Source organism: Bifidobacterium pullorum DSM 20433, from assembly GCF_000771405.1.
In the GTDB taxonomy this organism is placed as follows: domain Bacteria; phylum Actinomycetota; class Actinomycetes; order Actinomycetales; family Bifidobacteriaceae; genus Bifidobacterium; species Bifidobacterium pullorum.
In genome coordinates, this window is the sequence record NZ_JDUI01000003.1 from 115343 (window position 1) to 173013 (window position 57671).

General features: G+C 65.4%; 46 protein-coding genes and 1 other RNA gene (2 of these 47 running past the window's edge). 13 read left to right on the plus strand and 34 right to left on the minus strand.

What is annotated here, in order from left to right; genetic code table 11:
• Positions 1-399, minus strand: partial view of a hypothetical protein gene (locus OU11_RS02950; protein ID WP_033514402.1) — the start only. The gene continues 507 nt to the left of window position 1, outside the view; 399 of the gene's 906 nt are visible here — the first part of the coding sequence; the start codon lies at positions 397-399; the stop codon falls past the left edge of the window.
• A 111-nt stretch (positions 400-510) separates the two neighbouring features.
• Positions 511-1170 carry a histidine phosphatase family protein gene (locus OU11_RS02955; RefSeq protein WP_033514403.1) on the minus strand — a complete coding sequence of 220 codons (660 nt, stop codon included), beginning with the start codon at positions 1168-1170 and terminating at the stop codon, positions 511-513.
• Between the two features lie 145 nt (positions 1171-1315).
• Here OU11_RS02955 and OU11_RS02960 point away from each other — a divergent pair, with 145 nt between their 5' ends.
• Complete coding sequence (locus OU11_RS02960; RefSeq protein ID WP_033514404.1) at positions 1316-2656, plus strand: MFS transporter; 1341 nt, start codon at positions 1316-1318, stop codon at positions 2654-2656.
• 249 nt (positions 2657-2905) lie between these two features.
• Here OU11_RS02960 and OU11_RS02965 read toward each other — a convergent pair whose 3' ends face one another.
• Positions 2906-3442, minus strand: a complete 537-nt coding sequence (locus OU11_RS02965; RefSeq protein ID WP_081963412.1) for a GtrA family protein — start codon at positions 3440-3442, stop codon at positions 2906-2908.
• 231 nt (positions 3443-3673) lie between these two features.
• On the opposite strand from OU11_RS02965, the gene OU11_RS02970 reads away from it, so the two are divergent.
• Positions 3674-4021 carry a phenylpyruvate tautomerase MIF-related protein gene (locus OU11_RS02970; protein ID WP_033514406.1) on the plus strand — a complete coding sequence of 116 codons (348 nt, stop codon included), beginning with the start codon at positions 3674-3676 and terminating at the stop codon, positions 4019-4021.
• 74 nt (positions 4022-4095) lie between these two features.
• Here OU11_RS02970 and OU11_RS02975 read toward each other — a convergent pair whose 3' ends face one another.
• From OU11_RS02975 to ffs, 8 genes are all read right to left on the minus strand, one after another.
• Positions 4096-5613, minus strand: coding sequence for a formate--tetrahydrofolate ligase (locus tag OU11_RS02975; protein WP_033514407.1), 1518 nt, complete (start codon positions 5611-5613; stop codon positions 4096-4098).
• A 177-nt stretch (positions 5614-5790) separates the two neighbouring features.
• Positions 5791-7386: a C69 family dipeptidase gene (locus tag OU11_RS02980; RefSeq protein ID WP_033514408.1), complete on the minus strand. Its 1596-nt coding sequence runs from the start codon at positions 7384-7386 to the stop codon at positions 5791-5793.
• Positions 7387-7701: 315 nt separating this feature from the next.
• Positions 7702-8256 (minus strand): YbhB/YbcL family Raf kinase inhibitor-like protein, encoded by a 555-nt coding sequence (locus OU11_RS02985; protein ID WP_033514409.1) that lies wholly within the window; start codon positions 8254-8256, stop codon positions 7702-7704.
• Between the two features lie 95 nt (positions 8257-8351).
• Positions 8352-9503, minus strand: a complete 1152-nt coding sequence (locus OU11_RS02990) for a DNA polymerase III subunit delta' (protein WP_033514410.1) — start codon at positions 9501-9503, stop codon at positions 8352-8354.
• On the minus strand, positions 9500-10213 hold the full coding sequence (tmk, locus tag OU11_RS02995) for a dTMP kinase (protein ID WP_033514411.1): 714 nt from the start codon (positions 10211-10213) through the stop codon (positions 9500-9502). The genes OU11_RS02990 and tmk overlap by 4 nt, the downstream gene beginning before the upstream one ends.
• Before the next feature lie 104 nt (positions 10214-10317).
• A complete protein-coding gene (topA, locus tag OU11_RS03000; RefSeq protein WP_033514412.1) occupies positions 10318-13203 on the minus strand; it encodes a type I DNA topoisomerase in 2886 nt (961 codons plus the stop codon).
• 82 nt (positions 13204-13285) lie between these two features.
• A complete protein-coding gene (locus OU11_RS03005) occupies positions 13286-14284 on the minus strand; it encodes a phosphatase PAP2 family protein (protein WP_081963413.1) in 999 nt (332 codons plus the stop codon).
• A gap of 80 nt (positions 14285-14364) precedes the next feature.
• Positions 14365-14461: signal recognition particle sRNA small type (gene ffs / locus OU11_RS08930), an RNA gene on the minus strand.
• A 209-nt stretch (positions 14462-14670) separates the two neighbouring features.
• Between ffs and glf the strand changes: the two genes are divergently transcribed.
• Positions 14671-15849 (plus strand): UDP-galactopyranose mutase, encoded by a 1179-nt coding sequence (gene glf / locus OU11_RS03010; RefSeq protein ID WP_033514483.1) that lies wholly within the window; start codon positions 14671-14673, stop codon positions 15847-15849.
• Between the two features lie 582 nt (positions 15850-16431).
• Here glf and OU11_RS03015 read toward each other — a convergent pair.
• On the minus strand, positions 16432-17574 hold the full coding sequence (locus tag OU11_RS03015) for an inositol-3-phosphate synthase (protein ID WP_033514414.1): 1143 nt from the start codon (positions 17572-17574) through the stop codon (positions 16432-16434).
• Between the two features lie 244 nt (positions 17575-17818).
• Between OU11_RS03015 and OU11_RS03020 the strand changes: the two genes are divergently transcribed.
• Positions 17819-20110: a transglycosylase domain-containing protein gene (locus OU11_RS03020; RefSeq protein WP_052122578.1), complete on the plus strand. Its 2292-nt coding sequence runs from the start codon at positions 17819-17821 to the stop codon at positions 20108-20110.
• Positions 20111-20268: 158 nt separating this feature from the next.
• On the opposite strand, the gene OU11_RS03025 is transcribed toward OU11_RS03020, so the two are convergent.
• Complete coding sequence (locus OU11_RS03025; RefSeq protein ID WP_033514415.1) at positions 20269-21336, minus strand: glycoside hydrolase family 43 protein; 1068 nt, start codon at positions 21334-21336, stop codon at positions 20269-20271.
• A 232-nt stretch (positions 21337-21568) separates the two neighbouring features.
• Here OU11_RS03025 and OU11_RS03030 point away from each other — a divergent pair, with 232 nt between their 5' ends.
• Positions 21569-22618, plus strand: coding sequence for a LacI family DNA-binding transcriptional regulator (locus OU11_RS03030; RefSeq protein WP_033514416.1), 1050 nt, complete (start codon positions 21569-21571; stop codon positions 22616-22618).
• Between the two features lie 132 nt (positions 22619-22750).
• On the opposite strand, the gene OU11_RS03035 is transcribed toward OU11_RS03030, so the two are convergent.
• From OU11_RS03035 to OU11_RS03060, 6 genes are all read right to left on the minus strand, one after another.
• On the minus strand, positions 22751-23662 hold the full coding sequence (locus OU11_RS03035; protein ID WP_033514417.1) for a carbohydrate ABC transporter permease: 912 nt from the start codon (positions 23660-23662) through the stop codon (positions 22751-22753).
• Positions 23659-24603, minus strand: coding sequence for a carbohydrate ABC transporter permease (locus OU11_RS03040; RefSeq protein WP_033507896.1), 945 nt, complete (start codon positions 24601-24603; stop codon positions 23659-23661). Before OU11_RS03040 ends, OU11_RS03035 begins: the two co-directional genes overlap by 4 nt.
• Before the next feature lie 145 nt (positions 24604-24748).
• Complete coding sequence (locus OU11_RS03045) at positions 24749-26053, minus strand: ABC transporter substrate-binding protein (protein ID WP_033514418.1); 1305 nt, start codon at positions 26051-26053, stop codon at positions 24749-24751.
• Positions 26054-26328: 275 nt separating this feature from the next.
• Positions 26329-27348 carry a glycoside hydrolase family 43 protein gene (locus OU11_RS03050; protein ID WP_033514420.1) on the minus strand — a complete coding sequence of 340 codons (1020 nt, stop codon included), beginning with the start codon at positions 27346-27348 and terminating at the stop codon, positions 26329-26331.
• Between the two features lie 405 nt (positions 27349-27753).
• Positions 27754-28821, minus strand: coding sequence for a LacI family DNA-binding transcriptional regulator (locus OU11_RS03055; RefSeq protein WP_033514421.1), 1068 nt, complete (start codon positions 28819-28821; stop codon positions 27754-27756).
• 112 nt (positions 28822-28933) lie between these two features.
• Entirely contained in the window at positions 28934-31054 is a 2121-nt protein-coding gene (locus OU11_RS03060) for a family 43 glycosylhydrolase (protein ID WP_033514422.1), read from the minus strand.
• A 129-nt stretch (positions 31055-31183) separates the two neighbouring features.
• Here OU11_RS03060 and OU11_RS03065 point away from each other — a divergent pair, with 129 nt between their 5' ends.
• Together OU11_RS03065 and OU11_RS03070 are read left to right on the plus strand one after the other, a co-directional pair.
• Positions 31184-32740, plus strand: coding sequence for a glycoside hydrolase family 43 protein (locus tag OU11_RS03065; RefSeq protein WP_033514423.1), 1557 nt, complete (start codon positions 31184-31186; stop codon positions 32738-32740).
• 9 nt (positions 32741-32749) lie between these two features.
• Positions 32750-34384, plus strand: a complete 1635-nt coding sequence (locus OU11_RS03070; protein ID WP_052122579.1) for a glycoside hydrolase family 43 protein — start codon at positions 32750-32752, stop codon at positions 34382-34384.
• Positions 34385-34452: 68 nt separating this feature from the next.
• Here OU11_RS03070 and OU11_RS03075 read toward each other — a convergent pair whose 3' ends face one another.
• The gene (locus OU11_RS03075) at positions 34453-35352 is read right to left on the minus strand and encodes a glycosyltransferase family 2 protein (RefSeq protein WP_033514486.1); all 900 of its coding nucleotides are present in this window, start codon (positions 35350-35352) and stop codon (positions 34453-34455) included.
• A gap of 354 nt (positions 35353-35706) precedes the next feature.
• Between OU11_RS03075 and OU11_RS03080 the strand changes: the two genes are divergently transcribed.
• Entirely contained in the window at positions 35707-37179 is a 1473-nt protein-coding gene (locus OU11_RS03080; protein ID WP_033514424.1) for an ATP-binding protein, read from the plus strand.
• A 229-nt stretch (positions 37180-37408) separates the two neighbouring features.
• Here OU11_RS03080 and leuA read toward each other — a convergent pair whose 3' ends face one another.
• A complete protein-coding gene (gene leuA / locus OU11_RS03085; RefSeq protein WP_033514425.1) occupies positions 37409-39319 on the minus strand; it encodes a 2-isopropylmalate synthase in 1911 nt (636 codons plus the stop codon).
• Between the two features lie 161 nt (positions 39320-39480).
• Between leuA and OU11_RS03090 the strand changes: the two genes are divergently transcribed.
• Positions 39481-40926 carry a metallophosphoesterase family protein gene (locus OU11_RS03090; RefSeq protein ID WP_033514426.1) on the plus strand — a complete coding sequence of 482 codons (1446 nt, stop codon included), beginning with the start codon at positions 39481-39483 and terminating at the stop codon, positions 40924-40926.
• A 21-nt stretch (positions 40927-40947) separates the two neighbouring features.
• On the opposite strand, the gene OU11_RS03095 is transcribed toward OU11_RS03090, so the two are convergent.
• On the minus strand, positions 40948-41568 hold the full coding sequence (locus OU11_RS03095) for a DUF5701 family protein (protein WP_033514428.1): 621 nt from the start codon (positions 41566-41568) through the stop codon (positions 40948-40950).
• A 118-nt stretch (positions 41569-41686) separates the two neighbouring features.
• Here OU11_RS03095 and asd point away from each other — a divergent pair, with 118 nt between their 5' ends.
• Positions 41687-42781 carry an aspartate-semialdehyde dehydrogenase gene (gene asd / locus OU11_RS03100; protein ID WP_033514429.1) on the plus strand — a complete coding sequence of 365 codons (1095 nt, stop codon included), beginning with the start codon at positions 41687-41689 and terminating at the stop codon, positions 42779-42781.
• Between the two features lie 65 nt (positions 42782-42846).
• Here the strand turns inward: asd and OU11_RS03105 are convergent, their stop codons facing one another.
• The 12 genes from OU11_RS03105 to OU11_RS03160 all read right to left on the minus strand — a co-directional run bounded on the left by OU11_RS03105 (position 42847) and on the right by OU11_RS03160 (position 53214).
• Positions 42847-43413, minus strand: coding sequence for an ACT domain-containing protein (locus OU11_RS03105; RefSeq protein ID WP_033514430.1), 567 nt, complete (start codon positions 43411-43413; stop codon positions 42847-42849).
• A 30-nt stretch (positions 43414-43443) separates the two neighbouring features.
• The gene (locus tag OU11_RS03110; RefSeq protein WP_034887818.1) at positions 43444-44208 is read right to left on the minus strand and encodes an aspartate kinase; all 765 of its coding nucleotides are present in this window, start codon (positions 44206-44208) and stop codon (positions 43444-43446) included.
• Between the two features lie 112 nt (positions 44209-44320).
• Positions 44321-44926, minus strand: a complete 606-nt coding sequence (recR, locus tag OU11_RS03115) for a recombination mediator RecR (protein WP_033514431.1) — start codon at positions 44924-44926, stop codon at positions 44321-44323.
• A 36-nt stretch (positions 44927-44962) separates the two neighbouring features.
• Positions 44963-47470 (minus strand): DNA polymerase III subunit gamma/tau, encoded by a 2508-nt coding sequence (dnaX, locus tag OU11_RS03120; RefSeq protein WP_033514432.1) that lies wholly within the window; start codon positions 47468-47470, stop codon positions 44963-44965.
• 154 nt (positions 47471-47624) lie between these two features.
• Positions 47625-48701, minus strand: coding sequence for a diacylglycerol/lipid kinase family protein (locus tag OU11_RS03125; RefSeq protein WP_033514433.1), 1077 nt, complete (start codon positions 48699-48701; stop codon positions 47625-47627).
• Between the two features lie 40 nt (positions 48702-48741).
• The gene (locus OU11_RS03130; protein WP_161782752.1) at positions 48742-49152 is read right to left on the minus strand and encodes an Rv3654c family TadE-like protein; all 411 of its coding nucleotides are present in this window, start codon (positions 49150-49152) and stop codon (positions 48742-48744) included.
• Between the two features lie 37 nt (positions 49153-49189).
• Complete coding sequence (locus tag OU11_RS03135; protein WP_052122580.1) at positions 49190-49567, minus strand: TadE family protein; 378 nt, start codon at positions 49565-49567, stop codon at positions 49190-49192.
• On the minus strand, positions 49567-49800 hold the full coding sequence (locus OU11_RS03140; protein ID WP_223224129.1) for a DUF4244 domain-containing protein: 234 nt from the start codon (positions 49798-49800) through the stop codon (positions 49567-49569). Before OU11_RS03140 ends, OU11_RS03135 begins: the two co-directional genes overlap by 1 nt.
• Positions 49801-50113: 313 nt before the next feature.
• Positions 50114-50701, minus strand: coding sequence for a type II secretion system F family protein (locus OU11_RS03145; RefSeq protein WP_223224124.1), 588 nt, complete (start codon positions 50699-50701; stop codon positions 50114-50116).
• Positions 50659-51171, minus strand: coding sequence for a type II secretion system F family protein (locus OU11_RS03150; protein WP_161782753.1), 513 nt, complete (start codon positions 51169-51171; stop codon positions 50659-50661). Before OU11_RS03150 ends, OU11_RS03145 begins: the two co-directional genes overlap by 43 nt.
• Before the next feature lie 137 nt (positions 51172-51308).
• A complete protein-coding gene (locus tag OU11_RS03155) occupies positions 51309-52319 on the minus strand; it encodes a TadA family conjugal transfer-associated ATPase (RefSeq protein ID WP_081963415.1) in 1011 nt (336 codons plus the stop codon).
• Positions 52312-53214 (minus strand): CpaE-like family protein, encoded by a 903-nt coding sequence (locus OU11_RS03160; protein ID WP_152597047.1) that lies wholly within the window; start codon positions 53212-53214, stop codon positions 52312-52314. Before OU11_RS03160 ends, OU11_RS03155 begins: the two co-directional genes overlap by 8 nt.
• Before the next feature lie 733 nt (positions 53215-53947).
• Here OU11_RS03160 and OU11_RS03165 point away from each other — a divergent pair.
• From OU11_RS03165 to OU11_RS03175, 3 genes are all read left to right on the plus strand, one after another.
• Positions 53948-56185 (plus strand): RNA degradosome polyphosphate kinase, encoded by a 2238-nt coding sequence (locus OU11_RS03165; RefSeq protein WP_033514435.1) that lies wholly within the window; start codon positions 53948-53950, stop codon positions 56183-56185.
• Between the two features lie 105 nt (positions 56186-56290).
• Complete coding sequence (locus OU11_RS03170; protein WP_033514436.1) at positions 56291-57352, plus strand: NUDIX hydrolase; 1062 nt, start codon at positions 56291-56293, stop codon at positions 57350-57352.
• Positions 57353-57356: 4 nt separating this feature from the next.
• On the plus strand, positions 57357-57671 hold the start of the coding sequence (locus OU11_RS03175; protein WP_033514437.1) for a hypothetical protein. 405 nt of this gene lie beyond the right edge of the window; 315 of the gene's 720 nt are visible here — the first part of the coding sequence; it begins with the start codon at positions 57357-57359; the stop codon falls past the right edge of the window.

A 57671-nucleotide genomic window follows, 5' to 3' on the forward strand; every position in this document is an offset into this window, starting at 1 on the left:
GTCGCCGGCCAGACCGATGTCCCCCAGGATTCCGGCCGCCTGGGCGACCAGCGTCACGTCGCCGGTTTCGCTGTAGTCGGCCATCGTGTCGTACGCGTCGTTCGCGGCGAGCAGCGCGTCCACGATCGTTTGCGGGCGCCCGGGAATCCAGTCGGCCCCCTCGTACACGTATTCGGCGTCGGGCATGGTCACATCCGCGCCGGTCTTCATCGCGGCCATCGTGCGCGTGATGCGCACCTGCAGGTTCTCGGCGTACTTGGCGTCGTTGTCCATCTGCGTGGCATCGGTCAGCGGCCACAATGCGATCAGTCCGGTCGCGGCCCGCGCCGCCTCGTGCACGGCGGGCATCGCCGCAACCCGATCGATCACTGCCGCATCCAGATGGAATTCCGCTGCCATATTCGCTCCTTCGCCGTCGGGCGACGCTCGCCCATCGTGTCATGTCTCACTGTAATCGGTTACGCGCGTCGGCACATCCCGCGCGGGTTCCGGTCTTCCTCCATTGTGCCGTCACCGCACGTCGGCCGCAGGGTCGACATAGGTGATGCTCATCACATCGCCGCTGTCCGAGTCGTAGGTGATCGACGTGACCGAGGCGAGCGCCGTGTGCCGCAGCAGCATGTTGTGTTCGGGGTGCCCGGTTTCCAGCAGGTGGCGGTAGGACCAGATCGGGGATTCGTGGGTGACGACGATGATTTGCCGGCCGGCGTACTCCTTGACCTTCTCCTGGGCGAATGCGCCGACGCGTGCGGCGATCTGCCGGTAGCTCTCGCCCCAGCTGGGTTTCCACAGGTTGGTGACGAGTTTCCAGTTGCCGTTGCGCCACAGCGCGCCTTCGCCGTGGCCGATCCGTTTGCCGCGGAAGTTGTTGCCGGCTTCGATGATGCGGGGGTCGGTATTGAGTTCGAGCGGCGATTCGCCACGGGTGGCGCGGGTTTCGTTGAGGGCCGAGAGGATGGCCTGCGCGGTTTCGCGGGTGCGGTCCAGGGGCGACGAGTAGACGGCGGCGGCCGTGTTCATCTGGGGGCTGGCGGCGATGTACCGGCCGGTCGCCTCGGCCATGCGGCGGCCGCGCTCGGACAGGTGGAAGCCGGGGAGCCGCTCGTAGAGCACATGGCCGGGGTTGTGGACCTCGCCGTGGCGGACGAAATGGATGGTGGTCGCCTGCATCTGAAACTCCTTCGGGACGATGTGGCCGAACGTTCGGAAAACTTCCGGCTTCACCGTCAAATCTACAGCGTGTCGGTTGTAGGACAACGTTAGACTGACGGTGTTTCATTCCGGGCGCACATCAGTCATTCGAAGAGAGACGATTATGGCCAATCCTGTCATCGCCGGCATCAAGGATGTCGGCAGTCGCGTGTTCGGCGGGTACGCCGAGCTTCTGCGCATACCCCACACCGCACGGTACGCCATCGGCGCGGTCATCGCCTGCATGCCGTTCCCGATGGTCGGCATGACGATCACGATCTCCGTGCAGCATTACTACGGCAACTATTCGCTGGCGGGCGCGCTGACCGCCGTGCAGGCCATCTCGCTGGCCATCGCCAGCCCGATGCTCGGCAAACTCGTCGATAAGTTCGGCCAGCGTCAGGTCTCGATTCCGACGATCTGCGTGTGGATGGTGGCCGCGTTCTCGCTGGTGACGGCGATCACCTCGCACGCCCCGGAATGGGTGCTGTTCTGCATCGTGCCGTTCATGGCCGCGATTCCGCCGTGGGGCGCGATGAACCGCAGCCGCTGGACGCACCTGCTCAAGGGGCAGCCCGAGAAGACCAACCGTGCGTTGAGCCTGTGCGGCGTGTTCGACGAATGCATGTGGGTCATCGGCAACCCGCTGGCCTCCACGCTCGCCGTGATCTCCGGCGTGCTCTCGTTCACGTTCACCGGCGTGTGCGTGCTCGTCGGCGCGCTCATGTTCCTGACCGAACTGACCACCGAGCCGAAGTCGCAGACGCAGCTGGCGCGCGAGGCCGGCATGACCCGCGCCGAATACCGCGCGCACGTGGCGGCGCAGGCCGCGGCGCTACGCGGCAAGGACGAGGATGAGAGCAAGGGCAAGGCGTCGATCATCAGCGCCGGCCTGATCGCCGTGTGCGTCACCTGGTTCTCCATCGGCGCGTTCCAGTCGGCCACATCCATCTCGATCATCGCGTTCGCCACCGAACAGAACATGAAGCAGTACACCGGATTCGTGTTCGCCTGCTTCTCGTTCAGCTCGCTGATCGGCGCGCTCGTCTACGGGGCGAAGAACTGGCGGATCCCGCTGTGGAAGCGCTTCTACTTCTGCCTGGCCGTGGTGAACATCGGCATCGGATCGTTCCTGTTCGCCAAGCACCTGTGGGTGATCATGCTCATCTACCTGCTGATCGGCGTATGCCAGGCCCCGACGTGGGTGAACGGCAACCAGCTCATGCTGCATCTGGTGCCGCCGACCCGGTTCACCGAGGGCATGGCCTGGATGGGCGCGATGAATTCGATCGGTTCCTCGGCCGGCTCCGCCATCGCCGGGCAGTTCATCGACCGGTTCGGCGCGCATGGCGGGTTCATGGTGGTGACCGTGCTGGCGCTGGCGTCGCTGGCCATTGCGTTCGTGGGCTTCAAGCAGATCAAGGAAAGCACCGAGACCCCGGATCTGACCGAACTGGCGGTCTGAGCGCCGTTACGGCTGTGGCGGCCGGCCAACGGCCGACCGCCACCCGGATGGTCCCCCACATACGCCGGAGTGCGTGTTGTCATACGGCTGCGACAACACGCACTCCAAGACACTCACTGATGCGCGTGTTGTCGCATGGACATGACAACGCGCACTCCAAGCCGCCGCCAAAAGGGCGTGTTGTCGCCCGCATGCGACAACACGCCGCATGGATTCCCGACGCGGGCGGAACAGGCTAAGGGACCGGGGTTACTTCGGCCAGCCCTTGGGGGTGTGTTCGAGCGACCACACGCCCAGCTTGTGGGAGAAGCTGTTCTGCCACTTCTCCTCCAGCTGTTCGGCCGGCAGGCGGTTGTCCGCGCGCTTCAACCGGTTCATGGCGTTGGTGTGCGTATCATCCAGCAGCCACTTGCGGATTACGAAGTTCCAGATAGCCACCACCACCGTGGCCACGATCTTGCCGACGTTGGTGCGCAGCAGGTACTCGGCGTGCTGGCTGATGAACGCATCGCGGTTCATGCCGTAGGTGGACAGCCAGATGATGGCCGCGTTGATGAACAGGCCGATGAGGGACGCGCCGACGAAGATGAGGATCTCCATCCAGCGGGCCATATCCTCACGGTGCTTGAACACGAACTTCATGCTGGCCAGATAGTTGAAGACCAGCGAAACCAGGAACGAGATGGTGCCGGCGATCACGTTGTGCATATGGAAGACGCCGACCAGCAGATTCAGGACGCCGAAGTCGATGACGGCGGCGATCACGCCCACCACACCGAACTTCATCAACTGTTCAATAAGCTTTCTCACATCCGCCCATTTAACTAGGCGGCAGTGACCGGGTGGCGCCCGCACGCCTTTTGTCCGATTCGGGGGATTCTTACGTTTTGGGTTCTATGGGAACGCTACCATCGAAAGAATCCCCCGATTCGGACAAAACGACAAGTCAACGCGTATGCAGCATACGGGACTACACTGGCGGGTAAGCATCATTGCAGCTGATAGAAGGAGGCTCCCATGCCCGTCATCCATACCCATGTGTCCGTTCCCACCACGCCCGAGCAGCGCGAGGCGCTGAAGACCGCCTACGGCAAGGCCATCACGGCGGTGCCGGGCAAGTCCGAGGGCTGGCTCATGTGCCCGTTCGAGGACAACATGCCCATCTACTTCGGCGGCGACGACTCCCGGCCCGCCGCCTATGTGGAGGTCAACGTCTTCGGCTCCTCCGTCCCCGGCTCCGCCTGGGAGAAGCTGACCCAGCAGATCATGGCCGCGCTGGAGCAGGAGCTCGGCATCCCGCAGGACCGCACCTACATCCGCTATACGGCCACCACCGACTGGGGCTGGAACGGCGGCAACTTCTAAGCCCGCCAGAGTCCGTAAGCGAAACGGCCTCCCGCCCCGTCAGGGGAGGGAGGCCGCACTATTAGGGGGGAAGATCAGACGATCTTCGGCATCGGGGTGGTCAGTGACGTGGTCAGGTTCACGTGCACCACGCCGGCACCCGCATGCACCTCGACCTTCTTGAGCGTCACCGTGCGCTCCTCCTCCGGCTTGGAATCGTCATCGGTCATCGTGGCCGGCGACTTGACCGCCACCACGGCCAGATCATCCAGATTGATGCCCGCCTGCTTGCACAGCTCGCGCGCGGAGACCAACGACTCGGCGAAGCCGTCCTTGAGCAGGATGCGCTCTTCGGGCACGCCGTAGGCGCTCTTGGCGATCCACTTGACGTTCTCCACCAGCTCCATGCCCTTACGGCTGTGGAACTGCGCGGCATTCGGCGCATTCGTCAGCGCGTCGATGAAGCCGTCGAGCTGCGGGGCCAGGGCCTCGCCGCCGTCACGGAACAGATTGCCCAGAATCGGCTCGCGGAACTCCTGCTCCGCCGCGGTCGCCTTCAGCGCCTCGATCTGGTCGTCCTCGCCCTCCCACAGGTTGATCAGCGGGAAAGTCGGGATGTCATAGCTCTCCAGACGCTGCACATGGAACGGATAGCGCCACGACAGCGCCGGATCGTCGCGCCAGGTGGAGGCGCGGGTCACGACCACGGCGGCGGACGGCCACTGCGCGCCATACTCGCGGCAGGCGATGTCGAGCCACTTCTGCGCGCCCGCGTCGGCGCCGTAGCCGGCCTCCACGATCACCACGTCGTGCAGCGCGCACGCCATCTCCACCGAAACCAGCGTCGGGATGCCGAGCGACACGTTGGCGAACGGACCGCCGTGCACATACACCGGCGAGCCGTTGAGGGTCTCGGTCAGCGCCGGCTTGACGGCGTCGGCCAGCATGCCGGTGATGCGCCACAGGTCGATGAACTCGCCGAACGTGACCGGCTTGCCGTCCTTGGTGCCGGCGATCATCGCGGACACGCGTTCGCCGATCTCATCCATCGAACGGGAGAGCACCACGATCTGCATCATCTCGCAGGTCGGGGTCAGCACCACGCGCTCGGCGACGTTGTTCTTGCCGCTGTCCACGGTGATCTGACGCAGCGAGCGCGACGGCACCTCGGAGACGCGCGGCACGAGGATCGTGTCCAGACGCCCCTCGTCCACGGCCTTCTCCGCGAAGGAGACCAGCAGGTTCTGGGCGGCGGCGATGGCGGCCATCTCGCCGGTCAGACCCCAGTCGATCAGCTCGGGGTGGGTCAGCGACGCCTTGCCGCCGCCGGACGCGCCACCCTTGGAACCGGCGGCGGTGATGCCCATGCTCGGCTGGCGCAGCACGGCGGCCGCGTCGATGCCGCGCGCGTTCAGCGCGTCGATCAGGGCGATGGTGGTGGTGGTCTTGCCTTCGCCGCGTGAAGCCTTGAGCGGGGTGTCCGCGGTGACCAGCACGACCTTGCCGTACTTGCGCGGCGCATCCGGATTGGACTTGAGGTAATCCAGATAGCCGAACGCGTCGATCTTCTTGACCAGGCCGTATTGGCTGGTGAACTCTTCGATACCGGTCATTGCCGTCCTTTCACGCGGGATCATACGGTATGGCACCAGACTACCGCCGGGAGGGAACACCAGCGCATAACGTGTGACCCTGACACATTGGGTTTCCAAAAACGTTGGAAACACCGATGCATCAAGGTCACAAAAGTGTCAGAGTCCGTGAATGGGGCCGTAAGCTCCGGGACGACGTCAGAAGTCGGACATGTGGAAACCGTTCTTCATCTTCATGCTCGTGGTGTAGAGCACGGAGTCGAGCAGCTTGTCCGTTTCCTCCTTGAGGAAGTCGGCCAGCTTCTGGTTGGCGTCAGTCAGCGCGGCGCGGACCTCGTCGTTACGCACGGCGGCGATGATATCGTCCGGCTCCATCGGCTGCACATCGTCCAGATCGTCGTCATCTGCCTCGGCCTCGAACGGCTCGAACGCGAGCAGATCCGCGATCGCGGCGTCGGTCTGCGCCACATGGCGGTGTCCCCAGCCGCCGGTCTTCTCCTGGTAGCGTTCCACGGCGTTGGCGGTGTCGGCGAACGCGGTGTCACACAGTGCGGCGATGACGCGGTTCTCCCAATAGAAGTTCTCGGTGGTCACGCGGGTGGTGGTGTCCTCCAGATACTTCGGGGTCGAATCGATGTTCGCGTAGAACGGCACGAGCGTGTTGAACGGGTTGGAACCGTAGGCGATCCACTGCAGGGCGCGGCTGGCCTGCGGACGATACGGGCGGATCTGCATGACCGCGAGCTGGCTCTGACGGTTGATGCCGATCGGGCGGAACATGTGACGGGTGTGCTCGTCGCCCATCTTGCCGTACGGATCGTACGGGGTGCCCTGATAGTGGGAGCTGAGCACGTACTTGACGTCCTCGATCGTGATCTTGCGTTCCGGCTGGCGGGCCCACGGGATGTCGTCGCTCATCGGCTTGTGATCGGCGTCCGGACCATCCCACACCTCGTCATACGGGTTGAGGAAGCGCTGCATGATCCAGGCGCGCGGCGTGTTGTACACGTGGTCGGAGTCGGAGTGCGAGCCGAACGCGTCACGCGGGTTGAACGGGCTGGTCGCCTCCACGGACAGGTCCAGATGGTTCTCGGCGATCCACTCGGCCATGTCGGCGGAGCACATGTGGTCCTCCTGCTCGCCCAGGGCGTCCTCCAGGTCGAACTCGTCGATGCCCAGCTGGTTCGGCATCGTGACGTACGCCTCGTCGGGCACGCGCTTGGCGATCCAATGATGGCCGCCGACGGTCTCCAGCCACCAGATCTCATCCACATCGGAGAATGCGACGCCGTTCATCTCATAGGTGCCGAACTCCTCCAGCAGCGCGCCCAGACGCAGCACGCCCTCGCGCGCGGTCTTGACGTACGGCAGGACCAGGGTCAGGAAATCCTCCTCGCCGATGCCGCCGGGGACCTCGGGCACATAGCCGTCCTCCCCCTCCTTGCCCTTGGCCGGCTGCAGCTCCACGAACGGATCGGCGCCGATCACACGCTCGTTGGTGGTCAGGGTCTCGGTGGCGCTCATCGCCACATTGGCCTCGTTGACACCGGCCTCGCCCCAGATGCCCTCCTTCAAGTCCGCATTCGGCACGGCGGTGTACCGCATCGGATCGTCCGGCAGGTCGATCTCCACGTGGCTCAGCACGCTGCGGTACCGCCGCGGCTGTTCCTCGGGCTTGACGACGATGAAACGCTTCGGGCAGAACTCGCCGTTCGCCGAATCCTCGTTGCGGGCGATGATCGTGGAGCCGTCATAGCTGGCGTCCTTGCCGACCAGAATCGTGGTGCAGGCCATTTGCTGGTACTTCCTTTCACGCGTCTGCTGGATCCCCTGTGGGGAAAACGATGAACCCCCACGATTCTAGACCAATGGTCCAGCGGACACGAGCGGCGGCCGGTGACGGCACGGGCACGACGCCACATGGACGTCATGCGGGCGTCATGCGGGCGTCGTGCGGACGCCATACGGACGCCATATGACACCATACGGGCGTCATGCGGACGTTACACGAACGCCATACGGCTGCCATATGGACGCCATGCGGACCGAGGCGAGATTCCACCCGCGACTGCCACAGCCGGCGTCCCGCCGCCCGCGGCAGCCATGCGTTCAGGCCTTGCCGATCAGGAAGATGCCGGCCTGCTCAGGGGTTTCGCCGCAGTCGCGGATGGCATGCTGCAGCTCGTTGAGCCAGAAGCCCTGGTTCAGCCCCGGCAACGGCTTGGCCGTGCCCCACACATGCAGGTAGTACTCGTGGTCCTGGTCCGGCGGGTTCGGCCCGTTGTACCGCATCGTGACGGCCGGATCCTTATCGCCCACGAACCGCGAGGCCGCCGAGGTGCGGCCCTGCACGGCCTCGGGGATCATTGCGGGCATCTGGCGGGAGAAGTCCGGCGGAATCTGCAGCGCGCGAGAATCGTTGAAATCGAACATCAGCGCATCCACGGGCAGGTTGGCCACCGACCAGTGAATCCATTCGAATCCGCATACGGGGATCGAATCGGGGTCCACGAACTCCCAGTGCAGATACTTGATGCGGGATTTGTCGAAATCCTCGATGTAGAACGGGAACGACACGACAGGCGTGCCGTCGATCTTGTATTCGGGGTCCGCCGCCTTGGCGAACACGTCCGGGATGATGGTGAAATCAGCTGTGACTCTCATGCCCCAAGTATAGGTTCGTACTACTTCGGGTTTCAACACACGACGCCCGGAAAATGGCCGTTCGCCATCTGAATCCCGAAGTAGTGCGAACCGCCTTACGGCATCAACGCGCAGAACAGGGCCTCGAACACCAGCGTGGGGTTGCCGTTGCCGTTGAGCCTGCGCCGCGCCGTGGCGATGTCCTCCAGCCGCCGCACCGCATCCGCCCGGCTCAGTTTCACCGACAGTTCGGTGATGGCGGTCCGGTTCTCCAGGTTGATCAGCCCGACCGCTTCCTCGGCGTTGTTCTGCAGCACGGCCACATCACGGTAGATGCTGGCCACCGAGTTGAGCGCACGGTCCAACACGTCACGGCTGCGGCGGGTCGCCCGCCGTTTGAGCTCGTCCTTCTTGGCGATGGCGTTGTATGCGCCACGCAGCGCGGGTGGGATGCGGTCCTTCTCCCCCAGGCCGTTGACGCGCCGGAAATCGGCCTCCGCCGCCGCGGCCTGCCTGTTCACATCATCCTGCGCCTGCCCCTGCGCATTGTCGATGAGCCGGCCGGCCAGCAGCACGGCCTCCGAGGCTCGCCTGAGGTTCAGCACGCCCACGACCAATTCGTCGCGGTCGGCCATGACCCGTTCCTGCGTGGCATAGAGACGCGCCACCCCGATATGCCCCTCGGACAGACGTGCCGCCCTTGCCGCCAGATGGGCGTCGACGCCGTCGTTGTGCTGCAGGAAATCGGCCACCGCCTGCGTGGACGGCACCGCCAGGTTGACGATGCGGGTGCGGGAGCGGATCGTCGGCAGCACATCCTGCGCGCTGGGCGCGCACAGCAGCCAGATCGTATGCTCGCTCGGCTCCTCGATTTCCTTGAGCAGCACGTTCGTGGTGCGTTCGAGCATGCGGTCCACATCCTCGATGATGATGATCCGCCATGGCGCCGTGCTGGGCATCTGTTCGGACTTGGCGATCAGCCCACGCACTTCATCGATGCCGATGGTGACCTTGTTGGTGGCCAGCACGGTGACATCCGGATGGGTGCCGGCCATCACCTGCTCCGTAACACGCGTGGAGACCTCGCCCAGACCGTGATCGGGGCTTTCCAGCGCCGCGGCGAACGCCCGCGCCATGTTGGACCGGCCGGATCCGGGAGGACCGCAGATCAGCCAGGACTGCGCGATGGATTTCGGATCGCCGGCGGCGATGGCGCTCAGCTGACCGACCACCTGGCGCTGACCGACGATGGCGTCCCAGACACTCATCGCGCACCTCCGGCGTGCGGAACCGGAGCGGCGAACGAGCCACTGCCCGGCATGACGCTGCGCCCCTCGTCAACCGAGGCGGTCCGGGAGGCCAGCAGGGCGTCGAAGTCGGCGCGGATGACGTCCCACACCTCGTCGACGGTCCGTGCCGCATCGACGACGCGGAACCGATCGGGTTCGGACTGCGCCAGCTCCAGGAACGCATTCCGCGTGCGCTGCTGGAAGTCGCCGCCAGCGGATTCCATGCGGTCGGCGCTATGGGTCAGCCGTTCGTGCGACCGTGACGGGTCCATGTCCAGCAGGTATGTGCGATCAGGCAACAGGCCGTTTGTGGCCCACAGACTGAGATCCCGGATCTCGGCAGGCGTCAGCTCGCGTCCGCCCGCCTGGTAGGCCAACGACGAATCGAGATACCGGTCGGTGATGACAACGGTTCCGCGTTCCAATGCCGGCCGGATCTTCTCCGCCACATGCTGCGCACGGTCGGCGGCGAAGATCAGGGCCTCGGCGCGCGGCGCGATGTCGGCCGCCCCCTCGGGAACGCCGTGCAGCAGCAGCTGGCGCAGGGCCTTGCCCAACGGCGTGCCGCCGGGCTCGCGGGTCACCACAACCTCAAACCCCAGCGACAGGGCGTGTTCGCGCAACCGTGTGGCCTGCGTGGTTTTACCCACGCCGTCAACCCCCTCGAACGAGATGAACAACCCTGCCATCGGATCCCCTTTCATGCGGTTCCACCAAGCCTACACACCGCGGTTCGCGCAACACTCCCGTAAGTCCAAGGCCGGGTGTCCTCGCGTCAGCGGCCGGGGACGGGTTACTCGGCCTTGGTCTTGGCCGCCGTGGACTTCTTCGCCGTCGTCTTGCGGGTCGCGGTCTTCTTGGCTGTGGATGATTTGGTCGACTTGGACGACGTCGTGCGGCGGGTCCGACGCTTGGCCGGCCCGGCGGCGCGTTTCTCGGCGAGCAGGCGGAACGCCTCGGCCGGTTCGATCGACTCGGGCGTGTACTGCTTGGGCAGCGTGCGGTTCGTCTCGCCATCGGTGATGTAGGCACCGTAGAAGCCGTCCTTGATGGTCACAGGCTTGCCGGTCTCCGGGTCCGGGCCCAGCTCGCGCAGCGGCGGCTTGGCTGCGCCGCGACCACGACCGCGGCCATACTTCGGCTGGGCGAACAGTTCCTTGGCCTTCTCCAAGTCGACGGTGAAGATCTCGTCCTCACTGCCCAGGGAGCGCGTCTCGGTTTTGCCGTCCGCGCCGGTTTTGGTCAGATACGGGCCGTATCGTCCGTTATTCGCGGTGATGACCGCCTGCGAGAGCTCGCCGGTCTCGGCGTTGGCCTCCTCGAGCGTGCCGACCTCGCGCGGCAGGCTCAGCAGTTTCAGCGCGTCCTCGAGCGTCAGGGTCTCGGGGGTCATCGTCTTGAACAGCGACGCCATCTTCGGGCGCGGTGCCGCGGCGGCCTTGCGGGTGCCACGTTTCGCGGGTTTCGCCCCCTCGTCCTCCTCGGCGGCGGTCGCCGGCTGTTCCGGCGCGATCAGTGCCACATAAGGACCGAAACGCCCGCTGCGTACCTCCACGGTGCCGCCGGTGGCAGGATCCTTGCCCAGTTCACGCGGGCCGCCCGCGTTCTTCTCGATCAGTTCATGGCCGACCTCGACGGTCAACTCGTCGGGGGCGATCGTATCCGGCAGCGATGCGCGCTTCGGGTTGCCCTGATCGTCGAGATGGTTCATGTCCTCGAGGTACGGGCCGTACCGGCCCACACGCACATGCAGGCCATCGCCGATCTCGATGGTGTTGATGGCCCGGGCGTCGATTTCCCCCAGCTGCGCGACCTGCTGCTGCAGACCGGCATGGGCCTCGTCCGCATTCGCCGCGGCGCCATCCCCCGACCCGAAGTAGAAGCGGGTCAGCCAGTCGCGGCCGGATTCCTTGCCATGCGCGATCTGATCCAGCCCGTTCTCCATGTCGGCGGTGAACTGGTAGTCCACGTACTTGGGGAACTTGGTCTCCAGCAGTTTGGTGACCGCGAACGCCAGCCACGAGGGAATCAGCGCACGGCCCCGCTCGTACACATATCCACGGTCGATGATCGTGGAGATGATGCTGGCATAGGTGGACGGACGACCGATCTCCTTGGCCTCCAGCGTCCGCACCAGGGACGCCTCGGTGTACCGTGCCGGAGGCTGCGTCTCGTGCCCATCCGCCTGAACGTCGGCCGCGCTCAGCGCGTCGCCCGGCTTCAGGGGCGGCAGCGACGCGTTCTCATCGGCATCCGCCGGTTTCGATGCGCGATCCGACTGCGTGGTCTGCGCGGTTTCCGCGGACCTGGTGCCGGTGGCCTTCATAAAACCAGGGAATTCGATGACGGTGCCGGACGACTGGAACACGGCCTCGCCGTAGGTGCCGGCCTGCGCGGACAGGCGCACGGTGGCGGTCGAACCGGTGGCGTCGGCCATCTGCGAGGCGAGCGTGCGCTGCCAGATCAACGTGTACAACTTGAGCTGGTCGGCAGGCACCTTGGTGGCGAGCTCCTGCGGGTCACGGAACTGCGCGCCTGCGGGGCGGATGCACTCGTGCGCCTCCTGCGCGCCGGCGGACCGGGTGGCGTACTGCTTGGGCCCGTCGGAAAGGTACGCCTTGCCGAAGTGGAATTCGACGGCGTTGCGCGCCGCCTCGATCGCCTCCTGCGAAAGGGTGACCGAATCGGTACGCATGTAGGTGATGTAGCCGTTCTCATACAACCCCTGCGCGGCGCGCATGGTCTGACGCGAGCTCATGCCCAGACGGTTGCCGGCGGCCTGCTGCAGGGTGGACGTGGTGAACGGGGGCTGGGGACGCCGACGATACGGCTTGGTCTCCATCGACACGACGGTGAACGCGGCCGATTCGAGCGCCGTGGCCACTGCCGTGGCCTGCGCCTCATCCAGCTGGCGGACATTGCCGGCGAAACCGTCCGGGGTCAGCTTGCCGTCCGAACCGAAGTCCTTGGAACCGGCAAGCCTCTTGCCATCCAGCGACACCATGCGCGAGGCGAAGCGGCTTTCCTCGCCCTCGGCATCCAGCGCGCACAGCGTGGCGACGACATCCCAGTAGGATGCGCGGACGAACGCCATACGCTCCCGCTCGCGTTCCACAATCAGACGCGTGGCCACGGACTGCACGCGGCCGGCGGACAGGCCAGGGCCGACCTTGCGCCACAGCACCGGGGACAGCTCGTACCCGTAGAGGCGGTCCAGCACACGGCGGGTCTCCTGGGCGTCCACCATATGGGCGTCGACGTCGCGCGTCTTGTCCAGCGAGGCCCTGATGGCCTCCGGGGTGATCTCGTGGAACACCATGCGCTTGACCGGCACCTTCGGTTTCAAGGTCTCCACCAGATGCCAGGCGATCGCCTCACCCTCGCGGTCCTCATCGGTGGCGAGGTAGAGTTCGTCGGCGTTCTTCAACGCGGCCTTGAGCTCGGTGACGGTTTTCTTCTTCTCGCTGCCCACGATGTAATACGGCTTGAACCCGTCGTCCACATCGACGCCGAACTTGCCGAACTTGGCCTTGTCCGCAGCGGGAACCTGACTGGGCTGCGCAAGGTCTCGAATATGGCCCACCGACGCCATGACGGTGTAGCCGTTGCCAAGATATCCCCCGATCTTCCTGGCTTTGGTGGGAGACTCCACTATGACGAGCTTGGTGCCGTTACCCATGTCTTCTCCTTACGACTTGCGTTTGCACGTCATCTTACCCATGTCCGGACAACTATCGGCAAATCGGCAGTGTGCCGACGGCTCACCGGCGCGGCGGCGAAGGCGGGCCGCCGACCAGTCCGATCCGGGTCAGCGGCGCCGCGGTGATCTGCCGCATCGCCAACGTCAACCCGAACACCAACAGCGCCACGCCCGTCACCGCGACGACCGCGGACACGCAGGCACCGTCCACGCACCACTCGGCACGCAGCTCCAATCCCGGAACGACCTGCCAAAGCACGTACGCGGCATACGCGGTCAGCAGCAGCCCGCCGGTGATCATCACCGTGCCGACGATCTGGATGCTCGCCGAGGACGCCCGTTTGCCGGGCTCATCCATACCGGACGTCCGGGTGAACGCCAGCGTCAGCATCGCCATCGCCCCCGCGATGCAGATCGCCATCACCACATCCGTCGGACGGTGCCATTTCCCGACCATCACCGAAATCCCCACCAGCAGCGCATACACGGCGCCGACAGCCGCCACCGCGGCGCGGCACACGCGCGGCACCACGCACAGCAGCGCGATGCCCGCTGCCGCGGCAAGAATCGTATGCCCCGAAGGCGCCGAATTGGCCTCCGGCGCCTCCACATGAATGATGAACGGGCGCGGCAGATGAGCTTTCAGCAGCGACGAGGCGAAACACAGCACGGCGAACACCGCCGACTGCCCCAGCAGCCACCACCGGCGACGCACGCCCGCCACAACCAACGATCCCACGGCCAGCACGGCACTGACGATCTGCACCACCAGCGAAACGGTAAACACGCTGACCACCGGCCCCAACCACGCAGGCAGCCGATCCGCCAGATTGGCCCAGACCATATCGTCATAGGCCTGCCCGTCCTCAGTGCACACGCCCAGCCACCACACACCGGCGGCCGCACCTGCCAGCAGCAACGCGAACACCACGCACAGCACGCGGCTCGATGGCCTCGGCCGGACCGTCAAGGGGTCAAGCTGCGCCAGGCCACGCTCGATCTGCGCGGACTCGGAGGCGTCATCCGCCACCGCGGGATTCATGTGCTGTTCGTCTGTCATACCCACGACTCTACGAGATGACTCCCGACAGCGTAGATATCTACCGTTCCCTGCGGCGAACCCCCACAACACCGCGGACAAAAGAAAAACCTCCACGCACCCGTCAGAGGCCACTTACCCTTGCTGCATTCCTGCCCTGGGGGAGTTGGGTGACGTAACGCCACATGGAGGCTTGCACCAGTGTACACCATCCGGGGACCACCGCAAATCGCGCGGGTTCCCCGGGAATGCGACACCCTCCGGGAACGGGGGTGAGCTCCGGCCAAAGGGGTAACGGCAGGGGCACGGGTAGCATGGAATCGACGCTCATCGGCACGGACCGTCCGCGCGAGCGGACCCCGCCGATAAGACGAACGACCGAAGCAGCCCAACGACAAGGAGTGATGATGGCTGGGGATGTGACATATCCGGATCTGGTGGTGGTCGGCGCCGGCCTGTTCGGACTGACTGTGGCACAGCAGGCGGTGGAGAAGGCCGGCGCGCGCGTGCACATCATCGACGTGCGCGATCACATCGGTGGCAACGCGTATTCGTACTTCGACGAGGAGACGGGCGCGGAGATCCACAAGTATGGCGCGCACCTGTTCCACACGTCGAACCAGCGCGTGTGGGACTACGTCAACCGCTTCACCGAATTCACCGATTACGTGCATCGCGTGTACGCCACGCATAACGGCGAGGTGTATCCGCTGCCCACGAATCTGGGCACGATCAACCAGTTCTTCCGCGCGCACTACACGCCGGCCGAGGCCAAGGCCCTGATCGCCGAGCAGGCCGGCGAGCTGGCTGGCAAGGATCCGGAGAACCTCAACGACAAGGGCATCTCGCTGATCGGGCGCCCGTTGTATGAGGCGTTCATCAAGAACTACACGGCCAAGCAGTGGCAGACCGATCCGGAGCAGTTGCCCGCCTCGATCATCAACCGCCTGCCGGTGCGCTTCAACTACGACAACCGGTATTTCAAGGACACTTGGGAGGGCCTGCCGAAGGACGGGTACACGGCCTGGTTCGAGCGGATGATCGACGATCCGCGCATCACCGTGGAGCTGGGAGTGGACTTCTTCGACGAATCGCAGCCGTACAACAAGACCGCGCTGAACGCGGCCGGCGTGCCGGTGGTGTACACGGGTCCGGTGGACCGGTATTTCGACTACGAGCTGGGCGACCTCAAATGGCGCACGGTGGACTTCAAGGAGGTCCGCTATGACGAGGATGACCATTTCGGCTGCCCGGTGATGAACTTCTCCGATGCGGACGTGCCGTACACGCGCGCGATCGAGTTCAAGAACTTCAACCCGGAGCGCCATGATTCGCAGAACCATGAGCGCACCGTGGTCTGGGAGGAGTACAGCCGGTTCGCCGAGCGCGGCGACGAGCCGTACTACCCGATCAACACCGAGGCGGACAAGGAACTGTACGCCAAGTACGTGGAGCTCGAGAAGACCGTGCCGAACACCGTGTTCGGCGGCCGTCTGGGCACCTACAAGTACTACGACATGCACCAGGTCATCGATACCGCGCTGACCGCCTATGAGGAGCAGATCCACCCCCTGCTCGGCAAGTAGGCACCGGATTCAACTGTTGAATATGGTGCGCGAATCCGGCCATTACCGCAACGTTTTCAACAGTTGACCTGGTGGCCCTGTTGAAAACGTTGCGCTAGCCGGCCCGGTTGCGCCACCTTTTGCACAGGGCAACCTAGGCAACCGTTGAAAACGTGGCGCCAACCGGCCCGGTTGCACCACCTTTTGCACAGGGCAACCTAGGCAACCGTTGAAAACGTGGCGCCAACCGGCCCGGTTGCACCACCTTTTGCACAGGGCAACCTAGGCAACCGTTGAAAACGTGGCGCCAACCGGCCCGGTTGCACCACCTTTTGCACAGGGCAACCTAGGCAACCGTTGAAAACGTGGCGCCAACCGGCCCGGTTGCACCACCTTTTGCACAGGGCAACCTAGGCAACCGTTGAAAACGTGGCGCCAACCGGCCCGGTTGCACCACCTTTTGCACAGGGCAACCTAGGCAACCGTTGAAAACGTGGCGCCAACCGGCCCGGTTGCACCACCTTTTGCACAGGGCCAATATGACGTGACGCCTGCGAGGACGACATCCTCGGCAGGCGTCACATGCTATTGGCCGCTAACGGCTCAGGCGCGCCAGACATCCTTGCCGGCGGCCTTGGCGGCGGCCACGTCGGCGTCGAGCTGGGCCTCGTCGGCCTCGACCTCGCCGGCGATGAACCGTTCGACCAGCTCACGCGCCTCATTGTCCTCATGCTGCACGGCCGGGGACTTCATGAAGTACGAGCTCGGGGCCAGCACCGGGCCGGCCAGACCGCGGTCGAGCGCGATCTTGGCGGCGCGCACGGCGTCGATGACGATGCCGGCGGAGTTCGGGGAATCCCACACCTCCAGCTTGTACTCCAGGTTCAGCGGCACATCGCCGAACGTGGTGCCCTCCAAACGCACGAACGCGAACTTGCGGTCATCCAACCAAGCCACATAGTCGGACGGGCCGATATGCACGTTGTAATCGTCCATCTCATGCGGCACCACCGAGGTCACGGCGCGGGTCTTCGAGATCTTCTTGGACTCCAGGCGCGAACGCTGCAGCATGTTCATGAAGTCCATGTTGCCACCCACATTGAGCTGGTAGGTGCGGTCCAGGCGCACGCCGCGGTCCTCGAACAGACGGGCCATCACGCGGTGGGTGATCGTGGCGCCGACCTGGCTCTTGATATCGTCGCCGACGATCGGCACGCCCGCGTCGCGGAACTTCTGCGCCCACTCCGGGTCGGAGGCGATGAACACCGGCAGGCAGTTGACGAACGCGCAGCCCGCATCCATCGCGGCCTGGGCGTACGCCTTATCGGCCTGCTCGGAGCCGACCGGCAGGTACGAGACGAGTACGTCGACCTGCTTCTCGCGCAGCACCGCGGCCACGTCGACCGGCTCGGCGTCCGACTCGTCGATCATCTGGCGGTAGTACTCGCCCAGACCGTCATAGGTCGGGCCGCGCAGCACCTCCACGCCCAGATCCGGCACATCGGAGAACTTGATCGTGTTGTTTTGCGAGGCGAAGATCGCCTCGGACAGGTCCTTGCCCACCTTGAGCGCATCGACGTCGAACGCGGTGACGAACTCGATGTCGCGCACGCGGTACCCGCCGAAGTTGTTGTGCATCAGACCGGGGATCTTCTCATCGTCGGCCGTGTCCTTGTAGTATTCGACGCCCTGCACCAACGACGAGGCGCAGTTGCCCACGCCGGCGATAGCCACACGAATGCTCATCAAAAACCTCTCTGTCCACTTGATAGTGTGATTGCCAATATCACCGTCCTAGCTTACCCAGCCACCGCACCGACATGACGCAGCATCCCGGATTCCCACCATTTTCCCAGACAGCATGCAGTGATTTTGGCCAGTCCGCAGCCATCCGCCCATTTGTGAGGGTTCGGCGGAAAAACCGCGTCCATAAGCCGTTTTTCGCTTCCAGCGCCGCGGATTCTCAGGGGCGGCTACTACCTTGGACTTTATGGTTTCACAGACTCGTACCGCCAAACGCACGCCGGCCGCACGCCATTTCGGCGGCGGCATCCACCGTTCGCACGGCTCGAAGGGCCCGAAGCCGAAGGGCAAAAGCAAGCACCTCATCCTCAAATGGGTGCTGGGCATCATCGGCGCCCTGCTGGCGCTCGGCATCGGCGCGTTCGCGTATCTGTACGCCACCACCGAGATCCCCCAGCCGGAATCGATCGCCGTGGCGGAGAACACCACGGTGTACTACGCCGACGGCACCACCCCCATCGGCACGTTCTCGGAGCAGAACCGTGAGATCATCGACTGCTCGGTCCTGCCCGACTATGTGGGGCAGGCCGTCGTGGCCTCCGAGGACCGGTCGTTCTACACCAACCGCGGCATCGACCTCGTCGGCATCGCCCGCGCGTTCTGGAACAACCTGACCACCGGATCCAGGCAGGGCGGTTCGACCATCACCCAGCAGTACGCCGAGCGCTATTATCTCGGCGAGACCACCTCATACCTCGGCAAGGCGCGCGAAGCCATCCTGGCCCTCAAGATCGCGCAGGCGCAGGACAAGGACCAGGTCCTGTGCAACTACATGAACACCATCTATCTGGGACGCGGCACCTACGGCATCCAGGCCGCGGCCAAGGCCTACTTCGGCAAGGACGCCAAGGACCTGACCATGCCGGAGGCGGCCATGATCGCCGGCATCATCCCCTCCCCGTCGTCCTGGGATCCAGCCGTCGACCCCGAACAGGCGCAGGCCCGGTTCACGCGCGTGCTGCGCATCATGCAGGAGGACGGCTACATCACCGCCCAGGAACAGCAGGAGGCCCAGTTCCCGCAGACCATCGAGTACACGCAGCAGAACTCCTATCAGGGGGCGAACGGCTACCTGTTGCAGATGGTGCGCGACGAGCTGACCGGCGACGGCACGTTCAGCGCCGAACAGCTGGACACCGGCGGCTACGCCATCGTCACCACCATCGACAAATCCAAGCAGGATCTCATGTACTCGGTGGTCAGCCCCGCGCAGAACGGGATGCAGGGCGTGATCCCCGACGGCATGGAATTCGGCGGCATCTCCGTCAACGCCAAGGACGGGTCGATCATCTCCGTGTACGCGGGCGAGGACTACCTGTCCAAGCAGCTCAACCAGGCCACGCAATCGGTGTATGAGATCGGCTCCACCATGAAGCCGATGGCGCTGCTGGGCGCCATCCAGGAGGGCGTGAACCTGGACACCGTATTCAACGGCAACTCGCCGCGCAAGTTCGACGGCATCGCCGACCCGGTCGGCAACTTCGGCAATATGAGCTACGGCAACGTGAACCTGTACACGGCCACGGCGCAGTCGCTGAACACCGTCTATATGGATGTGCAGGCCAAGCTCGGCACCCAGCGCATCGCCGAGATAGCCAAGGAGGCGGGCGCCGAAAGCGACGCGCTGGACGGCACTAACCCCTTCACGGTTCTGGGCAACAACGCGCTGACCACCAAGGATGTGGCGCGCATGTACGCCACCATCGCCAACCAGGGCAACCGTCCGAATATCCACATCGTGTCCTACGTCAAGAACACCGACGGCGAGGACATCTACAAGGCGCCGACCGAAACCACGCAGGTGTTCGACGCGAACGACACCGCGCTGGTCACCAAGGCGATGACCGGCACCGTGCAGAACGGCACCGCCACCGAGGCCCTGGCCGTCGGGCATAACCTGGCCATGAAGACCGGCACCGCCAACGACTCCTACGCGGCCAGCGCCGTCGGGTTCACCCCGTCCGTGGTCAGCGTGTTCGCCATGTGGTACCCGGATGCGAATGGCAACCCGCAGGAGGTCCCCGCATTCGGCGGATGGAGCGGCGGCAGCGACTACCCGGTGCACCTGTTCACGCAGTACATGACGCAGGCGCTGGCCGGCACCGACAACGAGACCTTCCCGAACGCGGTGGACCACGGCAAGGTCGGCGGCCCCGACGGCTCGTGGGGCCTGGGCTCCCAGGCCCTGCAGCAGATGCAGGAGGCGCAGCGAAAGGCCGAGGAAGAGGCACAGCGCCAGGCCGAAGAGGAGGCCCAGCGCCAGGCCGAAGAGGAGGCCCAGCGTCAAGCCGAGGAGGAAGCACGGCGCCAGCAGGAGCAGGCCGAACAGGAACGTCTGGAATACTGCCAGAACAATCCGAACGATGTATCCTGCGGAGGCAGCGGCAACACAAGCGGCAACGAAGGCGCCGGAGAGGAGTCCGGAGACGGGTCCGAAGTCGAAGATGGCGAGACGGACGACGATTCCGAGCAATCATAGTAGCCGCTGCCGGTTGTCGCCATGTACCGTACAGCCTCTGATATGGCACCTGCATATCAGAGGCTGTGCCAGTACAATTCCCGTGTCCATACCGACATATGATGAGGCGGGGCCATCCTTCTCCGGGATGCCCCGCCTCATTGTGTCAGAGTCCGGTATCAGAGCAACGCTTCCCTGACCCGCTCGTAGTCGGCGCGGGTCAGGCCGATCACGCCGCCATGCTTGGTGTGCGGCGAGAGGTAGTAGTCCTCCGCCTGCAACGGTCGCCAACCGGCGTCCAGATCGTCCGTGACCAGCGGCCGGTATCCGATCTCCGGGATCACGTCGACGAACAGGTACCATTCGTCGGCACTGTGCGAAGCGAACGCGGCCGGCCCCTCGACGCCGCCCGGGTCGCCGCTGACCGCGTACTCCGCGCCGATGCGGGTCTGCACGGTCGTCCACGGCGTCCCCGGCTCCCACCAGCGCGGGGCGTCGGTCGAATCCATCCAGATGCCGTTGCCGAACGCGTTGTCCTTGGTGATGCGGTAGGTCCGCTGTCCGCCGTCGGGCAACGGACGCTGGATCATCGTGGTGTCGATCGAGTCGCCGCCGGTGTCGATGAACACGCCGCCGTACTCGTAGGTGTCCTGCGTGAAGTCGCGGGTCACGCCCCACAGCACCTGCGGGCGCACGTCGGCGGTGGTGTGGTCGCGGTCGTCGTCGGGGAAGACGGTGCTCGACCAGTAGATGACGAAGGCGCCGCGGCCGCCGTCATGCCCCTCGGGATAGTAGTCCGGCACCCACAGGCTCTCGCAGGCCCAGGCCATGCCAAGTTCCAGCCGCGAACCGTCGGGGCGGCGGGCCACGTCGAGCGTATGCGGGCCGGTCCAGTGGATCAGGTCGTCCGACTGCCAGACCATGAGATCGGTGCTGCCGTGCCGCGACCAGTGGTGCCAAGACGACATCTCGCGTCCGCTGAGGCCTTCGGCGCCGCCGAAGACGCGCAGGTCGGTGGCGACGATGGTCCACACGCCGGTCTCCGGGTTGCGGGTGATGTGCGGGTCGCGCACGCCGGTGGTGCCGATGGTGGAGGTCAGGAGCGGCTCGCCGCCGTTCAGGGGGATCCAACGATGCGGATTGTCGCCGTCCGACAGATCCATGTAGATGCGTTCGGCGTAGCCGTCGGGGTCTTCGAGGAAGTGAACGAGCAGGTAGCCGTAGGGGTCGGTTGGTTGTGCTTCCATAGGCGCTCTCCCGTCTGCGAGGTGGGACGATGATAGATATAACGTTGTACTATTATACGACGCACTCGTGATGTTCAACGATGCGACACGCGTCTCTCCATCGTTGCAGCGAGAATCACTGCAACGATATAAACGTTGAAAAAACGCGAAGCTACAGCATAATCACAACCGCGCACCGTATACTGTAGCGGTATCGCACACCACGCATCATCGCCACGACGAGGAGACGTCCATGATACAGCAACGACACGTCACCATGCACGACGTGGCACGCCGCGCCGGCGTCTCGGTCAAAACCGTGTCGAATGTGGTCAACGACTACCCGTTCGTCCGCGACTCCACGCGGGCCAAGGTCCTCGCCGCCATCGACGAACTCGGCTACTCGCTCAACATGACGGCCAAGAACCTGCGTCAGGGGCACAGCAACATCATCGGCCTGTCCATCCCCGACCCGCGGATGCCCTACTTCGCCGAACTCTCCGCGTATGTCATGGAGGAGGCGCGGGCCCGGGGCAAGCACGTCATCTTCAACCCCTCCGGCGTGGACCGCCAGACCGAGCTCGACGTGCTCCACGGCTCGTTCAGTACCCTGACCGACGGTCTGATCTTCAGTCCGCTGCACCTGAACACCAGCGACGCCGCCGACATCCACGTCGACTACCCACTCGTCATCATCGGCGAGCACCTGCGGCTCGACACCTACGACCGCGTCCTGACCGAGAACACCACCGGCTTCCGCAACGCCACCGCACGACTCATCGAACTCGGATGCCAGCGCATCGCCATCATCGGCGTGCACGAGTGGGAGCAGGACTACGGCTCGTCGCCGTACCGCCTCAAGGGGTACCGGCAGGCGCTGGCCGCCGCGGGACTGCCCAACGATCCGGCGCTTGAGATCCCGGCGGTCATCTGGTACCAGCCGGACGGCGCCGACGCGGTGGCCCGGATGCTGGACGGCGGCATCCGCCCCGACGGCATCGTCTGCATGAACGACCTGCTGGCGATGGGCGCGATGCAGGAACTGGCGCGCCGCGGCATCCGCGTGCCCCAGGACGTGAAGGTCATCGGCTACGACGATTCGACCGATTCGCAGTATCTCTCCCCCTCGCTGAGTTCCGTGGATCCGAACCTGCGGGAAGTGGCACGGATGTCGCTGGAACTGCTCTGCGACCGCATCGAGGGACGGGTGCCCGAAGAGGCGGGGCCCAATGGATTCGCCGAAGTGGTGGTGCCGTCCAGGCTGGTGGAGCGCGAATCCAGCGCGCCCGATTCGCTGCCGTAGCGACCGCCCCAATTCACGGTTTGCGAAGGCCCAAACAGTGAATTGCCTCACCCTATAAACCGTTGGGCCGGTGCCGTCATTGCTGACGACACCGGCCCAACGGCATCGGAAGGAGGAAGGAAGGGAAGAGGATTACTTCATACCGGTCATCGCGATGCCCTCGACGAACCTCTTCTGGACGAAGAAGAACACGATGAGCAGCGGCAGGGCGGAGATCAGCGCGCCCGCCATCACGACGCCGTACGGGGTGACCGAGGAACCGTGACCCGTCAGCATCGCCAGACCGGCGGTGATGGTGCGGGTCTCCGGACGGGAGGTCATGATCAACGGCCAGAGCAGGTCGTTCCAGTTGCCCATGAAGTTGAACATGCCGACCGTCAGGATCGCGGGGATCGAGTTCGGCAGGACGATCTGGGCGAAGATGCGGAACTCGCCGGCGCCGTCGATGCGGGCCGCGTTATCCAGGTCCTTCGGGATCGAGATGAAGAACTGGCGCAGCAGGAAGATGCCGCCGACATCGGCCATACGCGGGATGATGATGCCCAGGTAGCTGTTGACCAGGCCCATGTCCGCCAGCAGCTTGTAGACGGGGATGAGCAGGGCCATGCCCGGGATCATCATCGTGGCGATCAGCACGCCGAGCAGCACGCCGCGGCCTTTGAAGTCCACGCGGGACAGGCCGTAGGCGGCCAGCGAGTCGAAGAACACCGAGATGATGGTCACGGCGCCCGCGAACACGATGGTGTTGAGCAGCTCGCGGCCGATCGGCAGACGGCCGAACAGATCGGTGTAGTTGTCGAGGGTGAACGCGCTCGGGATCAGCTTCGGCGGCCAGGTCTGGGTGATCTCGTTCGGCGTGAACGAGACCAGCACGACGATGATCAGCGGGAACAGCATCAGGATGGTGACCAGGATCAGCGCGAGATAGCTGAAGCCCAGACCGACGCGGCGGCGGGTCGTGGCCTTGCGGCGCAGACGCTCGTTCTCGGCGTTGATGCGCTTGTTCTCGGCCTCCTGCGCAGCGGAAATGGTTGCGGAGCTCATGCGATCTCCTCCCTCTCATGCTTGGCGTTGGTGTACAGCTGGATCAGGCCGACGATCAGCGTCATGATCAGCAGCACGTACGACAGCGCGGACGCGTAGCCGAGCTTGCCGTTGCCGAACGCCTCGGTGTAGATGCGGTACACGATGGTCTCGGTGGCGCGGGCCGGGCCGCCGGAGGTCAGGATGAAGACCTGGTCGAAGACCTGGAACGAACCGATGAGGCCGAAGATGACGACGTAGTTGAAGGTCGGGCGCAGGGCCGGCAGGGTGATGTAGCGGAACTTCTGCCAGGCGCTGGCGCCGTCGAGGCTGGCGGCCTCATACAGCTCGGCGGAGATGCCCTGCAGGCCGGCCAGGAAGATGACCATGAAGTAGCCGAAGTTCTTCCACACCGTGATGAACACGATGGTGGCCATGGCGGTCTCGCGGGTGCCGAGCAGGTTCAGGCCCTCGATGCCGAACAGCTGGTCCAGCCAGTAGGGCACCAGACCGAGGGACGGAGAGAGGATGAACTGCCAGGCGATGGCGGCCACGGTCAGGGAGATGACGAACGGCAGGAACATGCAGGTGCGGAAGAACCCGACAAACTTCAGGTCCTTGCGGTTGAGCAGCAGCGCAAACGCCAGTGCGACGATGACGACGATCGGCGCGTACAGCACCGCGTAGACGAGCGTGTTGATGACATCGGTCCAGAAATCGTCGCTCTGGAACAGGTCGATGTAGTTCTGGAAGCCGACGAACTTGCCGGAACGGTTGATGCGGTCGGTGGTCAGCGACGTGATGAACGTCTTGATCGCCGGATAGAAGACGAAGATGGCGAGCACGATGAGGGCCGGGGCGGTGAACGTCAGGCCGACGCGCAGGTTGCGGCGCGCGATGGCCTTCTTGTTCTGATGCGCCACTGCGGTGTGCTTGTTCGCCTTAGAAGATGCGGTGGTCATGCACTCCTCCAGTAAACGACTTTGTCTGGATGGAACGGGATAAGGCACGGCAACGGCCGCGGCTGGCGGAGCGCCGTCGGCGGCCGTTGCGTGTCAGGTGCGATCCGGATGGCCGGACCGCGATGTTGGGGTATCCGGGGGGCGATTACTCGGCGTACTCGTCGAGGTAGCCCTGGATCTTGGTCTCGGCCTCGTCGAGCATCGTCTGGATGTCGTCGTCGGTACGAGTGGTGTTGGAGGTCAGGGTGTCGATCGTGGCGATGATGTCGCCGAAGCCACCCTTCAGGCCGGCCACGGCGATGAAGGACTGGTCGGTGTACTGGGCGATCTTCGCGATCAGCGGACGCTCGGAGAGCTCCTCCTCGGTGACGGTGGTGTTGTTCGGCGGGTAGGCGGAGCCGAGCGACCAGGTCACCTGGTTGTCATGGTTGTTGTAGAACTTGAAGAACTCGTAGATGCCGGGCAGCTTCTCGGAATCGCCGACCTGCGAGGTGACCCACCAGTACAGGCCGGTGGAGCCGGTGTTGGAGCCGGAGGTGCCGTCCGGGTAGACGTAGGTGCCCTCGCCGGCCGGAACCGGGAACAGGTCGTGGGCGATGCCCTTGTCGGTGGCGGCCTGGTCCTCCCACGGGCCGACGATCACCATCGCGGACTGGCCGGACTCGAAGGACTCGCGAGCGGCGGTCTCGTCCATGCCGGCGATGGTGTAGCCACCCTTGTAGAAGTCACGCATCTTCTCCAGGAAGGCCTTGTTCTCCGGGGTGTTGATGGAGACCTCGCCGTCCACGGTGTACACACCGCTGCCGTTGCCCTTGAGGAAGGAGCCCCAGCCCAGATCGGGCAGGGCGATGCCGTACTGCGTGCCGTCGGACTTGGTCAGCTTCTTGGCGACCTCAAGCAGCTGGTCCCAGGTGGTCGGGATGTCGGCTTCGGTCAGGCCGGCCTCAGCCCACATGTCGGTGTTGTACCACACGGCGGTCGGCGCGTAGCCCATCGGAACGGCGCACTTCTCCTCGGAGCCGTCGATGTCGAAGGTGATCTGGTCGACGACGTTCGGGATGTAGTTCTCGGTCTCGTTCTCCGGATCGTCATAGAAGTCGGTGACGCACTGGAAGGTGCCGTCCAGCGACCAGCCCTGGCCGTTGTCGGCGCCGGTGGTCACGAAGTCCGGGCCATCGCCCGAGGTGACCTTGGTGACCATGGTCTCGCCGATGGTCGACCACGGCTGCAGCTGGGCATCGATGAAGTACTCGTCCTGCGAGTTGTTGAAGTCGTCGACGATGCCTTCGAGGGTCTTGCCGTCGGCCTCGGAGAAGCCGTGCCACATCGTGATCTTGATCTTGCCGTCTTCGGTCTTCTCGACACCGCCGTTGGAGCCGCAACCGGCCAAGCCGAGCGAGGCGACCATCGTCAGCGCCACGCCGGCGACGAGGCTTTTCTTCATGTTCATGGATTTCTCCTTATCTCCTGGATTGATACCAGAACTGTATCGACGCTGCTCGAAGCTGCCAGGCCATATCACCATCCCACCGGCTTGCGGTCCACCGAACGGACGGTTTTGCGCCTTACAACACCGTTGTCTGCTGCTGTAGCCTCAACGCTTTTTGCAACGTTGTAATATGCATTGTACAGCGATTTCCATCGTTGTACAAATTGTGCGACACGCCTTGAAAAACAAGGCCTGAGGGGGCGGATGCCCCGCCGGGACGACGCCCGGCGGCGACATCAGTCGTGATTGACGGGAGTGCCGGCGAGCGGGCCGCCGTCCGCGGGCAGCACCTCGGTCGAGGTCGGCGTCCACACGTCATCGGGGGCGGGCACACCGAAGTCGGGACCATCCTCGGTCCAGCGCACCACGCCGACGCGGGCGTGACGGTTCGGATCGAACAGCGGGTCGCCCTTGATCTCGGTGTAGTTGCGGCAGTGATAGACCATCAGGTCCTCGGCGCCGTCCTCGCTCTTGGTGAACGAGTTGTGGCCGGGGCCGTACTGGCCGTTCTCGGCGCAGGTCTTGAACACCGGCACCGGGCTCTTGGACCAGCTGTTCGGATCGAGCAGATCGGCGTCACGGTCGGCGGTCAACAGGCCCACGGCGTAGGGAACGCCGGTGCCGGAGGCCGAGTAGGTGATGTAGATCTTGTCGTCGTGGAACAGGAACGCCGGACCCTCGTTGACCAGGAAATCGATGCACTCCCAGTCGTACTCGGGCTTGGTCAGCATGACCGGCTCGCTGCCCAGCGTCCACGGGTTCTCCATCCGGGCGATGTACAGGTTGGAGTTGCCCGGGATATCGGGATCCTTCTGCGCCCAGACCAGGTACTGCACGCCGTCGATGACCTCGGTGGTGGCGTCGAGCGAGAACGTGTCGAACTGGGTGACGACCTGGCCCTTCTCCACCCAATTGTCGGTGGTAGGGTCGGCGTCGGTGTTCTCGATCACGTACATGCGATGCGTCGGCATGCCGTTGGGTTCGAACTCGCGTTCGGCGGCGGCATAGTAGATGTACCACGCGCCATTCACGCGGTGGAGCTCCGGAGCCCAGATGTACTTGCTCTGGGGGCCGGACTCGTGCTTGCGCCACACGATGGTCTCGGGGGCCTTCTGCAGGTCGTTGATCGCGGAGGCGTGGCGGATCGCGATGACGTTGTACTCCGGGTCCGACGCGGTGAAGTAGTATTCGCCGTCGACCTTGAGCACCCATGGGTCCGCACGCTGAAGCACGATCGGATTGTTGTAAACAGCCATTGTTTCAACCTCATCAATCCATCGGTTTCGTTGTTTACAACGTTGAATATAGCGGATTTACATCGTTGGAACAAATCGTCCCGCGTGTTGCGCCTCGGGCAGGTCCGCACTCCAACCTACCGCTGGACCATTTGATGCACATGCGCCGACAGGCTGCCGCAAAAGGATCAGCACGGTCACCCCAACTGAACCATTTGGCGCATAAGCACCATCAGGCTGCCACAGAAGGATCAGTTCAGCCAGCCCAACTAGACCACCTGATGCACAAACACCGCCAGGCTGCCGCAAAAGGGCCAGCTCAGCCAGCCCAACTAGACCATTTGGCGCACCGGCACCATCAAGCTGCGTCAAAAGGACAGACCGGTGCACCCGGCCAGGCCAAGGCCGGCTCACGCCGCCCCCGGCCTACAGCCGCAAACCGCCGTCGGGGATCGGGCGCGTGGAGTTGCGCACCACCAGCGTGGACGACACCTTGCGGAACACCGAGGTGCCCTCGGGCGCGCCGAACGGCGACACCCCGTCGATCCGGTCACGCAGCACGCGCACGGACAGCCGCGCCACGGCCTCCAATCCCGGCGCGATCGTGGTCAGCGCCGGAGTCAGGTACTGCGAATCGTCGGAGTTGTCGAAGCCGATCACCGCGATATCCTCGGGGATGCGCAGCCCATGCATCTGGATCGCATGCATCACGCCGGAGGCGAGCATGTCGTTGAGCGCCACCACGCCATCCGGCACCACGCCGGAATCCAGCAACGTGTTCATGGCGCGCAGACCGTCGTCACGATGCCACATCTTCGACGGCACCACAAGGCGCTCGTCGAACGGGATGCCCATCTCCTCCAACGCCTCGAGATACCCCTGCAGGCGCAGCGCCGCCGAACCGACCTTCTCCCCCGGATGCGTGCCGACCACAGCCAACCGCCGGCACCCGGTCTGCAGCAGGTACTTGGTCGCGCGCTTGGCGCCCTCGACGTTCTCGGTGGCCACATGGTCCACCTTATCGGTGAAGATGCGTTCGCCGATCAGCACCAGCGGATAGTCCACATCCAGCTCGGCCACATCGTCCTGTCCGAGTTCCAAGGGGCTGAAGATCAGCCCGTCGAGCATGGCCTGCTGGGTGCCGTGCAACGCCTCCAGCTCCCCCTGGCGCGAATACAGCGTCGGTTCGACGATGACGCGCATGCCCAGTTTCTTGGCCTCCTCGATCACCAGGGACGACAGCTGCGCGAAATACGGCATGACCAGATCAGGCACCGCCAGACCGATGATCCCCGTGTGCCCGGTGCGCAGGTTGCGCGCCGTCACGTTCACCGTATAGCCGAGCTTCTTGATCGAGGCCATCACCTTGTCACGCGTGCGTTGGGAGATGAACGGATAGTCGTTCACCACGTTCGACACCGTCTTGACGGACACCCCCGCGTCCTCGGCCACATCCCGCATCGTTACGGCGTGATCGTTCTCCCTGCGAGCCATCGGTGCCTCCGTTTCCGCGTACCCATTCCCCCTACAACGATAGACAATCGGCCTGACCCCGCGCAACATCCGCGGGAGTCAGGCCGATTCGCCGGTCCGGACCGGGCAGGGGTCACGCCACGGTGACCTCCATCATCACCTCGGCATACGCCGGGTCGAGCTCCTCGCGGGTCTCCACGTCCAGCAGCGGCATGCCCTCGGCGGACCAGTGCACGCGCCGCACCTGGGCGTCGCGCCCGCCGTAACGGCCGTTCTCGTATTCGGCGTTGTGGAACACGTAGATCATGTTGCCGTCCTCGTCACGCGACCACATGCCGTGCCCGGTGCCGAGCTGCCATTCGCCGTTGTACAGGCCCGACTTCTGCAGCGGGTAGTCGAGCTTGGTCCACACGGCCGGGTCGAGCAGGTCCGCGCCCTGTCCGGCGGGGGCGGTCACCAGTCCGGTGGTGTAGTCGATGCCGACCGACGAACCCGAATAGATCAGGAAGATGCGGCCGTCGCGCACCACCGCGTTCGGTCCTTCGGCGATGAGGTTGTCCCAGGCGAATTCGGGGACCACGATCTGCCGCGGACGGCTGGTCAACCGCGCCGGGTTCGACGGGTCGAAGCGGGCGATCCACACGCTGCCGACCTGCTGCCAGGCGTAGTACCAGTTGCCGGAGTCGCCGATCACGGTCATGTCGAGGGAGATGAGCTGGACGGGGTTGAGAATGTCCTCGTCCGGTCCAAGGATCGGCTCGGGCACCGTCCAGTTGGCGGGGTCACGCGGGTCGAGGTCCAGGCCGGCCTCATCCTTCTTCAGCTGCATGATGTGGCAGCGGCCGGTCCACATGTCCGGCTTGCCGGCGCGGTCGTTCGGCGTGCCGTCGGCGTTCGTGGCCTCGCCGTCGAAGCACGGCATGAACAGGATGGACAGCCGTCCGGCGATCACGTGCAGTTCCGGAGCCCAGAAGCAGCCGGTCATCGCCCGCCCCTCGGAGTTCAGGTCGCCGCGCACCAGCAGGTCAATCTCGCGTTCGCGACCGCCGGCGGCGTCGGACAGCCCCTCGATGGTGTCGGCCACGCGCAGCGGCATGTGGGTGCGGCCGTCGCGCGGGTCGATGCAGTTGCCGTCCGCATCCTCGGTGGCGATGAACATGAACATCGGCTTGCCGTTGAAGCTCCAGGCGAACACCGACGGGTCGGCGCGCTCCACGGCGAACGGCACCGGGTACGTGGTCTGGCGGATACGGCCGCGGATCGCGCGGCTTTCGCCAGGCTTGAGCCGCCCTTCCGCGGCGTCGTCGGCCAGGCGTTCGAGCGCGGCCATATCCCAGTCGACGGCGCGGGTGGCCTTGGAGCCGTCCGAATAGGTCAGGTCGGCGCGGACGTCGGCGAACCAGCGGACCGCCTCGCGCGCCTCCGGGCCGCGCAGCGAGGCCATGAGGCTGCACGTGGGGGCGGAGGATCCGGTGTTGTAGACGCGGCCGAACCGTTCGATCAGACGGGAGGCCTCCACGTCGCTGACGGTGATGACGTTGCCCGGCACCACGTCGGGGATGCCAAAGCGCACGGCGGCATCCTCGTCCGAGCCGGACGCGGCCGGCGCCGCATCGTGGTCGATCCCCGCCACGGGCACGGTGTCCGCCACGGCGGATTCGATGTCGTCGACGACCGCGTACAGCGCGCGGCCCTCGTCGTCACGCCAACGGATGACGTAACGTTCCGCCTGCGCGTCGTAGGCGACGCTCGGGTGGTGCACGCCGGCGAGCGTGTCGAGACGGACGAGGCCGAGCTGGTCGTAGGAGGTCAGGTCACGGCTGACCGTGAGCAGGAACGCGGAGGCCTCGGACCCGTCGGGGTCGCCGCCGCGGGTGGTGCGGGTGGCCGCGACCGCGAACCGGCCGTCCTTGAGACGGAACAGATAGGGGTCCTTCAGGCTTTTGAGGACGATGTCGACGTCGGGCATCACCGCGTCGACGGCAGCGGCGGCGCTGGCGGGACGCGGCGCATCGAACCGGTCGGCCTTGAACCGGCGGGCGGCGGTGCATGCGCGGCGGGCGGAGGCAGGCACGGAGGCGACGGGAACGCCCGCGGCGAACAGGATGCCGTAGTTCTCGTTCAGCGGCGTCCAGACGCTGTCGATGTGGGAGCGCAGGGCGAGGTGCATGCTCAGGGCGATGTCGGCGTTGTTCGCCTCCTCGCGTTTGGTGGGTTTGCGCGTGTAGCACAGCAGGGAATACGTACCGGCCATGGTGGAGACCCTTTCAGTTGTGTCATGTTTTACATCGTTGTACAGTATAGTGTATTACATCGTTGTATATACGACACGCAACGATGCGGAACAAGGCCGCGCAGCAGCGGCCGGGAAGGGAAGAAGCCCATGTCACTATCCACCACACTGCGTCGAATCACTGCGGCCATCGCCTCCATGACACTGATGGTCACGGCCTTCGCCGGATGCTCCGGCACGCAATCCGCCGGCGAGGGCGGCGACTCGTCGTCCGAGATCCAACGCGTCTCCTCGCACGACCCGTCCATCGTCAAGGACGGCGACACCTACTACGTCTTCGGCTCCCACCGCGCGTGGGCCAAGAGCACCGATCTGGTCAACTGGCAGACCTTCGAGAACAACCTGAGCACCGACTACGAGACGATCCTCGCCGACATCTGGGAGGAATGGTCCAAGCAGTCCACCAACCCGGACGTCGAGGGCAACATGTGGGCGCCGGACGTGTTCTGGAACGAGACGATGGGCAAGTGGTGCATGTACCTGTCCGTCAACGGCGACAACTACCGCTCCGTGATCGTGCTGCTGACCGCCGACGACATCGAGGGCGACTGGACCTACGTGGGCCCGGTCGTCTACTCCGGATTCACCAAGGTCAACGTGAACCGCACCGACGTGGAGCAGGTGCTGGGCGAGGACGCGGACCTGACCCGCTACCAGTCGCAGAGCGACACCGGCATCAACGCCATCGACCCGACCGTCAAGACCGACGAGGACGGCACGATGTGGATGGTGTACGGCTCCTGGTTCGGCGGCGTCTGGATGTTCAAGCTCGACCCGACCACCGGCCTGCGCGACTACACCGCCACCTATGAGACCGTCGAGAACCAGTCCGACGCCTACTACGGCATCAAGGTGGCCGGCGGCTTCGGCAACTCCGGCGAAGGCGCGTACCTGGCCCACACCAACGACCACTGGTACCTGTTCCTCTCCTACGGACACCTCCAGCAGACCGGCGGCTACCAGGTCCGCGTCTTCCGCTCCGACTCGATCACCGGACCGTACGTGGACCAGGCCGGCAACACGGCCGTCGCCACCAGCGCCGAAGGCAACAACTGGCAGGGCGACACGGGCATCCGCCTGATGAGCTCGATTCAGTGGAGCGGCAACGACAACGCCGACATCGAGGTCTCCCAAGGCCACAACTCGGTGCTCGTGGACGATGACGGCACCACGTACATCGTGTACCACACCCGCTTCTCCGGCCGCGGCGAGGTCCACGAGGTGCGCGTGCGCGAGCTCATGCCTACCGCCGACGGCTGGCTGGTGGCCGCGCCGTACGAATACACGGGTACCAAGGCCGACACCGCCGGCTACGACGCCGCCGACCTGGCCGGCGACTACGAGCTGGTGACCCACGAGAAGAGCACCTATTTCAAGGGACCGAAGAAGGTCACCGACAAGGAGAGCACCGACTACCGCGGCGTCAACAAGCCGGTGAACATCACACTCAACGAGGACGGCACCGTCTCCGGCGACCAGACCGGCACCTGGGAGGCGTCCGAGGGATCCAACCAGATGACGATCACGCTCGGCGACGTGACCTACACCGGTGACTTCGCCAAGCTGCCGCGCGACCTGGACGGCAAGGAGGTCATGACCTTCAGCGCCCTGGGCGACAACCTGTGCATCTGGGGTTCACAGCAGTAAGGAGCAACCATGGCCTTCCCCCAATACCCCCTGGCCCCCGGCCGCGTGGCCATCCATGACCCGGCGATCGTGGAGGACCACGGCACGTATTACATCTTCGGCACCCACCGCCGTTGCGCCCGCAGCACCGACATGGTGTACTGGGAACGGTTCGAGAACAATCTGAGCCGCGACCCCGAGTCCGTGCTCGGCGGCATCTGGGAGGCGTGGCCCAAGCAGCCGGAGAACCCGGACGTGCGCGGCAACACCTGGGCGCCGGACGTGATTTGGAACCCCGCGATGGGCAAGTGGTGCATGTACCTGTCCGTCAACGGCCACGAGTTCCGTTCGGTGATCGTGCTGCTGACCGCGGACCGGCTCGACGGCGACTGGACCTACGTGGGCCCGGTGGTCTACTCGGGGTTCGACGCCTCGAACGTGGGGAACACCGACGTGCCGCGCGTGCTCGGTGGTGACGCCGCCCGCGATCTGCCCGACCGGTACCTCTCGCTCAAGGACACCCGCATCAACGCCATCGACGCCGCGCCGATCCTGTGCGAGCACGGCGAGATGTGGATGAGCTTCGGCTCCTGGTTCGGCGGCATCTGGATGTTCAAGCTGGATCCGGCCACCGGTCTGCGCGACTACGACGCCACCTATCCGTACGTCAAGGACGCCTCCGACCCGTACTACGGTGTGAAGGTGGCCGGCGGCTACTGGAACTCCGGCGAAGGCTCGTATTTCGTGCGCAAGAACGGCTGGTGGTACCTGTTCCTCTCCTACGGCTGGTTGGGCACGACCGGCGGCTACCAGATCCGCATCTTCCGTTCGAAGCACCTGCTCGGCCCGTACGTGGACCAGAACGGGAATCCGGCGATCTCCGCCGGCGAGATCCCCGACAATCTGACGAAGGACACCGGCGTGCGCCTGACGTCCTCGGTGCTGTGGAGCGGCGGCCCGGCCACGCTTGACACGGTCGAGGTCTCGCAGGGACACAACTCGGTGCTGCACCGCCGTAGCGACGGCCGGCTGTTCCTGACGTATCACACGCGGTTCATCGGGCGCGAGGGCGAGGATTACGAGACGCATATCCGCGAGCTGCTGCCGACCGAGGACGGCTGGCTCGTGGCCGCGCCGTACGAGTACCGCGGGCAGGTGGCCATGCCGCCGCGCCCGGCCGCAGGAAGCGACGACGCCGCAGCATCCGATTCCGTCGGCACCATGCCGTCGGCGGGCCCGGACGCCTCTACGCTTCCGGCGTATCTGGCGGGCGACTACGAGCTGGTCCGGCACGACCCGCACACGTTCTACAACGGCGAGCGCGGCGCCGACGGCGAGTTCGTCGGCATCAACCGCCCGGAGACGATCACATTGCAGCCGGATGGCCGGGTGACCAGCGGCGGCGTGGTCTCGTTCTTCGACACCCCGGACGCGAATCTGCCGCGGTCGACGGACGGCCCGGCCGTGCGCGGCACCTGGCGGATGCTCGGCGCGGGCGGGGCGACCGGAGTGCGCTGCTGCGAGACGGACATGGCGATCACGCTCGACGGCGTGACCTACACCGGCGTGTTCGCCGAGCTGCCGCGTGAGACCGATGGACGCATGACGCTGACGTTCTCCGCGATCGGCGGCAACCGGACCATCTGGGGCGCGCGCCTGGCGTGACGACGCCCCTCCCCTCCAACACCTGATGCGGATGCCTTCTTCTCGTCAAAGGCATCCGCATCGTTCTATCACGAGCGCAGACGGACGGCGGCGGCCATACCGCCGTCGCCGTATGTGGGCGAGGCCATGAAGGCGCGCGAATCCGGCTGATTCTCCAGCAACGCGGGGTGTTCGCGGACCGTGCGCTCCCACAGGTTGAGCCGGGCGATCGACGTGGCCTCGATGCCCAGGAGCGCATCCGTGAGATGGGCGGCGTATGCGGCATGGTGCTTGTCGATGAGATAGCGCATCGTTTCCAGACGCGTGGTCATGCTGGTGATGTTCGGGGTTGCCGGCGCGGTGCGGTATTCGATCAATGGCTCGGGGGCGATGGCGATGCGGGGCTCCTGTCCGGTCGCGGTTGTGTCCGCCGCCGTTGCCGCGGCTGTGAGCAACGACAGGCAGAAATCCCAGTCCTCGAATCCGGAGCGCATCGACTCGTCGTAGCCGCCGCATGTTTCCCAGACGGTTCGCCGGAACGTGAACGTCGCCGGGCAGGCGTTGCGCGGCAGGAAGTCGGCGATCGTGCCGCCGGTCGGTTTGACGACCGCGTCCAGCACACCGAAGGTCCGTAGCCAGCCGGATGCGGCGACGGCGGACGCGTCGCCGTCCAACAGGCCGACCGTCGTCGCCAGGAATGTCGGCAGCAGCCGGTCGTCGCCGTCCAGCACGGTCACGCAGTCGGTCCGCGCCGCTCGGATGCCGACGTTGCGCGCGGCGGACGGTCCGGCGTTCCCCTGCCGGACGACGGTGATGTCGTCCGCTTGTTCCAGTTCGTCCAGCACTTGTACGGATGCCAGATCCGTCGACCCGTCATCCACCACGATGATCGCATCCGGACGCAGCGTCTGCCGCCGGACCGAATCGACGGCCTCACGAATCATCTCGTTCTGGTTGTAGCTGGTGATGACCACACTGACATTGCCCATGCCCACCATTATCCCCCGCATTTGTTCCCGATTATGCCCGTCGTCGTTCCGGTTTTCAGGCATAGCGAGCAGATGAACGAGGCGCTCTGCTTTAGTTGCTGATCCGCAACTAAAAGCAGAGCACAAAACACACGACAAACTCGGCCGACGGGCAACAACACCGCGCCAGTACACCCGAGTTCGCAACTCGCAGTCGAGAAACCGGAACATACGAGGACTCTCAACGCATCATTGCATCTGACGATTCGGAAGCTTACCACTTAACTTACCACTTACTTACCACATCTGGTAAGTAAGTGGTAAGTTAAGTGGTAAGTTGAAACACCAAGAGGCAACGAACACGGAGCAGACAACATGGGCACCGAGGATCTTGAACAACTCATCGCACATATGAGACAGATCGGCAACGACACCCAAACGTGTGAAGTCAAGGAAGCGTCGTCCAAACTTCCGGAGTCCGTCGTCGAGACCTTGTCCGCATTCTCCAACGGCACCGGCGGTACACTGATTCTGGGCTTGTCGGAGAAGAACGGCTTTACGCCGGTCAGCAACTTCAACGCCACCGCCATGCAGGAATCGCTGGCTGCGGCCTGCGCCAAGATGACGCCTCCGGTTCGGCCCATCACCGAAATCCTGCTCTTCGAGGGCATCAATCTCCTGGTTGCCGAGATACCGGCCATGTCCAAGAAAGACAAACCCTGCTACGTGACCACACGCGGGCGGTATCAAGGCTCATACATCCGCACGGGAGACGGCGACCGCAAACTCACCCAGTATGAAATCGACCGCCTTATCGAGGAACACACCCAGCCGACCTATGACGACGAAATCGTTACAGGCGCCACGCTCGACGACCTCGACAGGGATCTGGTATCCGCGTTCATCGCGCGGCAACGCGCATTGCACCCACGGGTGTTCGCGTCGAGGGACGATGAAACCATCCTTACCAGCATGCACGTTGTGCACCGCGACGGCGACATGCTCCGCCCTACTCTCGGCGGACTGATGTCGCTGGGCATATTCCCCCAACAATTCTTCCCACGCCTGAACGTGACCTTCACCGTGTTCCCCGGCACCACCAAGGCGGAAACCACGTCCGACGGCAGACGATTCCTCGACGCACAGACCTTGGTGGGCCCCATTCCCCTCATGATTGACGATGCCGTGAATGCAGTGGTCAAGAACATGCGCACCGGTGCCATCATCGACGGAGCATTCCGCAAGGATGTGCCCGATTATCCGGATAAAGCGGTCAGAGAGGCCATAGCCAACGCTCTTATGCACCGCGACTACTCCCCCGATGCACGCGGTTCGCAGGTGCAGGTGAATATGTATCTCGACCGTCTGGAAATCCTCAATCCGGGAGGACTGTTCGGCAATGTGACCATAGAGACTCTGGGGCATGCCGGCATTTCCGCCTCGCGCAACCAGTTCCTTTCCAACATATTGGAGACCACCCCGTACCCCGGGGGCGGGTACGTGGTGGAGAACCGTGGGACAGGCTATCAGGTAATCGAAGATGAGCTGCAGGAAGCCCTCATGCCGCCGCCCGAACCGTCGAATACGCTGACGTATTTCTCGTTGACGTTCGCCAAACGTCGCGTCAGCGAAAGCGAACGCCGAGTCATCGCCTCGGACGATGTCGAAACGGCCATCATCGCATTGCTGCACGAGCAAAGTTCGGCAAGCACCCGCGAGCTCGTGGAGCTTTCAGGACTCTCACGGTCGGCCATTGTCAATCATCTCAATCGCCTTATCAAGGCCGACGTCATCGAGCCGACACACATCGCGCGAAGCCCCAAACAACGCTACCGACTCAAGCGATAGCCCGTTGCACGTGGCAACTTACCACTTGACTTACCACTTACTTACCAGATGTGGTAAGTAAGTGGTAAGTATGTGCGAAGCCGGCATTGGCGGATCATCACGATCGCGCCTGTTACCGTTCCCCGGTTTTCAGACAGGGACATAACGAAGGGTCCCGCAGCCATTGGAGCTGCGGGACCCTTCAGGAGTCTTGGCGCGCCGCCGTTGACGGCGGCACGTACGGAACCGCTCAGCGCATCGAACGGTTGATGGCGGAGATGATGGCCTTCAGCGAGCTGGTGATGATCGAGGAATCGATGCCGACGCCCCAGATCACCGTGGTGTCCGCCTCATCGCCGATTTCGCACTCCACGTAGGAGGCGGCCATGGCGTCGGTGCTAGCGGTCATCGTATGCTCCACGTAGTCCATCACCGACACGTTGATGTCGATGGCGGCAATCGCGTTGATGAACGCGGCGATCGGGCCGTTGCCCACGCCCATCAGCTCGCGCTCGACCGGCTCATCCACGCCCACGTTCACGCCGCGGTCGAGCAGCCTGGCCTTGAGCACGGTGTCGGAGCCATCCTCACCGGAGGAGACCTGCACCTTGAGCAGCTTCAGGCGGCCCCACTGTTCAAGCGTCTCGTCATGGCTGTCGCCCACGATCGCGCCGGCGGCCGTGGCACCCGTCTCCTCGACCGGCAGGTACTCGTCCTTGAACAGACGCCAGATATCCGCGTCCTTGACTTCCTTCTTGGTCTCGTCCGCATACTTCTGCACGATCTTGTCGAACTCCACCTGCAGACGCTTGGGCAGGTCGAGGTTGTGGTTCGTCTTGAGCAGGTAGGCCATGCCGCCCTTGCCGGACTGGGAGTTCACGCGGATGATCGCCTCGTAGCTGCCGCCGACGTCCTTCGGGTCGATCGGCAGGTACGGCACGAGCCACACGAAGTTCTCCAGGTTGGCGCCGGCCATGTCGGCCGCCATCTGACGGGCCTCCAAGCCCTTCTTGATCGCATCCTGGTGCGAACCGGAGAACGCGGTGAACACGAAGCTGCCCGCGTACGGGTGACGCTCGGAGATCTTGATCTGGTTGCAGTACTCGACCGTCTTGCGGATCTCAGGCACGTTCGAATAGTCGATCTGCGGGTCGATGCCCTGGGTCAGCATGTTCAGACCCAGCGTGACCAGATCCACGTTGCCGGTGCGCTCGCCGTTGCCGAGCAGGCAGCCCTCGATGCGGTCCGCGCCTGCCAGGATGCCCAGCTCGGCGGCCGCCACGGCCATGCCCTCATCGTTGTGCGGGTGCAGCGAAAGCACCACCGAATCGCGGTCCTGCAGATGGTTCGAGACGTACTCGACCTCATCGGCGAACACGTTCGGCGTGGTCATCTCCACCGTGGCCGGCAGGTTGATGATCATCTTGTGCTCGGGCGTCGGCTTGATCACGTCGATCACCGCATTGCACACCTCGACCGCATAGTCCGGTTCGGTGCCGGTGAACGATTCGGGGCTGTACTCGTAGTACAACTCGGTCTCGCCGGCCTCGCCCTCCAGCTCCTTGCACAGCTCGGCCGCGTCGGTAGCGAGCTTCTTGATGCCGGCGCGATCCTTGCGGAACACCACCTCGCGCTGCAGCACGGACACCGAGTTGTAGAAGTGCACCACCGCGCGCTTGGCGCCGCGCAGGCATTCGTAGGTCTTGCGGATCAGGTGCTCGCGCGCCTGGGTGAGCACCACGATCGTGACGTCGTCCGGGATGAGTTCACGTTCGATGAGCAGTCGGATGAAGTCGTAATCGGTTTCGGAGGCCGAGGGGAAGCCCACCTCGATCTCCTTGAAACCCATCGAGATCAGCATGTTCCAGAAGCGCAGCTTACGCTCCGAATCCATCGGGTTGACCAGCGCCTGATTGCCGTCGCGCAGATCCACCGAGCACCAGCGCGGCGCGCGCTGCAGACGCTTGCCCGGCCACGTGCGCTCCGGATAGTCGAACGGCACCTGCTTGTCATACGCCACGTACTTGTTGTACGGCATCTTGCTCGGCTTCTGGGGTTCGCCGATGAAACGCGCCGGAGGCAGCAGCGGGTCGTTGTTCCCTCCGTTGGATGCGGCGGCCACCGCCGCAAGATCGAATACCGATGATTGATCCTGACCCATCTCTCCTCCTTTGCTTGGTAGCGCCGCCCTCATGGCGGACCGTCGTATGGGTTTTCGCCGCCCCAACGCACGTTAGGGCATACGTATACATCAGTGTAGTCACCGATATTCGACGACACTTGAAAGGTCCGTGTTTCGGTCACTACGGATACAGTGGAACTATGACGCTGCGATTCAATGAGGACGGCACGTTCCGCGTGCTGCAGATGGCCGACATCCAAGACAAGCCCGAGGTCAATCAGGACACGATCCGGCTCATCGAAGCCGCCATCCGCGAGTCCAAGCCTGATCTGGTAGTGCTCACCGGCGACCAGATCCGCGGCTACGACCCGGCATACATCAGCACGTTCCTGCGCCGCCGCGGCGAACAACCGGGGGCGCGCGTACGGCTCATCACCGAAATCGAAGCGAAGCTCTACGGTGTCAAACGGCAGTATCCCAAAGCCGACGAGTTGGCCGACCGCCTGGCCGACCGCCTGGAGGAGCATGGCCATACCCCGCCCGCGCTGCTCACCGAAACCGAACCGCCGAGCATCGACGCCCTCATGGACGAGACGGCCGGCAAGGTGCGCCAGACCCTCGAGGCCTTCCTTCGGCCGATCGTGGATGCGGGCGTACCATTCGCCGTGACCTATGGCAACCATGATTTCCAGTGCGGCATCCTGGTGGACGCCCAGGATGACATGTACCGGGAGTTCCCCGGCTGCATGAATCCCGACACGCGGGCGACGCCGGACGCGCTGGCAGTGGAGCCGGGCACGTTCGCCTTGCCGATCGAGGCATCGGACGGCTCGGGGCGTGCCGCCATGGCGGTCATGATGGTCAACTCAGGCGATTATGCCGGCACCCCCGAGGAAAACGACGCCGAATACCCGGCATACGCCGCCAACTCGCGCGGCCTGGATCTTGCCGACGCAGACGGCTATGGCACGCCCTCCCCCGAAGCGATCGCATGGCTGGGCGGCGTGCAGCAGGAGCTTGCCGCACGCAACGGCGACGGCAGACCGGTACCGGCGATCGCGTTCCAACACATCCCACCGCAGGAGTTCTACGACTGCCTTACCGAAGTGCCGGCGTGGACGCCCAACGCCGTGGAGGGCGCCCGCACGCACGCCGGACGCTGCTACGTGCTCAACGAATCGCTCTGCCGTGCCGGCTCCTACCTGGGAGAGGCCATTGCCTGCCCGGACGACAACGTGGGGCAGGTTGAGACGATGTGCGACGCAGGCGGCTACTTTGCCCTGTTCTGCGGTCACGACCACAAGAACGCGTTCGTCGGACACGTCCACGGCATGGATCTGGGGTACGCGCCGACCTGCGGATTTGAAAGTTACGGTCCCAAATCACGACTGCGCGGGGTGCGGCTGTTCGAGTTCCACGAGTCCGATCCGTCCGCATACGAGACGCGGATGCTGACCTGGGGCGATCTGATCGGCAGGTATTCCCGCAACGAGGTGCGCGTGTTCTTCGAGGATCATTGCGTGACCGATGCCATCGGCATCCGCAACGAGCTGCGACGTCCGATGGTGCTCGCCACGCTGGCGGGGCTTGCGACTGCCGCGATAGCCGGAATCACCGCCCTGATTCGCCGGATGGCACGGCGCTAGCCCGCCGAAGGGCGGTCGGGTTCACGGGAAGAGGCTGACGCCGCGGCGGGCCACGCAGTAGGCGTTGCCCAGCCAGGTGTGGCGGGAGTTGGGCCAGACCGCACCCAGACGAGGGGCGTTCTGGCTCATCCAGATGCTGGGCACGCGTCCGTCCGCGCTGCGGGAGCCGAGCAGGTTGAACCCGTTCTTCTCCAGCAGCCATTCGGGATGCTGGGTGGCGATGGCGAGCCCCTCCTCCAGCGTGAGCGGCAGCCGCTCGTCGGAGTCGATGAGTTTGCGCGCCACATCCGGCTCGCGGTTCACGTAGCAGGTGCCGGTATGCGGATCGACGACCAGGTAGAACGGTCCTTCGGGCGGGGTGAACCCGTCCTGCGGCAGGAAGCTGGCGATGTCGCGCGGCGGCATGGTGGTGAACCCGGCCATGCGGTTGATGCTTGTTCGCGCGATCAGCGATTCCGGCGACACCAGCTCGCGTGTGGGGACGAGCAGGATGTTGCGGCCCAGGTCGCTGTGTTCGAGCGCCGCGATCAGGGGACGGGCGAGCGCGCGGAACGCGGCCTCGCTCATATCGGCCACGTCCGGGTATCCCAACGCCACGATCCGGTCGAGCTGCCTCGACGCCTCTTCCGATGCCTTCGACATGCCTCCAGTATTCCACAACGCCGCACCTGCGGCCAGCATGTGGAAGCGGCGGAAAGCGAAGTTCCCGCTGTCCCCTACAATGAGGGGCACGTCATCCCCATGATTCCAGAGGTGAGATATGTCCGAGAAACTCAAAGTCGGCATCATCGGCGCGACCGGCATGGTCGGCCAGCGGTTCGTGACGCTGCTCGACAACCATCCGTGGTTTGAGGTGACCACGCTTGCCGCCTCCGCCCATTCCGCAGGCAAGACCTATGAGCAGGCCGTGGGCGCCCGCTGGAAGATGGAGACGCCGATGCCGGACTCCGTCAAGAGCATGGTCGTGCAGGATGCCGAGGATGTGGAGGCGGTCGCCGCCGGAGTGGATTTCGTGTTCTCCGCCGTGAACATGCCGAAGGACGAGATCCGCGCGCTGGAGGAACGGTACGCCAGGACCGAAACCCCGGTGGTGTCCAACAATTCCGCGCACCGTTGGACCCCGGATGTGCCGATGGTGGTGCCGGAGATCAATCCGGAACACTACGAGGTCATCAAGTACCAGAAGGCCCGTCTGGGCACCGAGCGCGGTTTCATCGCGGTCAAGCCCAACTGCTCGATCCAGGCGTATACGCCGGCGCTGGCCGCGTGGCGCGAGTTCGAGCCGCGCGAGGTGGTGGTGAGCACCTATCAGGCCATCTCCGGCGCCGGCAAGACCTTCGCCGACTGGCCCGAGATGGAGGGCAACATCATCCCGTTCATCTCCGGCGAGGAGGAGAAGAGCGAGCGCGAACCGCTCCGGGTGTTCGGCCATGTGGACGAGGCCAAGGGCGAGATTGTGCCGTTCGAGGGGCCGCTGCGCATCACCTCGCAGTGCATCCGCGTGCCCGTGCTCAACGGCCATACCGCCACGGTGTTCGTCAACTTCGGCAGGAAGCCGTCCAAGGACGAGCTCATCGACCGGCTGGTCAACTACACGTCCGAGGCGGCGCGGCTGGAACTGCCGCATGCGCCCAAGCAGTTCATCCAGTATCTGACCGAGGACGACCGTCCGCAGGTCCGGCTCGACGTGGACTATGAAGGCGGCATGGGCGTGTCCATCGGCCGTCTGCGCGAGGATACGCTGTTCGATTACAAGTTCGTGGGCCTGGCTCACAACACGCTGCGCGGCGCGGCCGGCGGCGCGCTGGAGAGCGCCGAGATGCTCAAGGCGCTGGGCTACATCGCAGCCAAGTAGCACGCATACGACAGGACCCCCTGATGGGTATCCATCAGGGGGTCCTTCTCTATGATGCAAACGCCTCAGCGGCCGGTGCCGCCGTAGACGACCGCTTCGATCCGGTCGGCGTCCAGCCCGTAGGCGGTGTGCAGGGCGCGCACCGCGTCGTCGAGTTCGGGCAGCGGCACCAGCGCGGCGATGCGGATCTCGGAGGTGGAGATCATCAGCACGTTGATGCCATGCTCGCTCAGCGCGTTGAAGAACTTGGCGGCCACGCCGGAATGCGTCTTCATGCCGACGCCGACCACGGCAACCTTGCCGACGTTGTTGTTGATTTCGAACGCCTGGTAGCCCAGCTCGTCCTGCTTGACCTCCAGCACCTCCTGCACGCTGCGCACGGTGGTCTCCGGCACGGTGAAGGAGATGTCGGCGGTGCCGGTGGAGGCGCCGGCCTGCACGATCATGTCCACGTTCACGCCGGCCTCGGCCAGCTGGGTGAACACCTTGGCCGCCATGCCCGGCTCGTTCGGCACGCCGCGCAGCGTGGCCAGGGCCTCGGTGCGGTCATGCGCCACACCGGAGATGACCGGGGCCTCCGGGCCGAGGTCCGGGAACAGATCGCCCATGGACTTGTTGTCGTTATCGTTCATTGGTCCGCCTTATCCGATGGTGGGTTGTTGTCAGTCGATGTTGGGAAGCGTACGGGGGTCCACGCCGTCCGGCACCACCAGCGTGCCCGGGCGATGGGAGAAGGAGCTGCGCACATGCAGCGGCATCTTGAACCGCTGCGCGTATTCCACGCAGCGCAGGGCCAACACCTTGGAGCCGCAGGATGCCATTTCGGTGATCGAGTCGTAGTCGATGACGGGGATGCGGCGCGCGGTCGGCACGATGCGCGGATCCGCGGTGAAGATGCCGTCCACGTCGGTGTAGATCTCGCAGATGTCGGCATCCAGCGCCACGGCCAGCGCCACGGCCGAGGTGTCGGATCCGCCGCGGCCGAGCGTGGTGGCGTCGCCGCCTTCGTTGACCCCCTGGAAGCCCGCCACGATCGCCACGCTGCCCTTGTTCAGCGCGCGCTGCACGCGATCGGGCTTGACGGCCTTGATGTGGGCGGCGCCGAACTGGGCGTCGGTCATGAACCCGGCCTGCGAACCGGTGAACGAGTAGGCGTGCGAGCCCGCCGCATGGATGGCCATGGCCAGCAGGCTCATCGAGACGCGTTCGCCCGCGGTCATCAGCATGTCCATCTCCCTGGAGGGGGGATTGGAGTCGATGCTGAGCGCCTGGTCGATCAGGTCATCGGTGGTGTCGCCCATGGCGGAGACCACCACGGCCACGTCATGGCCGGCGTTCTTCGTTTCGACGATGCGCCGCGCGACGCGCTTGATCGATTCGGTATCGGCGACGGATGAGCCGCCGTACTTCTGCACGATGAGAGCCACTGTTGATCCATTCTTCCTCTGCGTGATTCCGTCCACGATTCTACGCAGGCGGCACGATTATACGGGGGAGAAAGGGGCGCTACGCGACGAATCCGCCCACGATGCGGACGGCTCAGGCGTCGCGGCGTCCCTCCAGCGCGCGACCGAGCGTGATCTCGTCCGCGTATTCCAGGTCGCCGCCCACCGGCAGGCCGCTCGCCAGACGCGTGACCTGGATGCCCGACGGCCGCAGCAGCGCGGACAGGAATTTGGTGGTCGCCTCCCCTTCGACGTTCGGATTCAGCGCCAGGATGACCTCGCGCACGCCGTCGTCACCTTTCAGGCGTTCCAGCAACGAGGTGATGTTCAGCGATTCCGGTCCGACGCCGGCCATCGGGTTGATTGCGCCGCCGAGTACGTGATACAGGCCGTGGAAGGTCCGCGTGCGTTCGATGCTCATCACGTCCTTGACTTCCTCGACCACGCAGATCACGCCACGGTCGCGCCTGGGATCCACGCAGATCGGGCAGGGGCTGGTCTCGCACACGTTGCCGCACACCTCGCAGAACCGCACCTTGGTCTTGACCTCGTCGATCGCGTCGATCAGCTCCTGCGATTCCTCGCTTGCGGCCGACAGCAGGTAGAACGCGATGCGCTGCGCGCCCTTCGGCCCGATGCCGGGCAGTTTCGCGAACGCGTCGATCAGCCGCTGGATCGCGCCGTCATAGACCAATGCCATCGTTCCGCTCCCTTCGTGTCATTCCCTCGTCGTGGTTCAGCCCATGCCGTGCCTGGGCGGCTGCGCGTTCCTCGGGTTCTTCGGATCATCCGCGGCGAACTCCTCGATCTTCTTGACCTCGAACATCTTCGTCAGCTCGTCCACGCTCAACGCGGTGGCCGTTCCCAACGATTCGTCGTTCAGCGAGTACTCGTCCTCATCCGGGTCGACCTGCGGCACCGGTTGTGCGACCGCTTCCTGCGCGCCGGCCGCGGCGGCCGGCTCTGCGGCCCACGGGTCGTCCGCCACCGGAGGTTCGGCGGCGGCACCCGCGAAGAAATGCCGTTGATGCGCCGTTTCAGGCTGCGATGCCGGGGGGACCACGGCACCGGCCGACGCCGGGGACGTCACCGGCACGGCCTGGGCAACGGGCTGCAGTGCGGGCGGGGGTTGCGCCCAGGGATCGTCGTCATCGCTCAGGTCGGGGACTGCGACGTGCTTATGCCGTTCCGGCGCCGGAGTGACGGGGGTGGCAGGCTCCGGCTGCGCCCACGGGTCGTCATCGGGCAACTGTTCGGCAACGGGTTTCGTGGTGCCGTGATGCCGTGGCGTTTCCGTTGCCCACGGATCATCGGCCGGCAGCTGGTCGACAGGTGCCGGGGCGGCCAGTTGCGCCGACGCGCCTCGGTGACTGGCGTCGTCGGGCTCAGCGGGATCCCCGCCGTCATGGGCCGCATGCCCGCCCGGTTCGGCGGCCGCGCGTCCGGCGGTCATGGCCGCCGTTCCCGCCGCCGCGGCCCCGGCCTTGGCCATGAGGATCTGGGTTTTGATCTGCTTGACCTGTTCGGGGTTCAACCGTTTGATCGGCACCACATGCTCGCCGTTGGCGGCCGTGCCCGTGGGCGCGATCATCGTGCGGGGTCCGAAGGTGCGCCGCACCTCCTCCAGCACCACGTTGGCGGCCTTCTTGCCGCTATGCTCCTCGTCGGTGGCCACCGCCAGCGAGAACGCGTGCTGGCTCAGCGCGCTGTCGAAGGTCATCGACAGGCGACCCTTCCCCGAAGCATCCACGGCATAGGCGACGGTCGGCACCTTGCCGCGGTCCACATACTCGCGGATCTCATCGGGCAGTGCCTTCAGCACGGCCTCCCACTTCTGTTCGGGCGTCCGCGCATCGGCCGCCTGGGATTGTTCGGCGACGCCGTGGTCCGCCGACTGCCCCGAACCGGCCTGCTCCGAGCCTCCGTCGGCCTGTGCGGCGGACGCGGCACCGCCGGCGGCAGCCGCGGCAGCGGCCTCATGCGGTGTCGCGACGGTTGGCTGCCCGCTTGCGGGCGTCTGGGGCTTGCGGTTGCGCGCGGCACCGGCGAATCCGACACGCGCCACAGGTTGGGCGGCCTGTTGGCCGGTATCGGCGACGTTCTGCGGCTGCGCGGCAGCGGGCGCGGCAGACGCGGTCCCCTGCTCGCGTCCGGCCAGCAGGCGCGCGGCCAGCAGCTCCAGACGCATACGCGGCGAGGTGGCACCGGACATCGCACCCAACGTCGTGTTGACCGTCTCGGCCATCGCCGTCAGTTCCGCAAGATTCAGCGCCGCAGCCTGACGGTGCAGTTGGTCCATGTCCTCGGCGGCATCGTCGCCCAACACATGTTCGGCGCGTTCGCCGCCCAGCGTGAGCACCAGCAGGTCGCGCACGCGTGACAGCAGGTCCTCGACGAACCGGCGGGGATCGAATCCGCCGACCACGACCTTCTGCACCACTGCGTACAGCGCCTCGCCGTTCCGGTCGATCACCGCGTCAATCGCCTCGCCGATCAGCGCCTCAGGGGTGAATCCCAACAGCGCGACGGCCGAATCATAGGGGATCGCCCCGTCCACGGCACCGACCATCAGCTGGTCGAGCACCGACAACGTATCGCGCATCGAGCCGCCGCCCGCGCGCATGGCCAGCTTGAGCACGCCGGGTTCCGGTCTGATGCCCTCCTGCTCGCAGATGCGTTCCAGATATGGGCCCATAACCTCCTGCGGCACCAGGCGGAACGGATAGTGGTGGGTGCGCGAGCGGATGGTGCCGATGACCTTCTCCGGCTCGGTGGTCGCGAAGATGAACATCACATGTTCCGGCGGTTCCTCCACGATTTTCAGCAACGCGTTGAACCCCTGCTGGGTGACCATGTGCGCCTCGTCGAGGATGAAGATCTTGTAGCGGTCGCGCGCGGGGGCGAATCCGGCGCGTTCGCGCAGTTCGCGGGCGTCGTCCACACCGTTGTGGCTGGCCGCGTCGATCTCCACCACGTCGATCGAGCCCGGCCCGCCGGTGGCCAGGTCCTTGCAGCTTTCACATTCGCCGCACGGATGCGAGGTGGGCCCCTGCGCGCAGTTCACGCAGCGCGCCAGGATGCGGGCGGAGCTGGTCTTGCCGCAGCCGCGCGGCCCGGAGAACAGGTACGCATGGGTGAGCTTGCCCTGGTCGAGGGCGCGCATCAGCGGCACCGTGACCTGATCCTGCCCGATCACGCCCTCGAAGGTGTCCGGACGATACCGCCGATACAGTGCGAGTGCCATGGCCGCCTGCCTTTCACTTCCCCGTGCCGCCGTATTCAATCTCTAGCGTGTTCACATTACCCCACCGACGGGAACGCGCCGAGGTGGCGGCCCACCTCCGCACGCGCCGCCATGCGGGGCTCGCCGCGGTGCCGGCCGCCGTGCGGCGACGGCCTCACCGGAATTCGCCGGTCAGAAGATCGCGGCCGTCCCGGCGCACGCATACCGAGGACCGGTCATCCAGCCGACGCAGCTGCTGGTCGGCCACCGCCGGGGGCACCAGCACGCGCAGTGCTCGATCCATCGCCGTCACCTTCACGGGCAGTTCGCCCACGTATTCGCCGTCCGCCATCAGCACGGGCGGCACCGGATGGCCGTCGATGCGGGAGATCTCCACGTCGCGCACGCGCCGCCAGCCGAACAGCGGATGCGCGAGCAGCCGTCCGTTGTAGATGTTCGGCACGATTTGGGCGAGCTCCTTCAGCTTCGGCATATGGTCCAGCCACACCAGATCCAGCAGACCGTCATCGAACCGCGAGTACGGCGAGACCTCGATGCCGCCGCCGATATGCCGCGAATTGGCCACGGTCAGCAGCGGCGAGACGATGTCCCGCTCGTCCACACGGCCGTCGGCGAGCGTGGCCCGGATATGGTACCCGTACGACTTGAGCCGTGTCAGTTCCACGCCCACGGCCGCCAGGTACCTCAGTGAGCCGTTCGGCAGATGCGAATGGTTCGCGCGGTCGTTGATGCTGGCGTCCACGCCGCAGGACAGCATGCCCGCATAGTACCGATCGATCGGCGTCGCCTCACCGGCATCGGCCGCTGCGCCGGAACCTACGACATGCCCCATGTCCACGTCCAGACTGCTGCCGGACGCGATGGCGCCGACGATGCCCTCGACCGCGGTTTCGATTCGGTTCACGGGCAGTTCCAGACCTCTGGCGAAGTCGTTGCCCGACCCCACGGCCACGATGCCCAGCGGTTTGCCGCTGCCGCCCACGGCGTTCGCGCCCAAGGCGATCATCCCGTCGCCGCCCACGACCACCAGCGCGTCATAGAGTCGCGCGTGAGCCCGAGCGTTGCTCAGGGATTCCTCGAAACTGGCCCCGGTCAGGTCCATCACCGCGAACCCGTATTCCCGGCCGCGGCGACCGAGCAGGTCGAACACCCGCTCGTAGGCCGCCTCGCCATGGCCCTTGTCCGCGATGGGATTGCCGATGCACGCCACTGTACTGATCGTTTCTGCCATATCGCCACCTTATCCGATGGCTGCGGCGTGCGCCACCGTTTCATGACGATTCGCAGGACACCGGTCCGGCACGGGCGCTCCCCCGCACCGATCCCACGATGGGGACCGTGGTCGGCAACCGTATCGTCACCTGCACATCCTCGCCCTCGACGGCGCATGTCTCCAACGTCGCATGTTGCGTCCGTGCGATGACGCCGGCCACCGTGCAGGGTTCGGCGTTCCCCTGCAGCAGCGACTGCGCCGCGGATACCGCAGCCGTGTCGGCCGTGCCGCGGGCCTTGGCGGCGTCGATCAGCACGGCCCCGCCCGCGGCCGCGGCACCCATCAGCACCGCGACCGCCATGACCAGCATGGCACCGGCCATGGTGCCCGACCCTTCGTCGCAATCGCCCCAACCGCGACCACGACCGCCGACGAGTCGCGGCATCCGCGTCCGCATCCATCCGTCCATGCGTCTTCCCCTTTCGTCCGCAACCGTCCGATATGCGCTATTGCACGACCCCGACGGCATCCGCCGTCACCGTGGTGGGCAGCACCCCCAACGGATCGGGCAGCACCGGGCACGACACGGAGACCCGTACCGTTTCGCCTCCCCGCTGCACCGACACGTCCGCCCCGGATCCCGCCACGGCCTGCGCCGCGCCGACGGGGTCGGACCCGTCCGCCACGACGATCAGCTCCCGTACCGCCACGGCCGCGGCATCCTGGCATGTCATGGATACCGTCACCGTACGCACCAGCGCCAGCAGCACCACCATGATCAGGATGACGGCCGGGAGGATCACCGCGAACTCCGCGGTGACCGCTCCCGTATCCGCCTGCCCCGGGCCGGCACGCCGATGTGCCGGCCCGTTCCCGCGCCCCATCACGCCACGCTCAACGCCTGCTTGACGATATCCGTCAAGAGATTCTTGACCGTGCCGGATTTCAGTAGCGTGACCAGCAGCGCCGCGAAGCCCGTGGCGGCCACCAGCACCACCGCATATTCCGCGGTGGCCGCGCCCTCCTCCGGCTCCTCGGTCAATGTGCGCATCCGCGCGTCCAGCACGCAGATGCGGCGCATCGCCCGTTCCCGCAGTTCCGCAGCCCGTTGCCTCATCGGCGTTCGCATGCCGACGGCCCCCATCGTCTTGCCCATGATGTTCCCCTTTCGTCCGATGTTCCCCGGCCGGCTGACCAGGTGCACTCCACTATGCGCCATCGCGGCGCGCGGCGGGGAGCATTCCCGCCCATGTGGTCGAACGATGGCGGTTATCCACATCCCCGGCGTGTCATCCACCGCCCATCCCGGCAGCAAACGCATACGTCGCGCCGCAATCAACGGAACCATCGCGTCCCGCTCCATGCCGACACCCCGCCCCGAAACGAAGTCCGGACCGATCGAGCGGCGACGAGACCGCGGCCCGGCGGGTTCACGCCAGAAACGACACCACGCACGGGATCACGCCGATACCGATGAACGCCGGCAGAAAACACAGCCCCGTGGGCATCAGCAGGCGAACGGACAATCCGGCGGCATGCCGTTCTATCGTCGCGCGCTCGTCCGCGTCCCACCGCTCGATCGCCACCTGCAACCGTTCCACCGGCGAGCTGCCATGCACCCATGCATCCTCCAATGCGTCGCGTATCGCACGGCAGCATGCCCCGTCACGCCCTTCCCCGTCGCAGGGAATCGACCATGTCCCCCGCCACGGATGCCCCCGCCGCAACGACTCCGCGGCCTGCCGCAGCTGCTGCCCGAGCCCGCCGCCGACAACCGCACCCACCTCGTCCAACGCGGTGGGAATAGATGCCCCCTGCCGGATGACGACGGCCAGCATGCCCAGCACCAGCGTCGGCGAGGGGACGACGTCCCACGAGGGTTCGGCGCGCCGCAACGCAGGATGGGCCCGGCATGGGGCCGTCGCCGCCCATACCGAGCCCGCGGCGGCCATCGCCGCCCCCAACGCCCAACCGATCATCGCCGCACCCCCGAATCGGCCAGCAGAATGCGCAGCCATGCCAATCCGAGCAGATAGCAACACGACCCCAGCAACAGACACGTCACCCCGCCGGCGGAACCGAACAGGAACGCCACGGGATCGGCCCCCAGCAGCATCCCCATACCCAGGGTCACGAACGGCAACGCCGACAACAGACGCACCGTGGCCCGCGGCATCGCGAAGGCGTTGCGGCGCAGATCCTCGGTCATACGCAGCCGCCGGTAGTCGGCGGCGACCACCTCCAGACAGCGGACCGTCTCGCATCCGGACAGCTCACTCAACCGGCAGGCCGCATAGGCCTCAAACGCCACGACCCGCACCTGCGCCGTTGTTTCATCACGGGTCCGCACCCGCTCCAGCACACCGTGCCAACGCCGCAGCGTCGCCGTCCGCGTGGCGAACGGCCGCTCCGCATACCGTTCCAGCGTCTCCGTCACCGTGCCCCCGCCGCGCAGCCGCGCACACACCGATGCGAGCAGCGCCGCCATGCCGCAACGCTCTCGCGCAGCCGCGCCTCCATACGCTCCGCGGAGCATCGACCGCCGCGCTCGTGGCGCCGGCATCAACGCCGCCGCACCGGCCGCCGCGAACACCGCATACCAGAACATCCCCGCCACAGTTCCCGTCATGGCGGACCACCGCACCATCGCCGCACGAACGGCGCCCATGACTGCCCATACGCCACACGAGCGCCGTCCCATACGGCCAGCGGGACGCCGACCAGGCTGCCCCTGTCATAAACCAGGCAGCCGATCTGGGCGATACGGCGGACGCCCCGGTTGCGTTCCAGATGCAGGACCACGTCGAACGCGCCGGCGGCCAACATACCCAACGCCTGCGGAGACAGCCCCGCCAGCAGCCCCAACGAGATCAGGCGGGCCGGCACCCTGGCCACGCCGTCGGCGTGCAGCGTGGTCATGCCGCCATGGTGTCCGGAATTCAATGCGCGCAGCAGGTCGGCAATCTCCTCGCCCCGGCACTCCCCCAACACCACACGGTCCGGCCTCATCCGCAGCGTGGCCTTGACCAGCTCCGGCAACCCCACCGCGCCGGCACCCTCCACATTCGCCTCGCGCGAGACCAGCGACACATGGTCGGGGATGCCCAGCGCGCCCAGTTCACGGACCTCCTCCACCGTAATGATGCGTTCCCGCCGTCCGCATTCCGCCAGCAGCGCCCTCATGAGCGTGGTTTTGCCGCTGCCCGTGCCGCCGGTGATCAGTATCGTCGCGCGGGCGGCCACCAACGCGCGCAGCACGGGCAGCCAGGCACCCGGCATCAGACCGCGCACGGCCAACGCCGCCAGTTTAGGGACACCGCATTCGGGGAATCGGATGGAGATCGCCGCACCCTGCGGCACCAACGGCGCGATGACCGCATGCACCCTGACGCCGCCGACCGTCGACGCGTCGGCGATCGGGCAGGCGTCATCCAGACGCCGGCCAAGCTGCGCGCACAGTTGCACGGCGTAGTCACGCACCGTCTGCGGCGACCGGAAGGCGATGCGCGGATGGAACTCGGTCATACCGTCACCCGCGTCGACCCACACACGGCCGTCGCAGGTCACCGCCACGTCGGTGACCGCGGGGTCACGGGCCAGATCCTCCAGCGGCCCCAACATCAGCCGATCAGTCATCGTCCCGCCCCGCCAACGTCATCGCCTCGACGTAATCGGCCAGTACCCCGATGGCGCGGCGGTTATGGCGCGTCGACGTTCGGATGCCCAGCCCCGCGAGCATGTCCCCGTGCAGACGCCGGTCATACCGCAGGCTGACGTCCACGGACCGGTCCAGGTAGTCCTCCGCTTCGGCCACGCTCACCGCGCCGCGCACAGCCGAGCCGCGGGGCTCGACGCCGACCAGGATCACGTCCTTGCCGGCGCCTCCCGCCGACCGGTCGAGCCATCCCCGCGCGCGGGCCAGTCCCAATACCGACAGTTCGCACACCAGCACCGACATCCCGGCCACCAAATCGGGTATCCGCACCGACGCCGGCGTTCGCCCGATGTCGGCGATGACCACGCGATTGGCTTCGCACAGCGCGCGCACCACGGCGCCGGCCTGCCATGGATCGGGGGCCGCACCGTTCCATGAGTCGAACGCCAGCACGCCGACATGCCCCCAATGCGGCAGTTCATGGTTCAGCGAGCGCCCGTCAATGCTGCCGAGCGGAGCATCGACCGACTCGAAGCGCACGCCCGGTTCACCTTCCAATCCGAGCAGCACGTCGATGCCACCCGCGTCGAAATCGGCGTCGACCAGCGCGCAACGGCGATTGCGACGGTCCAGTTCCGCCGTCATCAGCGCGGCCACCGTGCTTGCCCCGATGCCGCCGCCGGCTGCGGCGACCGTCACCAGATTGGCGCATCGCGTGGCGGTGGCGAGCGCGGGGCCCGCGGAGGCACCCGTGCAACGGCGTGCGGCCGGACGCCGGACGGGGGCACGCGACGGCGCGACGGCGACGGACGACGTGCCACGGCGGCCCGTCGAACGGCCACCGACTGTTGGATATGCTGTAGGTTTCGTGGACATATGACGATTGAACGGCCGGCGGAGCGCGCGGACAAGGCCGCTGAGGCGATGTGGTCGAACGCCGGCGGTTATCCACACCCCCGGCGTGTTATCCCCATCCGCAAGACGGCGGATAATACGAAAAGACCCGCCGAAGCGGGTCTTTCGCCAAGTCCAACGCGGTGGAATCGCAACACAACATCATCGTTGTAACGGTAAGTCTTTCCAATGCCCGTCCAACGTAACAGTCCTTTGTGACCATACACTTTTGTGGGCTTCCACCTGTTAAGTTGTCCTTGTACTTGCCATTATGCTCAGCTTGGGCGTGACCGCAACCCGCAATCGTCGAATGTGCGCATTTTTGCCAAAGTGTGCGGCAAACGAACACAATCATCTCGACCATGGCGGTTCGCGTCATCATCGAACGGGTTTACTGTTCGTTCCTGTGCGCTTCCCCGACCCCGGCGGCGTGTCGCCGCACGGCGCCCCGACCCAACGTCACGCATGGGGATCCCCACGCATCCGGACACCATCCCGGCCACGGCGGGGACATCCCACCATGCAGACGCGCGCGAACCAGCTGGTCGAGGACGAGGAATGGGACGTCCTGCGTCCCACCATGCGGACGCGTGCGAACGCCATTCACGGCGGAAACGCCCGATTATGCCCGCCATGCGACATGTTATGTAAACAGAGGTTAAATTCTTGCGATTTCGCGTGCGCCGCAATCGTTGTCATTCTAAAGTAGAGAGCTATGGCACAGATATTCGACGCATCATCGAAGGCGATCCTGCGCAGCCAAATCGCTGAGCACATCGCCGAAACCGATAAGGACGACAAACGCGAGGCTCGCGACGGCGAGGCCCCGCTGCCCGATGACCGCTTCTTTGAGCGCGAGCTGAGCTGGCTCAAGTTCAACTGGCGTGTAATGGAGCTCGCCCAGGATGAGAGCCTGCCGCTGATCGAACGCGCCAGCTTCGCCGCGATCTTCGCCTCCAACCTGGACGAGTTCTTCATGGTCCGCGTGGCCGGCCTGAAGCGCCGCATCGACACCGGCATCGCCGTGACCTCCTCGAGCGGCATGAGCCCGCGCCAGCTGATCCGCTCCCTGAGCGAGCAGGCGCACGTCATGCAGGACGAGCACGCCCACTACGTGGTGGATACGCTGCTGCCGGCCCTGGCCGACGAGCGCATCGTGCTGCTCAACTGGGACCAGCTGACCACCGCCGAGCAGGAGCGTCTCTCCCGCTACTACCGCCAGCAGGTGTTCCCGGTCCTGACGCCGTTGGGTGTGGACCCGGCCCACCCGTTCCCGTACGTCTCCGGCAAGTCGCTGAACCTGGCCGTCATCGTGGAGAACCCCACGTCCGGCAAGTCGCACTTCGCCCGTGTGAAGATCCCGGACAACCTCAATCGCCTGGTGCCGGTCGACGACCGCACCGACGAGGAGGGCGCCGAGGAGCGCTACGGATTCATCACGATGGAGAACCTGATCATCGCGCACCTGGAATCGCTGTTCCCGGGCATGATCATCAAGGAGGCCCGCTCCTTCCGCGTGACCCGTAACGAGGACATCGACGTGGAGGAGGACGACGCCGAGAACCTGCTCAACGCGATGGAGAAGGAACTGCTGCGCCGCCGCTTCGGACCGCCGATCCGTCTGGAGATCTCCGACGCGACCAGCCCGTTCCTCTCGCAGCTGCTCGCCGACCAGCTCGGCGTGACCAGCGACGAGGTCTACCGTCTGCCCGCCCCGCTGGATATGACCGTGCTGTTCGAGCTCGGCGGCATCGACCGTCCGGACCTGAAGTACCGTCCGTTCGTGCCGACCACGAACCGCCAGATCGCCGAGGTCGAGTCCAGCCGTGCGCAGGACATCTTCGCGGCGATCCGTCAGCACGACATCCTGCTGCACCACCCCTACGACTCGTTCTCGACCTCCGTGCAGGCGTTCCTGGCGCAGGCCGCGGCCGATCCGAAGGTGCTGGCCATCAAGCAGACGCTGTACCGTACCTCCAGCAAGTCCCCGATCATCGACGCGCTGATCGACGCCGCCCACGCCGGCAAGCAGGTGCTGGCGCTGGTCGAGATTAAGGCCCGCTTCGATGAGGACGCGAACATCGCTTGGGCGCGCAAGCTCGAACGGGCCGGCGTGCACGTGGTCTACGGCATCGTGGGCCTGAAGACCCACTGCAAGATCTCGCTGGTGGTGCGCCAGGAGGCCGATGGACTCAAGCGCTACTGCCATGTGGGCACCGGCAACTACAACCCGAAGACCGCCCGCCAGTACACCGATCTGGGTCTGCTGACCTGCGACCCGGTGGTCGGCCAGGATCTGACCCGCTTGTTCAACCAGCTGTCGGGGTACGCCCCCAAGTCGAGCTTCCACCGTCTGCTCGTGGCGCCGCGCACCATCCGCACCGGACTGATCCAGCGCATCCGCCGCGAGGAGGACGCCGCACGCGCCGGCAAGGAGGCCTGGATCAAGATCAAGGTCAACGCGATCGTGGACGAGAAGACCATCGACGCGCTGTACCGCGCCAGCCAGGCCGGCGTCAAGATCGACATCGTGGAACGCGGCATCTGCGCGATCAAGCCGGGCGTGCCCGGACTGAGCGAGAACATCCGCGTCCGTTCGATCCTCGGCCGATTCCTGGAACACAGCCGCATCTACGCCTTCTGCAACTCCGACGGCCCGCAGATCGGCGAGGGTCCTGTCTCCGGCCCGGAGGTGTGGATCGGCTCGGCCGACCTGATGCACCGCAACCTGGACCGCCGTGTCGAGGCGCTGGTGCGCATCACCGACCCGGACCAGATCAACGAGCTGATCAACTACGTGGACCTGCAGATGGCCGACAGCACCGCCTCGTGGCACATGCAGCCCGACGGCACGTATATCCGCCACTCCCGCGACGAGGAGGGACGCCCGCTGGTCGACAGCCAGGACTATCTGATCAAGCGGCATCAGCGCCGTCCGCGCGGCAATAGCTGACATCCGACCCGCAACTCGCACGATGGCCGGCCCCACGGGGTCGGCCATCGTCGTTTCTCGAGAAAACTACGTAGCCACAACCGGGAGTGACCTACAATGAGTGGAATGGGCAACAAAGTCAGACGAGTCGTGGAGGCGGCGGGCGGCATCCTGTACCGCTGGCGTCCGGAGGCGGACGTCGCCTCATGCACCGACGACCTCGATAATCTGCAGGTCTGCATCGTGCACCGGCCCAAGTACGACGACTGGAGCTGGCCCAAGGGCAAGCTCGACCCCAACGAATCGCATCGCCACGCCGCCGTGCGCGAACTCGGCGAAGAGACCGGCATCACCGTGGAACTCGGCCCCTACCTTGGCGAGGTGGAGTACCCGCTGTCCGAGGAAGGCAAGAAGACGCGCCGTTCCAAGGACCGCACCGTGGATAGCAAACACGTGATGTTCTGGATGGCACGCCCGATCGACGCGGTCGCCGCCGAACACCTCATCGACGCCTTCGGCCCCGTGCACCGCGCCGACGTCGGCGAGATCGACGGCATCGTCTGGGTATCCGTCCGCGAGGCCCGACGCAAGCTCACCCATTCCACCGGCAAGGACCTGCTGGCGATCTTCGCCGACCGCGTACGCGAGGGCGCGGCACGGTCGCAGGCCGTCATCATCGTGCGCCACGGCAAGGCGGAGGCCCGCAAGGTGTGGAAGGGCACCGACGCGAACCGCCCGATCACGCCGCGCGGCGCCGCCTACGCCTTTGCACTCAACCGCGAGCTGGCCTGCTACAACCCGACACGGCTGGCCACCTCGCCGTGGATGCGATGCCAGGAGACCCTGCAGGTGCTCTCCTGGCAGACCGACCGTCCGATGATCCACATCGACGAGCTGACCGAGGACGCCTTCGCCGAGGACCCCGGTGCCGCATGGCGATGCTTCCGGCGGGAGATCGACGGTGCCCTCGCCGACCGGCAGAACACGGCCATCTGCATGCACCGGCCGGTCATCGGCGGCATGTTCGAACACCTGCGCGCGATGTGCACCACGAAGATCCTCGGCAAACGGCTCATCGCCAAATCGCCGTACATGCCCACCGGCAACGCGATCGTGCTGCACGTCGTCAGCTCCCCCGCCGGCCCACACATCATCGACATCCAGAAGGTGGCACCCATTGTCTACTAGCGCATTGCACTACGGTTCCGGCTCGATCCTGCCCAGCCGCTCCGGATTCGCCGCATCCACGGGCGGGGCGAGGCCGTCGCGCCCGGGACAACTCAGTTCGGCGATCCTGGACGGGCTGGCGGGAGGCTCCGACCCGGAGACGATCCGCGAGCTCAGCCACACCTCGGCGGCCGCGCTGCTCGACCGGGTGCACCATACCGAGGACCCGGCCGTGGTCGAACGCGTGCTGACCCTGGTCGACCATGAGGGCGTGGATATCATCGCGGAACTGTGGAGCCACGCCGAACCCGATTCACTGCCGGGCGTGCTGTGGCGGCTG

Coding starts and splice junctions, on each gene's coding strand:
- OU11_RS03080 (WP_033514424.1), top strand. CDS start 35,707: ATGGGCACCGAGGATCTTGAACAACTCATCGCACATATGAGACAGATC.
- OU11_RS02985 (WP_033514409.1), bottom strand. CDS start 8,256: ATGAGAGTCACAGCTGATTTCACCATCATCCCGGACGTGTTCGCCAAG.
- topA (WP_033514412.1), bottom strand. CDS start 13,203: ATGGGTAACGGCACCAAGCTCGTCATAGTGGAGTCTCCCACCAAAGCC.
- dnaX (WP_033514432.1), bottom strand. CDS start 47,470: ATGGCACTCGCACTGTATCGGCGGTATCGTCCGGACACCTTCGAGGGC.
- OU11_RS03135 (WP_052122580.1), bottom strand. CDS start 49,567: ATGGGGCGCGGGAACGGGCCGGCACATCGGCGTGCCGGCCCGGGGCAG.
- OU11_RS03050 (WP_033514420.1), bottom strand. CDS start 27,348: ATGGCTGTTTACAACAATCCGATCGTGCTTCAGCGTGCGGACCCATGG.
- OU11_RS03065 (WP_033514423.1), top strand. CDS start 31,184: ATGTCACTATCCACCACACTGCGTCGAATCACTGCGGCCATCGCCTCC.
- asd (WP_033514429.1), top strand. CDS start 41,687: ATGTCCGAGAAACTCAAAGTCGGCATCATCGGCGCGACCGGCATGGTC.
- OU11_RS03060 (WP_033514422.1), bottom strand. CDS start 31,054: ATGGCCGGTACGTATTCCCTGCTGTGCTACACGCGCAAACCCACCAAA.
- OU11_RS03090 (WP_033514426.1), top strand. CDS start 39,481: ATGACGCTGCGATTCAATGAGGACGGCACGTTCCGCGTGCTGCAGATG.
- OU11_RS03025 (WP_033514415.1), bottom strand. CDS start 21,336: ATGGAAGCACAACCAACCGACCCCTACGGCTACCTGCTCGTTCACTTC.
- OU11_RS03160 (WP_152597047.1), bottom strand. CDS start 53,214: ATGTCCACGAAACCTACAGCATATCCAACAGTCGGTGGCCGTTCGACG.
- OU11_RS03145 (WP_223224124.1), bottom strand. CDS start 50,701: ATGGCTGCGCATTCTGCTGGCCGATTCGGGGGTGCGGCGATGATCGGT.
- OU11_RS03155 (WP_081963415.1), bottom strand. CDS start 52,319: ATGACTGATCGGCTGATGTTGGGGCCGCTGGAGGATCTGGCCCGTGAC.
- leuA (WP_033514425.1), bottom strand. CDS start 39,319: ATGGGTCAGGATCAATCATCGGTATTCGATCTTGCGGCGGTGGCCGCC.
- OU11_RS03170 (WP_033514436.1), top strand. CDS start 56,291: ATGGGCAACAAAGTCAGACGAGTCGTGGAGGCGGCGGGCGGCATCCTG.
- OU11_RS03030 (WP_033514416.1), top strand. CDS start 21,569: ATGATACAGCAACGACACGTCACCATGCACGACGTGGCACGCCGCGCC.
- OU11_RS02975 (WP_033514407.1), bottom strand. CDS start 5,613: ATGACCGGTATCGAAGAGTTCACCAGCCAATACGGCCTGGTCAAGAAG.
- OU11_RS02960 (WP_033514404.1), top strand. CDS start 1,316: ATGGCCAATCCTGTCATCGCCGGCATCAAGGATGTCGGCAGTCGCGTG.
- OU11_RS02990 (WP_033514410.1), bottom strand. CDS start 9,503: ATGAGTGTCTGGGACGCCATCGTCGGTCAGCGCCAGGTGGTCGGTCAG.
- OU11_RS03165 (WP_033514435.1), top strand. CDS start 53,948: ATGGCACAGATATTCGACGCATCATCGAAGGCGATCCTGCGCAGCCAA.
- OU11_RS03130 (WP_161782752.1), bottom strand. CDS start 49,152: ATGGACGGATGGATGCGGACGCGGATGCCGCGACTCGTCGGCGGTCGT.
- OU11_RS03070 (WP_052122579.1), top strand. CDS start 32,750: ATGGCCTTCCCCCAATACCCCCTGGCCCCCGGCCGCGTGGCCATCCAT.
- OU11_RS03020 (WP_052122578.1), top strand. CDS start 17,819: ATGGTTTCACAGACTCGTACCGCCAAACGCACGCCGGCCGCACGCCAT.
- OU11_RS02965 (WP_081963412.1), bottom strand. CDS start 3,442: ATGAAGTTCGGTGTGGTGGGCGTGATCGCCGCCGTCATCGACTTCGGC.
- OU11_RS02955 (WP_033514403.1), bottom strand. CDS start 1,170: ATGCAGGCGACCACCATCCATTTCGTCCGCCACGGCGAGGTCCACAAC.
- OU11_RS03035 (WP_033514417.1), bottom strand. CDS start 23,662: ATGAGCTCCGCAACCATTTCCGCTGCGCAGGAGGCCGAGAACAAGCGC.
- glf (WP_033514483.1), top strand. CDS start 14,671: ATGGCTGGGGATGTGACATATCCGGATCTGGTGGTGGTCGGCGCCGGC.
- OU11_RS03150 (WP_161782753.1), bottom strand. CDS start 51,171: ATGGCGGCGCTGCTCGCATCGGTGTGTGCGCGGCTGCGCGGCGGGGGC.
- OU11_RS03045 (WP_033514418.1), bottom strand. CDS start 26,053: ATGAACATGAAGAAAAGCCTCGTCGCCGGCGTGGCGCTGACGATGGTC.
- OU11_RS03125 (WP_033514433.1), bottom strand. CDS start 48,701: ATGGCAGAAACGATCAGTACAGTGGCGTGCATCGGCAATCCCATCGCG.
- OU11_RS03040 (WP_033507896.1), bottom strand. CDS start 24,603: ATGACCACCGCATCTTCTAAGGCGAACAAGCACACCGCAGTGGCGCAT.
- OU11_RS03095 (WP_033514428.1), bottom strand. CDS start 41,568: ATGTCGAAGGCATCGGAAGAGGCGTCGAGGCAGCTCGACCGGATCGTG.
- OU11_RS03140 (WP_223224129.1), bottom strand. CDS start 49,800: ATGAGGCAACGGGCTGCGGAACTGCGGGAACGGGCGATGCGCCGCATC.
- OU11_RS02980 (WP_033514408.1), bottom strand. CDS start 7,386: ATGGCCTGCACCACGATTCTGGTCGGCAAGGACGCCAGCTATGACGGC.
- OU11_RS03005 (WP_081963413.1), bottom strand. CDS start 14,284: ATGACAGACGAACAGCACATGAATCCCGCGGTGGCGGATGACGCCTCC.
- OU11_RS03075 (WP_033514486.1), bottom strand. CDS start 35,352: ATGGGCAATGTCAGTGTGGTCATCACCAGCTACAACCAGAACGAGATG.
- OU11_RS03015 (WP_033514414.1), bottom strand. CDS start 17,574: ATGAGCATTCGTGTGGCTATCGCCGGCGTGGGCAACTGCGCCTCGTCG.
- OU11_RS03055 (WP_033514421.1), bottom strand. CDS start 28,821: ATGGCTCGCAGGGAGAACGATCACGCCGTAACGATGCGGGATGTGGCC.
- tmk (WP_033514411.1), bottom strand. CDS start 10,213: ATGGCAGGGTTGTTCATCTCGTTCGAGGGGGTTGACGGCGTGGGTAAA.
- recR (WP_033514431.1), bottom strand. CDS start 44,926: ATGGCATTGGTCTATGACGGCGCGATCCAGCGGCTGATCGACGCGTTC.
- OU11_RS02970 (WP_033514406.1), top strand. CDS start 3,674: ATGCCCGTCATCCATACCCATGTGTCCGTTCCCACCACGCCCGAGCAG.
- OU11_RS03105 (WP_033514430.1), bottom strand. CDS start 43,413: ATGAACGATAACGACAACAAGTCCATGGGCGATCTGTTCCCGGACCTC.